Here is a 47,862-nt window from a genome sequence, read left to right as displayed (position 1 = left end):
CGTGGAGCTAGGGGGATTCGAACCCCCGACCTCTTCCATGCCATGGAAGCGCGCTACCAACTGCGCCATAGCCCCTCGCGGGCGTCGCCCCTTGCATGGGCAACGCCCAAACTCTACGAAGTCAGGACCGTTCCGAGCAAATCAAAAACACGTGCCGTGCCTCACCCGTGTGCCCGCGGCGGCTGCGCACCGACTCCGCACCCCGCCGCTCACCGCACGTTCCACTCGGCTAGCATCCAGCCTGGCTTCCGCTCCCCCGGAGCCACCACCGCATGGCGACAGTTGTCCATGCTTCTCAAGCCGAACCACGCCTCACAGTCCAGCTCCAGCAGGTGGCTAACGCCAAGGGTGATCGCCGAGCCGTGGGAGACAACCACGATGGTTTGCTCCGCGCTAGCCTCCGTGTCCCGGACAATGCGCCGTAGGGCGGCGCCGACACGCGCCGAGGTTGCCGCCCTGGTCTCCACGCCCACTCCAATGGGGTCCTCACCCACGCGCCAGGCGGCAAACTCCTCGGGCCAGCTGGCCTCCATCTCCGAGCGTGAGAGCCCCTCCCAACGACCGAAAGAGCGTTCGAGTAAACCCTCGTCGAATTCGATCTGCCTGCCGGTCAGCTCCGCCAGCTCCTGCGCCGTCTGCCGGGCGCGGGTCAGCGGAGAAGAGACGACACGTACTGGGTCCAGCGCGGCAAGCCCGGGCGCGGCGGCGCGTGCTTGTTCAAGGCCAGCGGCATTGAGGGGAATGTCAATGCGGCCCTGCACCCGCATACCGGCGTTGTAGTCGGTCTGCCCGTGCCGCCACAGAACCAGCCGTGTCATGTTCTAAGCATCCCAAGCAGGCTGATCTCAGCCCTGGGCGGAAGTCGGCTCGGCGGCAGGCAGGGGCACGAGCGGACAGTCCTTCCAAAGACGTTCAATCCCGTAGTACTCGCGGTCCTCATCCTGCAGCACGTGCACAACCACGTCGGCATAGTCCAGCAGCACCCAATTGGCCTCTTCGAGACCCTCCCGAACCCGGGCCTTGGCGCCGGCCTTGAGCATCGCCTCCTCGACGGCGTCGACCACGGCGCGCACTTGCCGCTCGTTCCCGGCGGAAACGATGAGGAAGATGTCCGTGAAGGCCAGGCGCTCAGAGACATCGATCGCGACGGCATCCTGCGCCTTCTTCTCGGCGGCGGCACGGGCGGCAGCCACGGCCAGTTCAACGGCGTGTTCAGTAGCGGGCACGGGGCTCCTTCTGCAGCTGGTGCATGGCTTTGCGATAACTCTAGTGGCAAGGGGTGATCAGGTGAGCAGTGGCATCCAGGCGCTGAGCGCCTGCGACAGGGTGCCGATGACGCCATTACTGCGCAGGTACCACACGATGGCAAGGACAACCAGCGCGATCACTACGGCCAGCAGGATGATAAGCAGCGTATGCCCCACCCGAGACCCGCCGTCCGCTGCCACCTTCGAGTCGGCAGCGGCCTCGGGCACCGCTTCAGCCTCCGTCCCTGCCGCCGTAGCCGCAGACGACGCGGCCTCCGGCACCGCGGCGTCTGCCACGTCCAGGGAGCGCCACTGGGGATTGTCAATACCGCCGTATACCTCGGTGGGGTCGGGTTGGGGCTCAGCTTCTTCCGGTGCTTCTGCCTGAGCTGCATCTGCCGAGTTGGCCGACTCGTGTTCCGAGTCTGCCGCCGCGTCCGCACTGGAGTGGCCAGTGACCTGCAAAGCTGCATCAGGCTGAATGACCGGCTGAACCACGGTCAGTTCACCCGTGTTGGTGTCAACCGTACGCACCCCTTGCGCAGCGGACGGAATGCGCACAATCGGACGCCGCGCCGGCACGGCAGCGGGGTTCTCCTCCGCTGCTGGAACCGAGTCCACGCCCTCGTGCTGCGCCTGCTCGTCACTTGACTGGGACGGCGCCTCGCCGGCGCCTGCAGCTCCGTCCTCGCCCGCACCTGGCTCGTGCTCGTCAGCAGCAGCGTCATGTGGCCGCTCCCCATCCGTAGGGGCGTTTTCTGCAGCCAGTCGATTACGCAGTGAGCGCCGGGTCGGCAGCGCACTAGGCTGCGCGGCCTCAGACTCAGACAGAATCGGCGCGTCAACGGCCTCCATGACGCCGGTGGGCAACGAGGCCAGCTCCTCCTTCTGCGCCTCAGTCAGGTTGGCGTCCGCCGCCTGCGGGGAAGGGGCGCTGGCCGCGCCTGCAGCCGCAGCCACGTCGGCAGCACCATCCTCCGCCGACTCCGCCGACTCGGGCGGTGCGGACTGCTCAGCCGTGGGCACCAGGGCCGGTGTCTGTGCGGACGGCGCGCGTCCCGGCTGTGCGGCAGTTTCAGCTTGCTGCGTGGGTGAGGCCACCACGTCGGCAGCATCGTCAGAGGTGTCAGTGGGCGTGGTCTGCGCTGCCGCGGCCTGACCCTCCGACCGGCCCTCCGCACCAGCTTCGGCCCGGTCCTCGGCAGCCGCACCCGGGTCTGCCGGTGTCTGTGCAGTGGCCGGCGTCGGCGTGCGGTCCGCAGCGCCGTCAGTGGCAGGTGTTGCCGAGGCGGCGCGGGACCCGGAGGACTCGTGCGAGGGCAGTGGAATAACCGGCTGGTCAGCGAGCGGATCCTGGAGTGCGCGCGCCTGCTCAGGAGTGATCTCGCCGGACTCAAGCGCACGCTGCAGGGCCTCCGCCTCCTCGCGCAGGCGCCTCATTTCCCGCCGAGTAAGCAATGGCTGCTGCCCGGTCAGGAAGGCCTCGCGCTCGGCGGCCCGCTCCGCCTCGCGCATAGCGCGACGACTGCGACGCGCGGGGGCAGCCGACGCGCCGGGCTCAGTCTGGTTGACGTCGGTGTTCTCACTCACCTTCGTTCTCCTTCCTCAGGGACTGCTCACGCGCCACATGGGCGGTCATGGACGTGGTTGATGCAGACCTCTCGACCGTCCGGTACAAACCGTACTTGCGTATGTACTGGACCACGCCGTCGGGTACCAGGTACCACACCGGGCCGCCCCGTCCGACCCGCTTGCGGCAAGCAGTGGACGAGATAGCCATCGCGGGAACCTCCACCAGTGAGATCTTGTCGGCCGGAAGACCCGTATCCGTCAGGACGTGACCCGGACGCGTCACTCCGACCATGTGAGCCAAGGACATGATCTCCTCATTGTCCTTCCAGGTCAGGATCTGCGCCAGGGCGTCGGCGCCGGTAATGAAGTACAGCTCCGCGCCGGGATACTCCGCCATGATGTCGTGGAGCGTGTCAATTGTGTAGGTGGTACCGCCCCGGTCGATATCCACTCGCGAGACCGTGAAGCGCGGGTTGGATGCGGTTGCGATGACCGTCATGAGGTAACGGTGCTCCGCTGGGGAGACCCTTCTGTCCTTCTTGAAGGGCTGCGCCCACGTGGGCACGAAGATGACTTCGTCAAGGTTGAAGACGTCCTGCACCTCGGAGGCGGCAACGAGGTGTCCGTGGTGGATGGGATCGAAGGTGCCCCCCATGATCCCGATGCGCAGGGGACGCGCGCTGCTGTCGCTCACAGGCGCCCCTTCACGTTGTCTGTCGCCACGCGCGCTCCTCCGGTCCACTCCGCACGCCGATTGCGCACGGGCGCATACATACTGCCACGCCGCGGGCACCGATACCGACTCTCACACGCTGCACGCCAATGTTGAGATGTCCGATACGGCCTATTAGTCATGACATCACCGACACGAAATGCGCGCGCCCACACCCAAATATGGCTACGATCACAGCAGGTTGTCGTCATCCTCCCAGCCACGCCCCACACAAGTCCCTGACCAGATCAGCGGCAAGAACGGTGTTTCCCGTTGCGGTCACCGGCCGGAAGCGCATGAGGACAGCATTAGAACCACACAGCCTCATCCCGAAAGGAGACCGACGATGATCTGGTTCCATCTGGCCGTCGTCCTGTTGTTCATAGTCATTGGCGCACGCATGGGCGGCGTAGGTATCGGCCTCGCCGGCGGAGCCGGCATCCTCGTACTGGTCCTGACCGGCGTGCACACCTCCGCAGATGACGCCCCCTGGGAGGTGATCGGCATCATCATGTCAGTGATCTGCACAGTTGCCGCCCTGCAGCTGGCGGGCGCCATGGACCACCTGGTGCACCTGACCGAGGTGCTGTTGCGCAAACACCCCAAGCAGATCGTGTTCCTCGCGCCAATCGTCACCTACCTGATGTCGCTGCTGTGCGGCACCGGACACACCGCCTACTCAGTCATCCCCGTCATCGTGGACGTGGCCAAGGGACACGGCATCCGCCCGTCGCGCCCACTATCAATCGCCGTAGTCTCCTCCCAGGTCGGTGTGGCAGCCTCCCCGATCTCAGCTGCCATGGTGGCCCTGGTCGTCGCGCTGGAGCCGATCAACATCGGCTACCTGCAGTGCCTGGCCATCGTCATCCCCACTACTTTCATCGGTTGCATGGTCGGCGCCGTCGTCGCCTACTTCCAGGGCAGCGAGCTTGAGGACGACCCGGTCTACATCGAGCGCAAGGCCAAGGGCCTGGTCAAGCCCTCGGCTGCCGCGGCAGCCAACTACCAGGCGGCTCCCAGTGCAGTCCCCAGCCTGTTCATCTTCCTGGGCGCCCTCATTGCGGTGGTTACCTACGCCACCATCTCCTCCCCCGAGCTGGGCATCATGTCCGACCCGCCGATGGGCTCCACCCCGGCGATCATGACCATCATGCTGGCTACCGCCGCGGTCATTTGCGCTGCGGCTAAGAAGCCGACCACCCAGATCGCCACCCAGGACACCTTCCGTGCCGGTATGACAGCCGCCGTGTGCATCCTGGGTCTTGCCTGGCTTGGCAATGCCTTTGTCAACCAGTACGAGGAGACCATCTCCAACGCCCTGTCCGGCCCGTTCCAGGCCGCGCCGTGGCTGGTTGCGGTGTTCTTCTACTTCGCCGCGCCGCTGATGTTCTCGCACGCCGCCACCACCCGGGCGTTCATGCCTCTGATGGTCGCCCTGGGCCTTCCGGGGACTGCGCTGGTTGCCTCCTACCCAGCCGTGGCGAACTACTACCTGCTCCCCAACTACCCGACGACGGTTGCCGCCATGGAGATGGACGACACCGGATCCACACGAGTGGGCAAGATGGTTCTCAACCACCCCTTCGTGCTTCCGGGCACCGCCGCCATCATCGTGTGCGTGGCACTGGGCTTCCTAGCCGCCCCGTTCATCGTCTGACCGGCGAACGCGCCGGCGCCTTAGGTCCCGTCGGCTGACCCGGCCAAAGTCCGGAGTCCAGGCTGACGATCCGGAGTGCAGCAGGCCCAGGAGGGCGCCCGAGCATCACCTCGGGCGCCCTCCTACATGCGTCCGGGCCGGGCAAAGGCTGCCGGCCCAGGCGTTTCGCAGGCCCCGGTGACGGGCCGGTACGCCGTCTTAGAGAACTCTCATAGTCATCTCATCGTCACCTTCTGAGCCCGCAGGAGTCTATTAACCGAAGCCGCCAGGCGATTGGAAAGAAGACTCCCATGACTAGTGAATCTCCCCTGACACAAGCGCTGAAGCCCCACCTGCCGCGCGCAGTACACGCCCTGACGCCGCACGCGAGGCAGACTGCGCCGTACCCCTCAGTGCTACCGGCCGGCGTACACGGCCCCGTGCCCGTTCCACCGGCTAACGCCGCGACATCCTCACACGCCCTGACCCTGCGTCCCAGCCCGCCAAGCATCCGGGTGGTGCTCTACAGCCACGACGCCCAGGGGCTGGGGCACCTGCGCCGCAATCTGGCGCTGGCGCACAGGCTCGCCGCAGACCTGCCCGCCCTCACCGGAGCCTCCGTCACCGGCCTCTTAGTGGCCGGAGTGTCGCCGGCCCCCGGTTTCTCCCTGCCCGCCGGCTTCGACTGGCTGGTTCTGCCGGGATTCACGAAGAGCTCCGGCGGCTACCGGCCGCGCGGCTTGCGGGGCACGCCCGACTCGCTAGCGACGCTGCGCTCGGGGCTAGTGGCCTCCGCCCTGCAACGCTTCGCCCCGCACCTGGTGATCGTAGACCGCCACATCTACGGTGTCCGAAAGGAGCTGCGCGCTCCCCTGAAGCACCTGCGCGCCACGTCCCCGCGCACCCGAATCGTGCTCGGCCTGCGCGAAGTACTCGACGCGCCAGAGGTCGCCGCCGCCGAGTGGCGCAACCTGGACACTCCCGCCAACCTGCGCGAGCTGATCGACGAGGTGTGGGTTTATGGCGATCCCGCCGTGCACGATCCCATCGCAACCGGTGAGATCCCCATGTCCCTGCGTGATCGTGCCGTGTTCACCGGCTACCTGGCCAACGGCCGCAGCCAGCTCGACCACGGCCGCAGGGTGCCATCGGACCCGTTCATCCTGACCACCGTCGGCGGCGGCTCAGACGGCTTCGAGCTGCTGCGCAGTGCCGCCCGCATGACCCCGCCGCCCGGCTACCGCCACGTGCTGGTCACCGGACCCCAGTTGGACGAGGCCGGCTTCGACGCCGTGCACACCGCCGCCGGTCCCGCCACCGAGGTGCACCGTTCACTACCCGGGCTGAGCCGGTGGATTGAGCGCGCCTCCGCGGTAGTGGCGATGGGTGGCTACAACACCTCCTGCGAGATCCTGGCCACCGGCACTCCCGCGCTCATCGTTCCCCGTGAGCAGCCACGGCTTGAGCAGCTCATCCGCGCTCGCGCCCTTGAGCAGGTCAAGGCCGTCGACGTCATGCGCACCAACGAGCTCAGCCCCAAGAAGCTGAGCGTCTGGGCCGCCGGGGCCGTTAATCGGCGGATGCCCCGCACCAGCCTCGACACCGACGGGCTATCCGTCGCCGCTCGCCGCGCCGCCGCGCTGCTACGCACTCAACTCACCTCCCCAAGCTCTTTTCAGGAGATAGCGTCATGACCCGCATCGGTTACGTACTAAAGGTCTACCCCCGCTTCTCAGAAACCTTCGTGGTCACTGAGATGCTCGCCCGGGAGTCGCTGGGCGACGACCTGACGATCTTCGCGCTGCGCCCCACCACCGACTCCCGCTTTCACCCCGAGATCGCCCGCGTCAGGGCACAGGTGAACTGGGTTCCGCGCCCGCGCCGCGCCATTGACATGTGGGAGCAGCTGGCCGGCTCGGTCAACGAGCCGGCCATGCGCACCCGCCTGGCGGAGATCCTCCCCGCAGTGGCCGACTTGCCCGGAGACGAGGTTGCCCAGGGTGCGGCACTGGCCCGCAGCGCCCGCGACGCCGGCATCACCCACCTGCACGCACACTTCGCCTCCCTGGCGGGCCGCGTGGTCTGGATCGCCTCCCGGCTGAGCGGTATCCCCTACACGGTGACCACCCACGCCAAGGACATCTTCCACGAGTCGGTCGACCAGCTGTGGCTGCGCCGAATCTGCGCCGATGCTGACCGGGTCATCGCCATCAGCCGTTACAACGAGCGCTACCTGCACTCGCTGCTCGCCGGCACCGGAGCGCGCATCGAGCTGCGGTACAACGCCCTGGAGCTCGACCGCTTCCCATTCCGTCCCCCTGCCCCCGCTGACGGCCCGCTGCACGTCGCGGCGGTGGGGCGGCTGGTGGCCAAGAAGGGCTTCGATGACCTCATCGACGCCGTCGGCATCCTGACCAAGGCCGGCGTACCGGTCGTGGTGGACATTGCCGGCGAGGGCGAGGAGCACGACCGCCTGGCAGGGCAGATCACCGCCCTAGGACTGGAAGACCGCGTCAATCTGCTGGGTCCGCTCACCCAGGCGGAGGTACGCGCCCTGCTGGGCCGCGCCCAGGTGTTTGCCGCGCCCAGCAAGCCCGCTGAGGACGGCAATATCGACGGCCTGCCCACGGTGGTGCTGGAGTCCATGGCCTGCGGCACACCCGTAATCGCCACCGAGGTCACCGGGCTGCCGGAGGTCATCCGCGACGGCGACACCGGGATCCTGCTGCCGCACAGCAACCCGCAGGCCCTCGCACGCGCCCTGCGGGAACTGGCGGAGGGCACTGTTGACCCAGCACCGCTGGCCCGCAACGCCCGCGCCCTGATCGAGCGGGACTTCGACTCCCGCAGCCAGGCAGCAGTCCTTTCCGCCTGGCAGTCAAACCCCGAGCTTGAAGAGGTTCACTGATGCGTATCGCCTACATCTGCGCCGACCCCGGCGTGCCCGTATTCGGCTCCAAGGGCGCGTCCGTCCACATTCAGGAAGTCGTGCGGGCCCTACGGCGCGCCGGCCACGTAGTCACCGTGTACGCGGTGCGCCGCGGCAACCTGGTGCCGGCGGACCTGACCGACCTTCCCGTGCACATCACCCGCGTGAACGCCGACGATGCAGCCGCGCGCGAAGACGCCCAGGCGGAGGCCTCCCGCCTGCTGGCACAGCAGGCGCTCGCCGACGGCGCCGATCTGGTGTACGAGCGCTACTCCCTCTTCTCCGGGGCCCTGGCGCAGCTGGCCGAGGCCGGCATCCCCGGCGTGCTGGAGGTCAACTCCCCGCTTATAGACGAGCAGCGCCAGCATCGTGAGCTGGTCAACGAGGAGGGCGCGGTCGCGGCCCTGCGCGCCCAGGTGCGCGCCGCCCGCACCACCGTATGCGTCTCCGAGCCGGTACGCCGTTGGGTACACGGCCACGTCGACGCCCCGCGGGCGGTGACCATCCCCAATGGGGTCAACCCCGACCGTATCCGCCCCTTCCCCGAGGACCCCGACGGCGTCGTCGTCGCCTTCGTGGGAACGCTCAAGCCGTGGCACGGCGTGGCAGACCTGCTGCGCGCAGCGTCCCTGGCCAAGGAGAGCTGGACCCTGCGCATCATCGGTGACGGGCCGGAGCGGGACGCGCTGCACGCCCAGGCGGAGGAACTCGGCCTGGATGTTGACTTCCGGGGGGCGCTCGCTCCCCAGGAGATTCCCGCCGCACTGGCCGGCAGCGCCGTCGGCGTCGCCCCCTACCCGGACCTGGGTGGAGAGGATGAGCAGTACTTCTCCCCGCTCAAGGTGCTGGAGTACCTGGCGGCCGGACTGCCAGTGGTCGCCTCCGCCGTAGGCCAGCTGCCCCGGCTGCTGGACGGCATCGGGATGCTGGTGCCGCCGTCGAACCCTGCGGCCCTGGCCGCTGCCCTGGACGCACTCGCCGTTGCCCCGCAGTTGCGCGCGCGGCGCGGGGAGCTGGGCCGACGTCGCGCGGAGAAGCACCATAGCTGGGACGCCGTCGTCGCTCAGATACTGACCCTGACGGAGGCGCAGCATGCCTGAGCCGCAGATTACCCGCTCCGCGCTGAGCCGCACCCTGCGACTGGTGGCTCCGGACCTGCGGCCGCAGGCGAAACTGGTGGCGGGCGGCACCATCGCACTGCTGGCCGAGGTGGCCTTCCGCGTGGCCGAGCCCTGGCCCATGAAGATCGTGATCGACTCGGTGCTGTCCTCGCTGGGAGCCGCAACCGGTTACGCGCCCGCCAACCTGGCACGCCTGCTCGGGCTGGGGGCAGCGCTCATTGCGATCGTCGCCATGCGGGCGCTGTGCAACTACCTGGCCACTGTGTCCTTCGCACTGGCCGGGTCCCGCACCGCAATTGCGCTACGACGCCGCGTCTTCCACCACGTGCAGACGCTCTCCCAGCAGTTCCACTCCCGTAACCGCTCCGCCGACACGGTCCAGCGACTCGTGTCCGACGTGGCCCGCATGCAGGACGTGGCGGTAACAGCAGGGCTGCCTCTGGCCGCCAATGTGCTCACCCTGACGGTCATGCTCGGCGTGATGGTCTGGCTGGACCCACTGCTGTCACTGGTGGTAGTAGCCGCGATCAGCCTGTTCTTCCTGACCTCCTCCGGCAGCTCCAAGAAGATCACCTCAGCGGCCCGCCGCACCCGCAAGTCCGAGGGGCAGCTGGCTAACACCGCCCAGGAGGCGCTGAGCACCATCAAGGTGGTGCAGGCCTACGGGTTGGAGCCGATCGTCGAGGACCGCTTCGTCAACGCCAACCAGAATTCACTACACGCTGGTGTGCGCTCCCTGCGGCTGGCTGCTCGCCTGGAGCGCACCACCGATGTGATCGTGGGCCTGGCCTCGGCGGTGGTGCTGGTGGGAGGCGGACTGCGAGTCCTAGCCGGGGCCATGACCCCGGGTGACCTGGTCCTGTTCAACACCTATCTGCGCACCACCATGAAGCCGCTGCGCGATATGGCCAAGTACACCGGCCGCATCGCCCGGGCCGCGGCCTCCGGAGAGCGGGTCGCCAACCTCATGGACGTGCACCCAGACATCGTCTCCCCCGTCGATCCGGTGCCGCTCGGGCATGTGCGCGGCTCCCTGGCATTCGAGGACGTGGTCACGGAGTATGACGGCAACGAGATCCTGCACGGGGTAAATCTGCAGATCGGAGCCGGCGAGCACGTGGCCATCATCGGTCCCTCGGGCTCGGGCAAGTCCACCCTGACCTCGCTGGTGGTGCGGGCGCTCGACCCGGCGGACGGCAGGGTGCGCCTGGACGGTCACAACCTGACCAGCCTGGACCTGACCGAGCTGCGCGCCCAGGTCTCCGTGCTGCACCAGGAGGCGGTGCTATTCGCCGACACTATCCGCGAGAACATCCGCATGGGCCGGCCGGAGGCGACCGATGCCGAGATCGAGGCCGCCGCCGTGGCGGCTGGGGCGCACGAGTTCATCGCCTCCCTGCCCGACGGCTACGACACGGTCGTCGGCGAACGCGGCGGCACCCTTTCCGGCGGGCAGCGCCAGCGCGTCGCCATTGTGCGGGCCCTGCTGCGCGACGCCCCGGTGGTCATCCTCGACGAGGCCACCACCGGCCTGGATCCGGCCTCCTCCACGGCAGTGCTCGACGCCGTCGACCGGCTCTCACGCGGGCGCACCCTGCTGGCGGTCACGCATGAGACCGAAGTCGCCATGCGCGCCGACCGGGTGGTGTGGATCGAGGACGGTCAGGTCCGTCTCGACGGCCCGCCGCAGCAGCTCCTGGACGAGTCTGCGGCCTTCCGCGCCTGGGCTGCCGCCGGCGCCGCCCAGAAGGAGCTGCTGACCACCGACGATCCGGGTACCGACGCGGGTGGGCGCCGCATGGCCGACCCGAACCGTAATCGCACGAGAAAGCCATCACGGCGACACGAGTAGGAGGACCCATGTACATCAGTAGCACCCGCAACGCCGTGGACGCGGTGCTGGATCCGGACCGCCTCAGTGAGCTCGTACAAGCGCCAGTAAGAGCCGCCCGGGTGCGTATCAAGCCCGGCGTGTCAGTCACCGTCTCCCTGCTGCAGGCGGGCCGTGACCGCAGTGCGGGCTGGGCCCGACTGCTGTGGCCTGCCAGTCGTGACAAGGCCGGCAAGGCCGCTCGCCGAGCCGAGCGCCTGGGGCTGCGCACCACCCAGTACGACACCGGGGACGGGCTGCTGTTCCAGGCCGGTGAGGTTGCCGCCGATCCAAGCCTCGCCAAGCACATAGCCTTGGCCCGCAGCGAGGATCTGTTGGCAGGCCTGGAGGGCAACCTGTTGCGCTACAACCCGCTGCGCCGCCTGGTTGCCCGCACGTCCCGCGGCGTGGTGCGGGTGACTGCCGGCTCGCAGCGCCGCAGCGAGGCGCTGCAGGAGTTCGCCGGCCGATACGTCCCCGTGCCGCCGGCACCCCCCGATCCGGGCGGAGCCGTATCCGGGCACATCAGCCTCCAGCGCTTCGTCGGCGACACGGACCTGAGCCGCCACCACGATCCGGCTGCCACAGCCCGCGCCGGGGCCGCCCTGGCAGCCCTGCACGCCGCCACTGCCGACCTGCCCGCTGCACTGCGCCGGGATCTTGACGACGACGACTCCGACTCCCAGGCCCTGGCCCTGATGCACACGCGCATCCTCAATCACCTCGACCCGGCCCTGGCCGCCCGGGTGCGCCGACTCGGCGAGCTCCTGCCGGGCCGGACGCTGCGGGGACCGAAGGTGCTCGCCCACGGCGACGCCTCCCCCGATCAGGTGCTCCTGGAGCGCAGCACCGGCGAGATCTGGCTGACCGACTTCGACCGTGTCCGGCTGGCGCCCGCGGCGCTCGACCTGGGCTCCTACCTGGCCGTGGCCTGCGCCGAGGCCGGCAACGCGCTGCTGGAGGGATACGCCGACGCCGGCGGTAGCCTGCCGTCCCGGACCGAGCTCCTGGCTGCCGTCGCTCGCGCCCGGCTGGCGCGCATTCAGGACCCGCTGCGTCACGGTGATCCGCATTGGCGCCGCCGGATCGCGCTGGAGGCGGACCGGATCGAGGCGCTGGCGGCAGCGTATTACGCAGGTAAGGGGGCCGCCGCTGACCAGGGCCCCTACCGCGACTGCTCCCAGGAGGCATCATGAGCACTTCAGGCACGCAAGGCGCCGCTCCCACACCGGCTGTGGCAGCGCTGCGCGCCCTGCCCGGACTGGAGCGGGCCTGGCCGGATCGGGACCGCGGCCTGGTCTTTGAGGCCAGGGACTCCGATGGGCGCCTGCGGGCCGGGCGGATCGACGCCGGTGGGAGCGTGTACACCCTGGCCTACGCGCAGGACCCGGCACTACCCGATCTGTCTGCCCGGCTGCTGTACCCGCACGGTGACGGGCGCCTGGTCGTCCACCGCGCAGGCCGCCGGGCCGTAGTGCTCGGGCAGGACCGGGTGCGCAAGCTGGTGCGTCCCGGCCGGGCCGCGCGGCTGGCGGACCCGCAGGCGGCGCGGCCTTTCGTGCGTGCGGGCCTGCGTACCGCTCGGGTACTGGACCGCTCCGCCTCCCGCCTGGACCTAGAATTGCTGCCGGGAAGCTCCCTACGCGACCTGGGCGACGCGGGAATGGCCGGCTGGGAGAGGCTGGTGCAGCTGTGGCCCGCCGTCGTCCGCCCCGAGGCGCTGCCGGAGCACACCGGGGCCGACGAGGCCGAGGTACTGCGCAGCTGGCGGCGGCGGACACTGAACCTGGGGATGCTTGCAGGAACCACCATGGCCTCGACGCGGGTCGGGGACGCCGTAGCCCGAGTGTGCGCGGTGCTGGAGCAGCCGGGCGACCCATTAGCCGCATCCCACCGGGACCTGCACGACGCCCAGCTGCTGTGGGACGGGAGCACCCTGTCCCTGCTGGACCTGGATACCGCCTGCCTGGCCGAGCCCGCCCTTGACGTGGGCAACCTGGCCGCGCACGTGGACCTGATGCTTGCTCAGAACCGGCTCAGCACGACGGCGCACGGTCGGGTAGCCTCCCTCCTGGAGGACCTGGGCCGCCAGCTCGCCAGCCGCCCACGATTGTCCGCGTACTACCTGGCCTCCCGGCTCCGGCTGATCCACGTGCACGCCTTCCGCCCCGGCGCCGAGACTTGGCTGCCTGCCTGGACCCGGGAGTCCCTGCGGCTAGTGGCCTCACCCGGTGACGCCTGGGCGGACCGCGCCCCGGGGGAATAAGTGCCGACTCCACGGGTGGGCGGCACACGCCCCGAAGCGGTCCCGGTCAAGCAGCATGATCGGGACCGCAACGGGCACAATAGATGGGTGAAGGTCACCGCCCCGTTCTCCCGGGCGACCATACGCACCCGGATCATGTGGACAATTGTCCTGGTTGCCTCGGTGGCGCTGGCCACCTCGGGAGCCGCCGTGTGGATGCTGGATCTGCGCTCCACTCACGCCGATATCGACGACCGCCTGGTACTAGCTCGCCAGGAACTGCGACGCCTGGCGAGCACGGGCGTAGACCCCGCCTCCGGAACACCGCTGACCGATCCGGGCCAAGTGCTCCAGACCTACATGGGCCACTCCGTGCTCGGCTCCGGCGAGGGACAGCTGGGCATTATGGACGGCGCCGTGCGGCTGGTGTCTGCCGACAGCATCGAAATGCGCCCGGAGTCCGATGCCGAGCTAGTCGAGCAGCTGCTGCCGATGGCGAATTCCGGCATTTCTACCATCAGCGACGTCAAGACAGCTGGCGGCCGTTACCGGGTACTGGTAGTACCTCTGTCCGACGGGCACACCACAGCGGCACTAGTCCGAGCCGTCGACCTCGACGCGGCCGAGGCGGGCGTATGGCGCACCATGCGGCTTTACGCGGCGGCCGCCTCCGTCACAGTGGTGCTAGTGACCGCGCTGGCATGGCTCAGCATCGGTCGGCTACTACGCCCCATCTGGGAGCTTCGCAACGCCACTGAGTCAATCGACGAGCGCGACCTGACCACCAGAGTGCGCGTTCGCGGCCGCGATGACCTCTCCGCACTGGCAGCCGCAGTCAACCGCATGCTCGATCGCGTCCAGCGGGCGGTGGAGGCACAGCGGGAGCTGCTCGACGACGTCGGGCACGAGCTGCGCACCCCCATCACGGTGGTGCGCGGTCACCTGGAGCTCATCGACCCCGCTGACCCTGAAGACGTGCGCCAGACCTCCGAGCTGGCCCTGGACGAATTGGACCGGATGAGCGCGCTGGTGGGAGATCTGCTGGAGCTGGCGCGCAGCTCCCAGAGCGACTTCGTGACCCCCGAGGCCACGGATGCGGAGACCCTGACCATGCAGGTGTTCGATAAGGCCAGCGCCCTGGGCGAGCGGCGCTGGCGACTGGAGGCGTGCGCATCGGGCACGGTCATGCTTGACCCGGCACGCATCACCCAGGCCTGGCTGCAGCTGGCGGCTAACGCCGTTAAGTACTCCGAGGAGGACTCCCGGATCTGGCTCGGCTCGGCGATCGGGGCAGGCTTTGGAACGGACACCGAACTGCGGGTGTGGGTACGTGACGAGGGCATCGGAATCGCGCCGCAGGACCTGGAGAAGGTGCGCCGTCGCTTCGCCCGCACAGCCCAGGCGCAAAGGCGTGCCGCGGGCTCGGGGCTGGGGCTGAGTATCGTGGAGAACATAGCCGACGCCCACGGCGGCGGGCTCGACATCGCCTCCGAGATTGGGAGAGGATCAACCTTCACGCTGCGCATTCCCGTGCGACTCCCTGAACCGGCACGGCCCGGCGCGGCAGAAAGGGACGGGTGAATACCATGACCACACCCATGCTTGACGCATGACCGCAGTAATGATCGTAGAGGACGAGGCCCGTATCGCCTCCTTCCTGACCAAGGGGCTCAAGGCCGCCGGATTCGTGCCCAAAGTAGTGGACAACGGGGCGGACGCCGTAGAGATGGCACTGCTCGGCGAGGCGGACATCATCCTGCTTGACGTGGGCCTGCCGGACATCGACGGTTTCGAGGTGCTTGAACGCATACGCGGTCAGGGTGTGAGCACGCCGGTCATCATGCTCACCGCCCGCTCCTCCGTGGCTGATCGGGTGGCCGGCCTGGAGGGGGGCGCCGACGACTACCTGCCCAAGCCCTTCTCCTTCGACGAGCTCGTGGCCCGCATCCGGCTGCGACTGCGCCCTCAGGAGACCGCCGCCCCTGATCCCGGCCTCCTGGTGCACCGGGACCTGGCCCTAGACATACGCACCCGCCGAGTGCGGGTGAACGGGGAATGGGTGGACTTGTCCGCGCGAGAGTTCGCTCTTGCAGAGGTGTTCATGCGTCATCCCGACCAGGTGCTCAGCCGGGAGCAGCTGCTGGCCAACGTCTGGGGACTCGACTTCGATCCCGGCTCCAACGTAGTGGATGTCTACGTCTCCTACCTGCGCAGCAAGCTCGGCAAGGACAGGCTGGAGACAGTACGCGGAGTCGGCTACCGACTGAGCTGACGGTCCGGCGCCCGGCGCTCCTCCTGCGGTGCTCCCGTCCGGGAGCACGCACTGCGCTCAGTCGTCGTCCTTGTCGTCGTCGTCATCATCGTCGTCCTTGTCGTCGTCATCATCGTCATCGGTATCGGTGCGGGCGCCGGAACCTCCATTCGTCTGCGGGGTGACGGCCTGAGGCGGCGCCGGCTGTACCACCTGCGGCGTGGCGGCAGCACCGTCGCCGTCGTCGTCACTACCGGCGCTGGGGGTTGCCGTGACGGTGGCTGCGGGTGGCGTCATCAGCGGCCCGGCACTGCGCGCAGCCGCGGCGGTAGCGGAGGCGGTTGGGGTCATGGCGATGCCCGGCTCGTCGCCGAGCCCCGCCGGCCGACGGAATACCAGCAAACCTACGCACACGAGCAGCACCGCCGCCGCGACGGCTACTAGTACTGCCAACGGTCTGCCACGATCAGGATTCACGGGTTCTGTCCTCCTGGGATACCGCCCCGGCTACGGGGAGTAGGCCGCCGGGATCAGGGACGGACGTGCCCCTCCCCCTCGACGATCCACTTAGTGGTGGTGAGCGCCGCCAGGCCCATGGGCCCGCGGGCGTGCAGCTTCTGGGTGGAAATGCCGAGCTCAGCCCCCAGCCCCAACTGCCCGCCGTCCGTAAAACGGGTGGAGGCGTTAACCATTACAGCGGCCGAGTCGACGCCGACGACGAACCGGTTCATCGCCGTGACGTCCTGCGTCAGGATCGCCTCGGTGTGTCCGGTCGAGTATTCCGCGATGTGGGCGATGGCGTCATCGATGGCGTCAACCACGCGCACCGCCAGGTCCAGGCTACCGTACTCGGTTTCCCAGTCCGCCTCGGTGGCGTCCACCAGCAGCTCCGAGCGGCCCTGGGCGGAGGCCTGCTCCTCTAGGTAGGCGCGCGCGCCGGCGTCAACGTGCAGCGTGACTCCGCGCTCCCACAGGGCGTCTGCCGCAGCAGGCAGATAGGCGGAGGCGGCAGACCGGTGTACGAGCAGAGTCTCGGCGGCGTTGCACACACCGACCCGCTGGGTCTTGGCGTTGACGATGATCTCAACGGCAGCAGCCAGGTCAGCAGCCGCATCCACGTACACATGGCAGTTGCCTGAGCCGGTCTCGATCACTGGGACGCTTGACTCCTCCACCACCGCACGGATCAGGCCCGCCCCGCCGCGGGGTACAAGCACGTCAATCAGGCCGCGCGCGTGCATGAGGGCGGTGGCGCCGGCACGGCCCGCCGGGTCGATAGTGGTGACTAGGTCGGCGGGCAGGTCCGCCGCCGTCAGGGCGTCGCGCAGCACCGTGATGATGGCGGCGTTGGTGTCCGCGGCCGCGCTACCGCCACGCAGTACGACGGCGTTACCAGACTTCAGGGTCAGGGCGGCCACATCCACGGTGACGTTGGGGCGGGCCTCATAGATCATGCCGACCACGCCGAGCGGTACCCGCACACGCCGCACCCGCAGGCCGTTGGGCAGGGTCTGCCCGTCGACGATCTGGCCGACCGGATCGGGCAGTGCGGCGATCTCGCGCAGGGAGCTGGCGATGGCCGCGATGCGATCGCCGTCCAGGGCGAGGCGGTCGATCAGTCCGGGCTTCATATCGGCGGCGCGGGCGCGCTCGAGGTCCCGGGCGTTGGCGGCGAGGATCAAGTCGGCGCGGGCGGCCAGCGCGTCGGCCAGGGCGTGCAGGGCGGCGTCCTTGCGCTCCCGGTTGAGCCCGGCCAGGGCGCGCTGGGCCTGGCGGGCGGCGCGGGCGGTGGCGGCGACCAGGGCTTCGGCGTCGTTGGCTGAATCGTTGGCGGCATCTACGGGTGAAGTCGTCATGACACCAGACTGTAGTCCCCGCCGCGCCGTGCGGGTAGGCGCGGTCCGATAGCAGACGCTGGCTGAGGACGCTGAGTCCTACTGCAGCCTCATCCCGCGACTGCGGACCGTTCGCCCGGGAGGGCCCTCGCAACGGCGTACGTGCGTCAGGCGCCGGCCCTAGCACGTCCCGCGCCCGTCGGAAGCGTCCTCGCTGCCGGCGGGCGGCCGTCGACGACGCGGGATCATCTGCAACGCCACTTCGGGGTTAACAACGCCTGTTAACGGCCTGCTGAAGGGCTGCGAGGTATACAGCAGGCCGTAAAGTAGCGTTGTTAACGTCCAGCCGGCGCAGCAGAGGCCGAGGCGGCCAACCCGACGCCGTCTCCGGCGCCCACCGACTTCCCGGCGCCCACCGGGGCCTCCAGTGATCCCCCGGGCTCACAGCCTCCCCCCGCGTTTTGTCACTCGGACCGTCTGGGAGACCGTCTGGGAGCGCATTTAAGGCGGCCCAACCGCAGGATGACGATCCAACCGGGGCAACCGATAGTGCGTCGACGACGCCGGTCGATCCCTCAACGACCCGGGCATGCCCGGCAACGGCATACGCACCAGGACACCGGCCCGACGACATCCTCACCGACCCGACAACGACCACCACACAACAACCCGAGCCCTTGTCCCCACACCCACAAACACGAAGAACCCTAAAACCCTCCCGGCAGAGCGAGGCGGACTTCTCCGACGGTACTCTGCGCCTCATCGGCCTGCTGCGGGCCATCATTGTGGCCCATTATTAAGGCACCGGCGAATCCAGGAGTGCTGCTACTGGAGAAGGCTGAGCGTTCTCTCAACAGCTCGATTGTGCGACTCCTGCCGTCAGTCCTGGCGCAAGTGCGCCGCTCTCCTGAGCTGCGGATCGTCCTGTCCACACACTCGCCAGGGATCCTGAACGACGAGGGCATCAACCCTGCCGAGGTACTTGTCCTAACACCGTTACTGATGACGGTTCCGGGGCGAAGCCTCTATCCCTGATCCCACACGCGGTCGACGAGCTCGGCCTCGGGCTTGCCATGTCGGGCGTCGTGGACGGCCTCATCTCCCCTGGCGACCCCACTGGCTTGCCCAAGGCAACGAGGACCCGCTGATGGCTCGTACGCCGTACGTATTAACGAGTTCGCCCTAGAAGAACGGGACGTGGGAGGGGCGAGCAATGCCAGCCCCAGCCTGGCCCGCTTAGTGGCCCGCCTGGATGCTATGCGGGAGGAGCTCCAGGCGACGTCTCCACGCTGAAATGCTGAATCTCGCACCTCCGTGCGCAGACAGCCCGGGCGCGGGCCTGCTGCAGCGGTCTCAGTCGCCGGCGGTGCGGGGCAGCTCAGCCAGGTCATCGCGGTGCACCACCGGGGCCACGTGGTCGCCGGGGGCGGGGGCGCCCCGGCCGCGGGCCTCCAGCACCTCCTCGATCTCGGAGGCCGCGTAGCGGCAGATACCGCGGGCGAGCACCCGCTGCGGCCCCACGATCTCCACCACGGAACCAGACTCGAAGTCCCCGTCCACGCCGACCACGCCGGGCAGCAGCAGCGACTTCTTCCCCTCCGTGACGGCACGCGCCGCACCGACGTCGACCAGCACCCTGCCCTCGGGCATGGAGGCATGTGCCATCCATAGGCGCCGACTGGAGCGGTGCGGCCCGGTGGGAGCGAACCAGGTACCCAGGTCGGAGGGGATGTTGCGTCCGCCGAGCAGGCGCGGAGCGTCGTCGGCGTTGGCGATAATCGTGGCCGTGCCGGAGGCGCAGGCGATGGTGGCTGCCTGCACCTTGGTGGCCATGCCGCCTGTTCCAAGGGCGCCGGCGTCGCCATCCACCCGCACCCCCGCAAGCTCGTCGCTTCCGCCCACGTAACGCACCGGGTGGGCGCCGGGCGTGCCCGGGCGGGCCGTCCACATGCCGTCCACGTCCGTGAACAGGATGAGCACGTCGGCGGTCACCAGGTGGGACACCAGGGCGGCCAGGTGGTCGTTATCGCCCAGGTTGAACTCGGCAGTCGCTACGGCGTCGTTCTCATTGACCACGGGCACCGCCCCCATGGACAGCAGGGCGTCGAAGGTAGCGCGCACGGTCCGGTAGTGGCTGCGCACGGCCACGTCCTGAGCGGTCAGCAGCACCTGTGCAGTCACCGCCCCATAGGCGCTAAGAGCAGTCTGCCAACGGGAAACCAGGCGCCCCTGCCCCACGGATGCGGCGGCCTGCAGCAGGCGCAGCTCGCCGGGGCGAGTCTCCAGGCCAAGCGGAACCAGGCCGGCGGCCACTGCACCGGAGGAGACCAGTACGACGTCGTGCCCGCGTCGGCGCATGCCGGCAAGCAGCCCGGCCAGGATGTCGATACGGTTCAGGTCCAGTCCGCCGTCGGGGCGAGTCAGTGAGGAGGAGCCGACCTTGAGCACGACGCGCGCCCCCTCCGGCAGGGCGTCGGGGCGCAGGCAAACACCGCCTGCGCGCGCATCTGCGCCCGCGCCCTGGTATACGGCCCCGTTTCTAGTCCCGGCGCCCCGGCCCGGCCCATGCGACTGTCCCGCGGCATTGGCAAGCGGAGTGCTCATGCGTCCTCCCAGTCGGCGGCGTCGGTCCACAGCCCCTCAGCGGCCTCGTCGCGCAGCTGCTGGCGGGCCGCCTCCTTGGCGTCCATCCACTCGTGGTAGCGCTCGCGCCGCTCGGCGTTGGTACGGCGGTGGCGGTCTTCCAGGCGGGCGTCGGTACCGCGGGCGCCGAGCAGCTCCGCGCCGGTGGTCATGGACGGCTCCCAGGTGAAGATGACGCCGCCCTCAACCGCACCGATCAGCACGGTGTCCCCCGCGTGGGCGCCGGCCTTGGCCAGCTCATCCTCGACGCCGCCGGCGGCAAGCCGGTCGGCCAGGTAGCCGACCGCCTCGTCGTTGGAGAAGTCGGTCTGCCGCACCCAGCGCTCCGGCTTGGCCCCGCGCACCTGGTAGACGGTGCCCTCGGCGGGGTGCTGGATGACGGACACGGTCGCAGTCGCCTGCCCGCCGCGGCGGCCCACGGCGGCGGGGCGGATAACGGGCCGCACGGGCTCGGCGGCGGGGACCTGGGCGCGGGCCCGCAGCACCAAATCCGCCAGGGCGAAGGACAGCTGGGACAGCCCCGCGTGGGAGACGGCGGAGACGGTGAACACGGGCAGGCCCCGGGCCTTGAAGTCCGCCTCCACCAACTCGGCCAGATCGGCCGCATCGGGGACGTCGGCCTTGCCCAGCACCACCACGCGCGGGCGCTCCATCAGCGGCGGCAGTCCGGTAAGCGCCGGGTCGGCCTCGTCGCGCCCGAGGCGCTCGGCGTAGGCGGCCAACTCGGCCTCGATGGTGTCGAAGTCGCTGACCGGGTCACGCCCCGGCTCCAGAGTGGCGCAGTCCAGCACGTGCACTACCACAGCGCAGCGCTCGATGTGCCGCAGGAACTCCAGGCCCAGCCCCTTGCCCTCGCTCGCGCCCGGGATCAGCCCGGGCACGTCCGCCATGGTGTAGCGGACCTGGCCGGCCTCAACCACACCCAGGTTGGGGGTCAGCGTGGTGAAGGGATAGTCGGCGATCTTGGGCCGTGCAGCGCTCATGGCGGCGATCAGGGACGACTTGCCGGCACTGGGGTAGCCGACCAGGGCCACGTCGGCGACGGTCTTCAACTCCAGGGTGACGTCATGTGACTCGCCGGGCTCGCCCAGCAGGTGGAAGCCGGGGGCCTTGCGCCTGGGGGAGGCCAGGGAGAAGTTTCCGCGGCCGCCGGGCCCGCCCGCGGCGACAACGACGCGCTCGCCGACTTCAGTCAGGTCCGCCAGCACGCCGCCTTCGGAGTCCTTGACGACGGTGCCCAGCGGCACCGGCAGCACCAGGTCCTCGCCGTCGGCACCCCGGTGCCAGCCGCCCTGGCCGGGGGTGCCGGACTCGGCGCGCCGGTGCGGTGCGCGGTGGTAGGTGAGCAATGTGGTCACGCGCGGGTCGGCGGACAGGATTACGCTGCCGCCATTTCCGCCGTCGCCGCCGTCGGGGCCGGCCAGCGGCTTGTACTTCTCACGGTGGATCGACGTACAACCATTTCCGCCGTCGCCGCCGGCGACGTGCAGGACCACCCGGTCAATGAAGCTGGGCATGAACGACTCCTCGGAGTGAACGGGGCGACCTCCCCGGGGCCGGCATGCGCGAGGGCGGACGGCCAAAGCCGCCCGCCCTCGCGGATACCGTCATGATGCTGGAGGCTGCGTCAGCCTTCGGATGCGACCACGTTGACGACCTTGCGGTCGCGGAAGGTACCGAACTTGACGTTGCCGGCGGTCAGGGCGAACAGCGTGTCGTCCTTGCCGCGGCCCACGTTGTTGCCGGGGTGGAAGTGAGTGCCGCGCTGGCGGACGATGATCTCGCCGGCCTTGACGAACTGGCCGCCGAAGCGCTTAACGCCGAGCCGCTGGGCGTTGGAGTCGCGGCCGTTGCGGGAGGAACCAAGACCCTTCTTGTGTGCCATGTGTCGGGCTTCTTTCTGTTTCGCTGTTGCCTAAGAGGATACTGCGGCGGGGCGACCCGCTCAGCCGATCGCGGTGACCTTGATGGCGGTGAGCTTGGCGCGGTGACCCTGGCGCTTGCGGTAGCCCGTCTTGTTCTTGAACTTGAGGATGTTGATCTTGGGGCCCTTCTCGTCGCCGACGATCTCGGCCTTGACGGAGGACTTGGCCAGGTCCGCCGCGGAAGCGGTCACCTTGTCTCCATCCACCAGCATGACGGGGGCGAGGGTTACCTCGTCGCCGACCTCGCCGGCAAGCTTGTCGACAACCACGACGTCACCGACGGAGACCTTCTCCTGACGGCCGCCGGCCTTGACGATCGCGTAGACCACTTGACTGCTCATCTCTGTCGTATCTTCTAGCCGCTCGCTCCCGGGAGCACTGCTCCACCGCTCGCGGGCGACTACCTGGGCAATGGTGCGGAACGCACCGCCGGATTACTTTATGCGATCCGGCGGGCAACACCAACCTGTAGGGGCTTGCGAGACCTGTGTTCTTCCGCACCTCACAGCTCGCGGGGCGCGCCCCGCGGGTGCCGGGCGTCCGCCGCGCCGGAACGGCGACCGCTGCTCACGCAGCGGCCACCGCCCCAGCCATTCACTCGCCCGCGTCGGCGGAGTCGGGGGCAGCGCCGCCATCCGTGTCCGAGTCGTGCTCGTGCGCATGCTCGGAAGCCGCCGCGATCTGCGCCAGCGCACCGCGCACGGCCGAGCGAGCGGCATCATCCCGGTCCCCGTCCGCAGCCGCGGACTTGCCGCGTCCCCCAGACCGTCCCGACCTGCCGGAGGACTTGGCCAACTTGCCCGCTCCCTTGGCGGACTTCCCCTCGGACTTCGCGCCGTCGTCGTCGCGGCCGCGGCGGCCCCGCCCGGAGCCGGCGCCGCGCGAGGCGGAGGCGGACATGTCCACCGCCTGGTTCTCCACCGGGTGCTCGTGGACGATGAAGCCGCGCCCGCCGCAGCACTCGCAGGGCGTGGAGAAGGCCTCCACCAGCCCCTGCCCGACGCGCTTGCGGGTCATCTGCACCAGCCCCAGGGAGGTGACCTCCGTTACCTGGTGGCGGGTGCGGTCGCGCCCCAGGCACTCCACCAGCCGGCGCAGCACCAGGTCGCGGTTGGACTCCAGCACCATGTCCACGAAGTCGATCACCACCATGCCGCCGATGTCGCGCAGCCGCAGCTGGCGCACGATCTCCTCGGCCGCCTCCAGGTTGTTGCGGGTGATGGTCTCCTCCAGGGTGCCGTCCGCACCCCCGGTAAAGCGCCCGGTGTTGACGTCGATCACGGTCATGGCCTCGGTGCGGTCGATGATCAGCGTGCCACCGCTGGGCAGCCAGACCTTGCGGTCAAAGCCCTTGGCGAGCTGCTCGTCGATGCGGTGCGCGGTGAACACGTCCTCCGGGCTGACCCAGTGCTCCAACCGGTCGGTCAGCTCGGGGCTGAGGTCGGACACGTAGTTGGAGATGGTCTTCCAGGCGTCGGGGCCCTGCACGATCAGCTTGCGGAAGTCCTCGTTGAAGACGTCGCGCACCACGCGCACGGCCAGCTCGGGCTCCTCCTTCAGCAGCATGGGCGCCTTCCCGGAGCCCTTGAGCACCTGGGAGGACTTCTTGTCGATGCTCTCCCACTGAGCCACGAGTCGCTTCACGTCGTCAGCGAGCTGCTCCTCCCCCGCGCCCTCGGCGGCGGTGCGGACGATCACGCCGGCGTCGTCCGGGACGATCCGCTTGAGGATCTTCTTCAACCGGTTGCGCTCGGCGTCGGGGAGCTTGCGGGAGATGCCGGTCATGGTGCCGCCGGGCACCAGCACCAGGTAGCGGCCGGCGAGGGTGATCTGGCTGGTCAGCCGCGCACCCTTGTGACCGATGGGGTCCTTGGTGACCTGCACCAGGACCGCGTCCCCACTGGACAGCGCGTCCTCGATGCGGCGCGGCTTGCCCTCCATGCCGGCGGCGTCCCAGTTGACCTCGCCGGCGTACAGGACGGCGTTGCGGCCCTTGCCGATGTCCACGAAAGCAGCCTCCATGGACGGCAGCACGTTCTGCACGCGCCCGACGTAGACATTGCCCACCAGCGAGGCCTGGGTGTGGCGGGCCACGTAGTGCTCCACCAGCAACCCGTCCTCGAGCACCGCGATCTGGTTCAGGCCGTCCTGCTCGCGCACCACCATCTGCCGGTCGACGCTCTCGCGGCGGGCAAGGAACTCGGCCTCAGTGATGATGGGCCGACGCCGGCCGGCAGCACGTCCCTCACGGCGGCGCTGACGCTTGGCCTCCAGGCGGGTGGAGCCCTTGAGCGCGGTGATCTCGTCCCGGGAGGCGTCGGAGCGGCTACGCGAGCGACGACGCCGACGGCGCGAGCTGCCGGCGCTCTCCTCCGGTGTCTCGGCGGAGGCCTGGTCGGCGGGCGCGCTGTCTGCGACGTCGGCGGCCACCTCGCCGACCTCGTCTGCGTCGTCGGCGCTCTCGGTCGTGGTACCCCGCCCTTCGGCGCGGGAGCGGGCGCGCCGCCCACGTCCGCCGCGGCGGCGCTTGCGGCGGCCGGTGGAGGCGTCCTTGTTGTTCTCGGCGGCCTCAGTGGTTTCTTCGCCCTCCGCGCCCTCGGTCGGGGCGGGCTGGGAGGATGCGGCCTCTTCGGCGTCGGTATCGCGGGCCGGGTCGGCGTTGCGGCTGCGGCGCCTGGCGGGGGAGGTCTCTTCCACGTGCTCGGGCGCGGTGGAGGCGGCGGTCGCGCGACGACGCCGCCGACGCCCGCCACCAGCGCGGGTACCGGCAACGGCCTCGCCGGAATCTGCGGCGTCGGCATCACCGGAGTCAGCGCCGGCCGAGGCGGCGGCGCCGGACTTGACGGCCGGGGCGCCCTGGTCCCGGCGCGAGGCGGTTTCGGCGCTCGGCTCCGCCGGCTGGGCCTGGGCCGGGGTGGTCGCGGCGACCCTCACCTTGCGGCGCCGCCGGGCCAGCGCCGGATCAGGGGCCTGGAACAGGAGCGATGCGGCGGGTAGCTGCGGCTCCTCCGGCTCCGGCAAGTCCTCCCCCAGCACCGACGCGGACGCTCCGGCGTCTGCCTCAGACTCGGGTTCGGAGGCCGAGTCGGACTCAGGGTCAGGGTCTGCCGCGTCCTCGGCCTCGTCGTCGGCGCCATCGACCTCGCTGCCCTCGGTCTCGGGGGCCTCGGCATCTTCTGCTTGTACGGCATCGGCGCCTTCGCTCTCCGCGGCATCGGGGGCTTCCGCCTGCGCAGCATCATCGGCGGAGTCGGCGGAGTCGACCGCCGGGGCGTCGTATTCCGCGGGCGTTCCCACGGACGCGTCGGAGTCAGCGGCTTCGACACCCTCTGCCTGCGGCACAGCCGCCTGCGCCTCGGCGTCTGCGACGTCGGAGACCCTGCTCGGCGCGTCGGGAGCGGTCTCGGGCGTGGTTACGGCGGCGGTGACTCGACGGTGCCGGCGAGCCGGGCGCTTGGGGGTGCTTGTCTCCTCGGAGCCCTGAGCGTGTGCGTCGTGTGAGCGCGAAGACGAGGGTGACATGGGTCTATCTGCACTTTCGGGCACTATGGCTCCGCCGTACCCGCGGCGCCATGGCGCGGTCGCGCTCCCCTGGCGGGGAGCTAAAAGCCTACATGTGCGCCTTGTGGCGCCGGCCTGCGGCGGAACTCGCACATTGCGGAAGTGCGGCGGCGCTCTGGGCGGCGCAATTCTTCCGGGCGGTCTCGGCCGAGGGTCGGACACCGACTGCCGGTACGGGACCGCCGGTGCCAGGGGCAGTATCCCACAGGTGCAAGTCGGCCGGGCCACCGTCGCACAGGTAGCGCCGTCGTCTCGCCCACGGCGGACAGGCCAACCGGCGCACGCCACCCCAGCACTGTCACAAACGGTGACAAACGCACCCGCGCCGCCGACGCGCCATCACCAAAACGTCGAAATCACGCGGTTTCAGATTCGAGCCGGGACGTCGGGGCGCGCGTTTGTCACCAATTCTGACAACCGACCGCTCCATCCCAGGCCGACGCACAGCCGTGCAACGAGTCGTATCTTTTCGCGACACACCGTCACCCTATACTTGACCTATCTCCCGGGGAGCCCCTATAAGGTTCCTCTTATATTTCCCGTGGTCCTCGCGAAAGGCGGCGCAGATGAGCCTCGCACCCATGGCGCTCGACTCCCTCGACGTGGCTCGATGGCAGTTCGGCATCACCACCGTCTACCACTTCATCCTGGTACCGCTCACAATCGGCCTGTCTCCGCTGGTCGCGCTCATGGAGACGCTCCACCTGCGCACCGGCAACGAGCAGTGGCGGACGGCCACCCGGTTCTTCGGCAACCTTCTGCTGATCAACTTCGCGCTCGGCGTGGCCACCGGCATCGTGCAGGAGTTCCAGTTCGGCATGAACTGGTCGGAGTACTCCCGGTTCGTCGGCAACATCTTCGGGGCTCCGCTGGCCTTCGAGGCGCTGCTGGCATTCTTCATGGAGTCCACCTTCCTGGGCCTGTGGATCTTCGGTCGCGACCGCCTGTCCCCCAAGTTGCACAACCTGTGCATCTGGATGGTCGCCCTGGGCACCAACCTCTCCGCCTTCTTCATCCTCGCCGCCAACTCCTGGATGCAGCACCCGGTGGGCGCCGTCGTCAACCCGGACACCGGTCGGGCGGAGCTGGACGGTGTCGGCGGGTTCTTCGAGGTGCTGGGCAACAAGATCCTGTGGGTCACCGTGGCGCACGTGCTGGCCTCGGCCTTCCTGGTGGCGGGCACACTCATCCTGGGAGTGTCCGCGTGGTGGATGATCAAGGCCACGCGCGCCGGGCAGGACTTCGAGGCCAGACACCTGTGGCGCCGCATGACGCGCTTCGGTGCGGTGACCATGGTCATCGCCGGCATTTTGACCGCCGGCTCCGGCCACATCCAGGGGCAGATTGTGGCCGAGGAGCAGCCGGCCAAGATGGCGGCGGCCGAGATGCTGTGCGAGACCGAGTCCGGCGCCGGCTTCACCGTGGCCGCCTTCGGCTCCTGCGCCGACGGCACCGCCAAGCATCTGATCACCGTCCCCTATGTGTACTCCTTCATGGCCACCAACGATCCGAACGCCGAGATCATGGGTCTTAACGACGCCCAGGAGCTTTACGCGGAGCGCTACGGCGACGGCGTGGACTACACCCCCAACGAGATGATCACCTTCTGGTCCTTCCGCCTGATGATCGGCCTGGGCATGCTCGCCGTCGCCATCGGCGTCGTCGCCCTGTGGCTGACGCGCCGCGGCCGCCTGGTCGACTCCCCGCTGTTGGGCAAGATCGCCCTGTGGAGCATGTGGCTGCCCTTCGTCGCCGCCTCGTTCGGTTGGATCATGACCGAGATGGGGCGGCAGCCCTGGGTGGTGGTGCCTAACCTTGCCGATCCCGTCTCCCAGGTCTATATGCTCACCGCCGACGGCGTCTCCACGGTCGTCTCCCCCGGCACCGTGCTGGCGTCGCTGATCGGCTTCACGCTGTTGTATGCCGCCCTCGGCGTCGTGTGGTTCCTGCTGCTGCGCCGCTACGTTCGCGAGGGCGTGCGCACCCAGGTGCCCGACGTCGTCGAAGACGCTGCCGGGCGCCCGGCCGACGACGCCGAGACGCTGCTGTCGTTCCAGTACTAGTCCCGTGACCGATGCGCACCCCAGCCGCTGCCAAGGCCTGCGGCGGCCGACGCCATTGCCCGCCGACTCTGCCACCAACCAACGCACAATCCGACTAACCCGTGGAGCCCACCGTGACACTCTCCGTCCTCTGGTTCATCCTCATTGCGATCCTCTGGGTCGGCTACCTGACCTTGGAGGGCTTCGACTTCGGCGTGGGCATGCTGCTGAAGATCCTCGGCCGTGACGAGCGGGAGCGGCGCGCCATGGTGCGCGCCATCGGCCCCCACTGGGACGGCAACGAGGTGTGGCTGCTGACCGCCGGCGGCGCCACCTTCGCCGCCTTCCCCGAGTGGTACGGCACCCTGTTCTCCGGCGCCTACCTAGTGCTGTTCCTGATCCTGCTGTGCCTGATCGTGCGCGTGTGCGCCATCGAGTGGCGCGGCCGGATCAACGATCAGACCTGGCGCGACCGGTGGGACTGGGCGCACACCATTGCCGCCTGGCTGCCCTCGATCCTGTGGGGTGCGGCCTTCGCGAACATGGTGCAGGGCATGGAGATCGAGGTGGTCGACACCGCCACCGGCGCGCCCGTGCCGGCCGGTGAAGTGCCTGCCGACGCGCTGATCCTCGGCGCCTCCCACCTGCTCACCGGAGGGTTCTTCAGCCTGCTCACGCCCTTCACGCTGCTGGGCGGCGCAGCCACCTGCCTGCTGTTCCTCACTCACGGAGCCCTGTTCACCGCGCTGAAGACGGCCGGCGACCTGTCCGTGCGGGCGGGTGCCTTCGCCCGTCGCTGCGGGGTCGCCTCGACGGCGGTCGCGGCCGTCTGGGGCGCGTGGGCGACCAGTTACTCGGCCACCGCCTGGGTCTGGCTGCCACTGGTAGTGGCGGCGTTGGCGCTCGTCGGTTCCCTGGTGGCCTCGTTCCGCGGTCGGCAGGGGCTTGCCTTCGGCCTGCACTTCGCCGGTATCGCTGGAGTCGGGGCGCTCATCTTCACGGCCATGACGCCCGACGTCATGCGCTCCTCGAGCGACCCCGCTTACTCACTGACCATCGCGCAGGCCGCCTCCGCCGACGCCACCCTGGCGATCATGACGGTTGCCGCCGTCGTCTTCCTGCCGGTGGTGCTCTTCTACACGATCTGGGGGTACCGGACTTTCTCCGCGCGCATCAACGCCGAACGGATCGACCCCGACGCCGGTGGACTGCACCCCACACGTGTGCGCGACAACGCCCAGCCCGCGCCCGCCGATCACTGAGGCGCTCACCGAGGCGGGCCGACGCTCGCCCGTGGCCCGACGACGCCGTCTACTACGCCACTTCACCGTTGGGTACGCCAGTTCAAGGTTCGCTGAACGGCCCACAGCCATTCAGCAGACCGCTAATTAGCGGAGCAGACGCACTCAGCCCTCCGACGTTGGCGGGCCCACAGCCCTGCGGGCCTCCTCCTGGGACTCCATGAGCTCGTTGTACTCGGTGAAGTCGCGAGCATCTGCGCACAGCTCGCGGGTCATCTCGATGATCCGTTCCGGGACGATGATGCCGTACCAGGCGATTGTTGAGATCGCGCATTCGCATGCAGCCCCCACGTCGCCTTCGCATATCAGGTTCAGGTTGCGGGCGTCCTCGGAGTCCGCGCCCCGACAATCAGCAACGACGGCGATCAATTCATCGGTCAACTCATCCCAGCTAGCCACATCCCAAATGTACTTCTACGCCGGCAGACGGGGCCAGACGACGGCGACGAACGCTGTGTCGGCCTGCCCCTCCCCATCGGCGTGGGGTACGGATTCAGCACCGCTGCCGGTATCTGGTGCTGGCTGCTTCAAAGCGTGCGGCAAACACTGAACCGCCTGCCTCGGGGAGCCATCCGGATGCAGCCGGGTGACTCCTCACCATTATGCGACTTCGGCCTCCTGACATACAAGCGAATAATGCTGAGGCCGAGGCTGTGAGCGCGACGGCGCCCCACCACCCCCAATCCCCATCAAGAACCCACTCCCGGGACCACGGTCCCACTGCGGCACTATGCTGTTTGGGTGAAGCCGTTGGACCCCCGACTCATGCGCTACGCAGCCGCGGCTCGGCGCTACATCGCCACGACAACGGTGACGGGCGCGCTGACCGCGCTGCTTGTCATCGCCCAGGCGTACCTCATCGCCCACGCCATCTCCCCGGTCATCACCGGCACCGCCGCCGCTAGCACCGTGCGGCCCGCGATAGCGGCGCTGGCCGGGGTGGTAGCGGCCCGGGCACTGGTCCTGTACGTGCAGGAGTCGCGCGCCCACCGGGCGGCCACCGACGTCACCACCGACCTGCGCCGCCAAGTGCTGCAGCGCGCCGCCACTCTTGGGCTGCGCTGGCGGGCCGTCCACGGCGCGGACACCGCCACCCTCCTCACGCGCGGCCTGGACGACCTCGAGCCCTACTTCACCCGCTACCTGCCGCAGCTGCTGCTGGCGGCCACTGTCACCCCGGCCACCGGCCTGGTGCTACTCACCCAAGACCTGCCCTCCGCTATCGCAGTGGCCTGCACCATCCCGCTGATCCCGATATTCATGATCCTAATCGGCCGCCTCACCCAGACCCATTCCGAGGCCCGACTGCGCACCATGGAGCGCCTGGGCAGCCAACTGCTGGACCTGCTGGCGGGCCTGCCCACCCTCAAGGCGCTGGGCCGTCAGGCCGGCCCCGCCCGGCGGGTGCGCGAACTCGGCCGCGCTTACAACGCCACCACCATGTCCACGCTGCGGGTGGCCTTCCTGTCCGGTGCGGTGCTGGAGTTCATCACCACCCTGTCGGTGGCAATCGTCGCCGTGGAGGTGGGCTTCCGGCTGCTGTACGGGCGCATGGACCTGGCCACCGGCCTGCTGGTCATCATGATCACCCCGGAGGTCTACCAGCCGTTACGGCAGGTCGGCTTCCAGTTCCACGCCTCTGCCAATGGGGTGGCCGCCGCCGAGGCGGTCTTCGCGGTGCTTGAGGAGCCCGCGCCGACGCCGGGCACCACCCCCGCACCCGACCTGTGCACATCCCGCATCGAGTTTGAGCAGGTTTCCGTGGCCGCCCGCGGCGCCTGGGCACCCGCCGACCTCACGGCAACAATCCGCCCCGGCCGGGTGGTGGCCCTGACTGGAGCCTCCGGTGCCGGCAAGACCACCACCGCCGGGCTGCTACTCGGACTGCTACCCCCCGACCGGGGTCGGGTACGGGTGGTCACCGCCGCGGACTCAGGAGTGGACCTGGCCGACGTCGCCTCCGCCTCCTGGTGGGAGCAGATCACCTGGGTGCCGCAGCGCCCCGTGATCGTGCCCGGCACGCTGCTGGAAAACGTCCTCGGCCAGTCCCTAACCGACGCCGACACCCCAGCCCCGGCCGATGCCGGCGGGCACGCCCCGGCGGACGCCGTCCCCGTCCCGCCCGCCCTGGCGGATGCCGCCGCGGCCACCGGATTCGACGAGGTCGTCGCCGGTCTGCCCGCAGGCTGGCACACGCGCGTAGGCCAGGGCGGCGTGGGACTGTCGGTCGGACAGCGCCAGCGACTGGCTCTCACCCGCGCCCTGGTCACCGACGCCCCCCTGGTGCTGCTCGACGAGCCCACCGCCCATCTCGACGCCGCCAGCCAGGCGCGGGTGCTCGATGCCGTAGCCGCTCTACGCGCGGCAGGCCGCACCGTCGTGGTGATCGCACACCGGGCGGCGCTCGTCTCCCTGGCCGACGACGTGATCGAGGTAACTTCCCGGCCCGCCACCGGGGACGTGCTCGTCCCAGAGGCCAGCCACGCCGGACCCAGTGACGCCGCTACCGGGGACACCGATCCAGACACCGATCCAATGGACATGCTCGTATTCTCAGGAGGCGACCGGTGAGTGCCGCGTTGACTGCCTCCGAGCGGAGTGCCCTGCGCCGCGCCGTGGATCTACTCGACCTGAGCGGCGCCCGATTCACCGCATCCGTAATCGTCGGCTCGCTGGGGCTGGCCAGCGCAGTATGCCTGTCCGCCGTCGCCGCCTGGCTGATCGCCCGCGCCTCACAGACCCCGGAGGTGGTGGCTCTCGGGGTGGCTCCGGTAGCGGTGCGCCTATTCGGAATCTCGCGCTCCGTGCTGCGCTACTGCGAGCGCCTGCTGTCCCACGACACGGCACTGCGGGGCATGAGCGCGCTGCGCACCCGGCTGTATGAGACTCTGGCCGGCGCCCGCACGGACACGGTTGCGGGGCTGCGCCGCGGGGACGTGCTGGCGCGTGTGGGCGCCGACGTGGACGCCGTTGGGGACCTGGTGGTGCGCTCACTGCTGCCGATCGCGGTGGCCGCCGCCCTGGGTCTGGCCGCCAGCCTGGGACTGGCCCTCGTGTATCCGCCGGCGGGCGCGATCCTGGCGGTCTGCCTGCTGCTCTCGGGCGTCGCCGGGCCCCTGATGACGATCCGCTCGGCGCGCGCCGCCGAGCTGGCACGCCAGGAGCAGGCCACCGACCTGTCGGCCGCCGTCGTGAACCTGCTCGACGGTGCCGACGAGCTGCGCGTCTCCGGACGCATGCCACGCACCATGAGCGACCTGGCCGGCTTGGAGGACCACCTGGCCGCCACCCGTGACCGGGCGGCCCGGCCCGCCGCCCTGGCCGCCGTCATCGACACCACCGCCATGGGTCTGGCCGTGCTCGGCAACATACTCGTGGGCGCCCAAGCCGTATCCGACGGGCGCCTGGCCCCGGTGTGGCTGGCGGTGATCGTGCTGGTGCCGCTGAGCGCCTTCGAGGCCTCGGCCGCCCTGGGCCCCGCGTCCGTCCAGTTGGTGACCTCGGCGGGCGCAGCCGTACGCATCATGGCCCTGCTCGACGACGCCGCCGCCTCCGCCGCCCACGTGCCCACGCCGCGCCCACTGCCCGCCGCGAGCACCTCCGGTCCGCACCTGCGTGCGCGTGACTTGGCGGTCGGCTGGCCGGGCGGACCGGTTGTCGTCTCCGGCGTCGACCTGGACCTGACGCCGAGGCGGCGCCTGGCCATCGTGGGCCCCTCCGGCGTCGGCAAGACCACGCTGCTGCTAACCCTCGCCGGCCTGCTGGAGCCGCGGGGAGGAGAGCTGACCCTGGATGGGGCGCCGCCGTGGAGTGCGGATCGGGCGGAGGCTGCCGGGCGCGTGAGCCTGACTGCGGAGGACGCGCATGTATTCGACACCACGGTGCTGGAGAACCTGCGCGTGGCCGACGGCGCACTTACCCGCGAGCGGGCTGTCACCCTGCTGGCACGGGCCGGGCTGGGTGACTGGTTGGCCCGTCTTCCCGATGGGCTGGACACGCGCCTGGGGGCGGATGCGACGGCCGTTTCCGGCGGCGAGCGGCGCCGTCTGCTGCTGGCTCGCGCCCTGGCCGCGCCCGCGCCGCTGATGCTGCTGGACGAGCCCGGCGAGCACCTGGATGCCGCCACCGCCGACCGCCTGGTCGGGGACCTGCTGCACGCCGGCGCTACAGACGCCCCCGCCACCGGTGTGGAAGCCTCGGGCGGTGACACGACCGACCCCGCCGCCGATGCCCGCGGCGTATTGTTGGTAACCCACCGTCTGTCTGCCCTGGCGGACGCCGACGAGGTACTGGTCCTGGGCGCTCCACAGGACGCCAACGACCCACACCACACGGACGATGCCGATGGTTCCCCGCGCGGCGCCCCCGCGACGGTGACGCGCCGCGGCACCCACGCGAGCCTCGCGGCGTCCGATCCCGCATATCGCTGGTCCCTTAAGCAGGAGCGCGAGAAACATGGCTGAAGCACCTTCATACCCCGGCAACCCCGCCTATAGCGACATCCACGACGCACCAACGGGCAGCACCGTGCGCCTGTTCCGAGCTGCCCTCCGTCTGACGAGCTCACTGAAGGTACCGGAGGCGCTGAACCGGCTCGTGGACTCCGCCTGTGCGCTTACCGGAGCCGGATGGGGAACGATCGCCGCCCCGGCATCGGTCGATCCCTTAACGGCCGCATCCCTGACCACCGGCACAGCCACAGCCTCCGCCGACGAGTTGGCGACCATGCTCGTCGGCGCCCCGGGGGCCGGCCCGGAGGACTCGGGGGTGGTGCTGCGCAACACTCCCGGCGACGGTGAGCCCTGTGGTGCGATCCTTTCCGCCCCACTGCGCGTACGCGGACAGATTTACGGACGTCTCTACCTGTGCGACAAGCGAGGCGGATTCACGGAGGCGGATGTCACTGCGGTGCTGACGTTGGCGGAGGCCGCGGCCGTGGCGCTGGAGAACGCGCGCCTGTACCGGGAAGCCCGGGACCGGGAGCAGTGGATGGCTGTTTCGCAGGAGCTGACCACAATGCTTCTCTCCGGCGCGGACGAGGAGGACGTACTTACCCTGATTGCACGCAGGGTGCGGGAGGTCGCCCACGCGGACACCTCCGCCCTGGTGCTGCCCAGTGTGGGTGACACGTGGATCTGCGAGATCGCGGATGGCGATCATGCCGATGAGCTGGTGGGCACGTTCTTTCCGCCCGAGGGACGGGCCCTTAAGACCTTGGCACGCCGCACCGGACTGATCGAGGACTCGCTGGCTGACGCCTGGGGTGCCTCCGACCTGCTGGTGCAGGAGCTCGCCCAGTTCGGGCCGGCACTGTATGCACCCATGATCCACCGGGGCCGCGGCGTAGGGGTAATGCTGCTGCTGCGGGCGCAGGGCGCCGAACGCTTCACCCAGCAGGACCTGGAGATCGCCGAACTGGTGGCGGGGCAGGCCACGGTCGCCTTTGAGCTGGCCGACGCCCAGCATGCGGAGGAGATGGCGACCCTGCTGGATGAACGGGCCCGCATCGGCCGCGACCTGCACGACTTGGCCATCCAGCAGCTGTTCGCCACCGGCATGCAGTTGTCGGCTGCGCGTGACCGGCTCGACCGGGAGGGCTCCGCGGCGGGCACGGATATGTCAGTCGCCTGTCAGGCACTGGATGCGTCACTGGCGGCGGTGGACGACTCGGTGCGGCAGATCCGCTCGATCGTGCGTTCCCTGCGGGACCGTGATGAGGACGTCAGCGTGGTGGAGAGGCTGCGCCGGGAGGCCTCGCTGGCCCGCACGTCCCTGGGCTATGCCCCCTCCTTGATCCTCACCGTGGACGGCCACGGCCTGGCGCAGGCGGGGCGTGAGCGGGAGGACGAGCTAATCGGTGTGATCGACGCGGCGGTTGAGCCCGATATCGCCGATGACATCGTCGCCGTGGTGCGGGAGGGGTTGTCGAATGTGGCCCGGCACGCCAAGGCATCCTCAGTTACGGTTGACGTCAAGGTAGAGGGCCTGCTTGCGTCGCAGCCGCCCGCCGGCCAGGACGGCGCCGCTTCGGGTGACGCCGAGCCCTTCCGGGGTGCACCGGTGGTGGAGGTGGTCTGCCGAGACGACGGCGTCGGCGTCGATCCCGCCGTCACCCGCCGCTCGGGGACCGCGAATATGGCAGAGCGGGCGCGTCGCCACGGCGGCAGCTTCGTAATCGGCCCGCGTGCGCGCTCCGATGGTGAGAGGCGCGGCACCTGCTTCACCTGGAGAGTGCCGCTAGAACGGCCGCGTATGGTTCCCGGCCTGATTCCAAACAGCTGATCCCGCCCGCAGCCGGGATCGGAGGAGCTCATGCAGACGTCTCGCGGACCTGAGGCGGCCACTGCCCGGGCACCCTGGGCGGCGCTGGGGCGCAGCGGGCCAATGAGGGCGCCGGGATTGGCGCCGCGTACGGCCGTTACTCCGAATCGCCGGTGAATCGCTCTGGGATCATTAATTGCGGCGCCAGCCGGAAGCCCGCTGGCCGGCGACCCACGCGGCCACCTGGGTACGCCTTTGCAGCCCCATCTTGGCCAGCAGCGAGGTGATGTGATTCTTCACCGTCTTCTCCGCCACTCCAAGGCGCTCGCCGATCTCGCGGTTGGACAGGCCGTCACCGATCAGTTCGAGCACCTTGCGCTCCGCATTGGTCAGATCTGCGGTGGGGTCGTCATGATCGGCTCGACGGCGAGTCACAGTACGCTCATCCAACAGCACTCTCCCGGAGGCCACCGCCCGCACTACGTCGCTGATCTCCGCACCATGCACAGTCTTGAGCAGGTAGGCCCGGGCGCCGGCGTCGAGTGACTCCGCCAGGGCCTCATCATCATCGAATGAGGTCAGCACGATTGGCAGTGCCTCCGGCACCGACTCGCGCAGAGCCTGCATGAGCTCGATGCCGGTGCCATCCGGCAGCTGCAGGTCCACCAGCACCACATCCGGGCGCATGAGCTCGGCGCGGCGGATCGCCTCCGCCTTTGAGCCGGCTTCAGCGACCACGTCAAGGCCGTCAGCGCGCTCGATGATCTCGGCGATGCCTCGACGGACGATCTCATGATCGTCCACGATCATGACGCGGACCGTTTCAGTCGCGGAAGCACTCTGCATACACCAGAGCCTATCAGCAGCGGGGACCTACGTCACAGTCGACCGGAGCCGGGCGGCCCCGTCTCAGTGCTGTGCCTGCCGCGGCCGTCTCTGGCACCTGGGGCAGTACACATGGCTGCGGCCCCCGACCGTCTCGGTGCGCAGGGGCGTGCCGCAGCGTCGGCACTCCTGTCCGGCGCGCCCGTATACGGCCAGCGAACGGGCGAAGAAGCCGGCGGCGCCGTCGGCATCCACGTACAGGGCATCGAAGCTGGTTCCACCCACCGCCAAGGCCCTTCCCATGACCTCGGCGGTGACGTCCAGCAGCCTTGCCGTCACCCGCGGGCCCAGCGCCCTGCCCGGCCGCAGGCCGTGCACCCGGGCGGCCCACAGTCCCTCGTCCGCGTAGATATTGCCGATGCCGGAGACCACACCCTGGTCCATCAGCAGGGTCTTAACCGCCCTGGCGGATCCGCGGATCTTGGCGATGACGGCGCGCCGGTCCAGATGCGGGTCAAGCAGGTCACGGGCAATGTGAGTGACATCGCTGGGGATGAGCGGGGCTGAGCTGCCCGCGCCGCCCGGCGCACCATCCGCGGTTGGGACCATGTCGCTTATACGCAGCCCGCCGAACATGCGCTGGTCAACCAGGTCTAGCACGGCGCCGCCTGGCGCATCACTGGGAACGGGACGCAGGTGGAGGCGCACCCGCAAGTGGCGCGGGCGAGCGCCCGAGTCCTCCACTGGCTGCGGGGCACGCGTAGCAGTCAGGTCTACACGGGACGCGTCCGGGTCGCCCAGGAACGCCTGCGAGGCCTCCGCACCCGCCTGGGCCGATTCCCGGCCGGACGCGGTGCCGCTGACTAGCAGCTGCCCACTCATTCCCAGGTGGGCGACTAGTGCGGCACCGTCGTCCAGCGGCAGCCAGAGGAACTTGCCCCGGCGTACCGCGGCGCTGAAGGAACGCCCTGCCAGCAGCTGCACGAAGGCTTCCGCACCACCCCGCTGCCGCCGCAGCGGCCGCGGGTCCAGTACCTCCACGCGCTCCACCACCCGTCCGGTCAGATGACGGGCCAGACCCGCTCGGACAGTTTCAACCTCAGGCAGCTCAGGCATTGGTCCCGCCCAGCTCAGCCTGCCGCGGGCTCAGGTGCAGCCTCATCCGGCAAGGACTCAAGCGCCGGCACCGGTGCAGTTTCCGCCGCACCTGCCGCGTGCGGGCCTCCGGCCGGTTCCGCGCCCAGGTCGGCGCGTAATGCCTCATTGACCCCAGGCAGGTGCAATCCCCCATCGCCGTGGGAAGCGAGAATAGCCGCGTAGGCGGCCTCAGCCGCGGCGTGCTCCGCAATCTTCTTGGAGGTCCCGGTCCCCTCCCCGCGCACCCGGCCCTCAACGGCGGCGCTGGCGGAGAACACGCGACGGTGGTCGGGGCCGGTAGCCGTGACCTCGTAGACGGGATTACCCAGGCCGTGGACGGCGGCGAGTTCCTGCAGGCTGGTCTTCCAGTCAAGGCCCGCGCCCAGCATTGAGGCGTCGTCGAGAAAACGGGACACCAGGCGCTCTACTACGGCGCGTACCGGCTCCAGGCCGGTGGTCAGGTAGGTGGCGCCGATGAGGGCCTCAACCGTGTCGGACAGGATGGAGTCCTTGTCGCGGCCACCGGACAGGGCCTCACCCCGGCCGAGTTTGATGAACTCGCCCAGGCCCAGGTCCCGGGCGACTGCCGCCAGCGCGGGCTCGGACACGGTGGCGGCACGCATCTTGGCCAGCTGCCCCTCAGGCAGGTTCGGGTGGGCGTTATAGAGATTCTCGGTGACGATGATGCCGAGCACCGAGTCGCCCAAGAATTCCAGCCGCTCATTCGTGGGTGGACTGCCGTGCTCATGGGCCCAGGACCGGTGCGTGAGCGCCAAGTCGAGCAGATCCGGGTCGATGCGCTCTCCCCAGCGGAAGACGAGCGCCTCCACGTCCTCGCGCGCCGCTGACTCGTTACGCCGTTTCCTACGCCGTGAGCCCATCAGCGCTGCTCCTGATCGTGCGGCGCGTCCGGGTCCTTCGAATCATCCGCAGCACCGGCATCCGCGGAGGCACTGCTCTGCGCCTCGGGTAGCAGGGCGGCCAGCGCCGACCAGCGGGGATCCAGCTGCTCGTGGTGGTGACCTGCGGGCAGGTCATCCAGCCGCTCGCCGCACTGCGAGCACAACCCGGCACAATCCGGGCGGCACAGCGGCTGGAAGGGCAGGGCGAGCACAAGTGCATCACGCAGGGCTGGCTCCAGGTCCAAAGTGGCGTCACCCACGAGGAACAACTCGTCGGCCTCCTCATCGCCCTCCGCGGCCTGCGCGCGGGCCGCCTCTGGGGTGAAGTAGAGCTCATCGAAGGAGATGGTCGTGTCCTCCGCAATATCGCGCAGGCAGCGCACGCATTGACCTCGCAAGTGGATTTCGGCGTTCCCGCGGACCAGTACGCCATTATCCAAGCTGGTCAGTTCAGCGTCCACAGTCAGGGGGCTGCCCTCCTGGGCGCCGATCATCTCAGCGCCCAGATCAGCCGGCGCAGTGGTGTTCAGATGGACGTTCTTGATCGTGCCGACCTGCTGCGGCAGGTCGACGATGTCTACGACGAGTCCGGCCGTGCTGGCCATTGGTGCTCCTCCTGGAAGGTTTCGGGACGCGGATCGCTGCGGCGGTCGGGGCACCCCGGTACGACTGCGGGGGCGAATCTACCCGCGAAGGGGAGTAACAGCCTAGCGCCCGCCCTTCATCCAGTTACTGGTGGCCGCCGGGTCCACGGACCAGCCGGCGAAGTGTCGGGCGGCGTCCTGGCGCTCACGCTCGGCGTCGGCCGCCTCGTCTGCGGCGGTCCCCAGGCGGGCGGCCAGTGCCTCACGGCCGGCCTGCACCTGTTCGGAGAGCTTGTCGAGCTCCGACTGCAGTGCGGCCAGGGAGCGGTCGGAGTAGTCATCAGCGCCGTGCCGCAGCCGTTTAGCGCGCTCCTCCGCGGCAGAGATGATGGCATCGGCGCGGTCATTGGCCATGCGCACGATGTTCTCTCCGGCAACCAGCCGTTCCGCCTCCTCCTGGGCGTGGGCGAGGATCCGCTGGGACTCCTCGCGGCCCTGCGCGAGGACCGCGTCTGCGTCCGCGACGATCTCCTCCGCCCGGTGCACCGCGGTGGGGACGGCCTGGCGCGCGCGGTCAACCAGCTCGAGCACGTCCTGGCGGCTTACGATCGCGGAAGTGCTCATAGGCAGCGAGCGTGCGGTCGAGACGAGCTCGTCAAGCTCGTCGAGGATGCGTAGCAGGTCGTCTCCGGCATCGGCGCGGGTAGTCACAGTTAGTCGTCCTTCAGTTCAACAGGGTTTCGGGGTCGGCGCTGACGGTGGTCGGGCGAGTCTCCGCCACGAGACCCGGCGACCGGGCGGGCAGAGCGCGAGCCAGGGCGGCGGCGACGCCGTCGGGCACGAGAGCCGACACGTCCCCGCCGTGGCGGGCGATATCCTTCACCAGCGAGGAGGACACGTGGGCGTGTGTGGGCGCAGCGGCCAGGAAGAAGGTCTCGGGGGCGCCAAGCTCCCGGTTGAGCAGAGCCATGGGCACCTCGGCGTCAAAGTCGCTTCCGTTGCGCAGGCCCTTGACTATGGCGTCTGCACCCCGCTGCGCACAGAAGTCAGCGAGCAGGCCGGGGACGACGGCGACCTCCGCCCCCGGAATACCAGCCAGTGCAGCCCGGGCCAGCGCCACCCGCTCCTCAATACCGAACAGGCGGGAGGCGTCCTTGGCCGCATTGTGGGCAACGCCGAGGATGACCCGGTCAAACAGGCTAGCGGCGCGCCGCACGACGTCGACGTGCCCGAGGGTGATCGGGTCAAAGGTTCCGGGGTACACCGCGAGCGTCACGCCGCGAGGCTAGCGGAACGGTCCCGAGCGGGTGGGGACGCGCGCCGAAACAGGGACGACGAGTGTGCTCAACCGGTGGCCGCCGGCCCGCCACCGAGAGGGCTCCACCGAAGAGGCCGCAAGCGAGGCGGCCCGGTCGGCCGTGCGCCCCGCCCGCGCCGACGCATCGGCACGGCTCGGCGCCAGCCCACATGACGACATCAGGCGGGCTGCACGCCGAGCCAGGCCTCCACGACCACCGGCCGGGGCGCAGCGGCGGCCTCCGGGCGCACATCCGGGCCGCAGGAGCGCGTACCGATACCGTGGTGCAGGGCATCCAGATGCAGCCACAGGTGGGTGTCCGGGTGCAGTTCCTCCACGTGCTCCGCGGCGGTGAGGTTATTCAGGCTCCACGGGCTCAGGGAGAAGGCGACCGGGGCCGCGGGCGGGATCGCGACGGTCAGACGTCCGGCGTCGCCACCGAGTTGCAGGCGGCGCAGGCCGGAGCGGGTGCCGCCCTCCTGGGGGCGTACCGGCTGCTGCCACAGCATGGACACGTCGCCGGTGAAGGCGCCGTGGCGCACGGCCCCGGAAAGGTCCGCGTAGGCGGGGGCAGGACCGATGCCGGACCAGGTGACGCGGTTCAGGCCAGCGGGCAGCCCCAGCCGCACCCCCAGGCGGGGCAGCACGGCGGGCAGGTCCCCGGTGGGGATGATCTCGGTGCGCAACCGCAGTCCACCGGCTTCAGCAGTCAGTGTGGTGGCGGTCTCCAGGGCCCACGCCTGCTCGGGCGCGCCGCATTGGGTGCGCACAACGACGGCGTCACCCTCGATCGCCGCATCCAGGACGCGCTCACTCGCCAGGTGCAGGCCGGCCCGGCGCCAGCGGTCGGCCGCGGAGGGGCCAGGGCGGCCGGCACCCGCACCGAGGTTGGTGCGGCTCGGAGGCACCTGCCAGTAGTCGATGGGTCCGTGGCCCTCGTCGTTGTCAGTGGGGGCGCGCCAGACGGTCGTCAGCGGGCCGACGAAGCCGATCCCGCCCAACTCGCTGAGTCGGCCGCGGTCGTCCAGTAGGGCGGCTCCCAGCTTGATGCCGCCGCGTACCCGGACCGGCGCCGCGCCAAGAGTGGCCGCTCCCGGGCCCGCGGCACTCGCGGCCCCGGCGTGGTCGCCTGCGGGCGCATTCGTTGATGCGGGCCCGGTCGGTGTGAGGACAGTCGATGGGGCCGCAACCTCCACCTCCCGGGTGGACACGACTCGGCGCCCCGCGGCATCGGCGCACGCCACCTGGGGCAGCAGCGGGGCGCTGTCGGCCGGGTTGACCTGGCGGGGCCCGGTGTCGGCTACTCCTGGGATGAGCGGGTCCAGCACGGCGGTGAGCACGTGGACGCTACGGCCTGCTGCGCAGGCGCGGGCGACGGCGGCCGCCAGCTCGGGCACGTCCAGCACCGCGTCCTCCCCAGCAGCGAGCTCGGGCAGCGGGGACTCTCCGGTGGCGGCTCCCCCGAAAGCAGTGAGCCTACCGAGCACATCGCTGTGGGCGGCGGCATCGGGAGCCGGCGCCCCGGCGGCCGGAGCCGCTGGGGCAGACGCGGTCCCGGCCGCGGCCGCACCGTCGGCGGCGGCCACGGTCACCTGCCAGGCGAGCGTAAGTCCGGAAGTGGTGCGCGCATGGAAGCGGTTGCGCACCCGCACCGTGCCGGCGTCCCGGCGCGGGCTCGCGGCGTCACCGCCCCAGGTCGCCAGGACCGGGGCGACCGCATTGGCCCAGGCGGTAGTGCCGGCACTGGGAACGGTGTCGGCGGAGACGAGCCCGTCGCACACGAAGTTGCCGTCGTGCACGACCTCGCCGAAGTCGCCGCCGTAGCGCAGCGCACCGGCCGCCTCGGGGCGCGGGTCGACCAGGGCGTGATCGCGCCACTCCCACACGAATCCGCCCAGGTGCCGGGGATTGGGCTCGACCTGCGCGGTGTAGTCGTCGATGCCGCCGGGGCCGGTGCCCATGGCGTGCAGGTACTCGCACATGATGAACGGCAGGGTGCGCACGCGCGCATTCTGGGCGGGTGTCAGGCTCGCCGCGGCATGTCCGGTTACGGCGACCGGCGTACTGGCGGGAGCGGCGCGGTCGGCGCCGGTGGTCTCCGCCCCGCACCCGACGATGGCCTCGACCTCCTCCAGGGTCGGGTACATGCGCGAGTGGACGTCGGTGTAGGCACCGGCGAAGTCGGCCTCGTAGTGGATCAGGCGGCCGGGGTCGCGGTGCTTGATCCACTGGCTCATCGCAGCCAGGTTGCGCCCGGTGCCGGACTCATTGCCCAGAGACCACAAGAGGATCGCCGGGTGGTTCTTGTCGCGCTCAACCATGCGGCGAGCACGGTCCATCAGGGCTTCTCGCCAAGCCGGATCATCGGTGGGGTTGCCCCGCCAACCGTGCGCCTCGAAGCCGTGGGTCTCCAGGTCGCACTCGTCCATGACCCACAGGCCGATCTCGTCGGCCAGGTCGAGCAGGCGCGGGTGGGGCGGGTAGTGGGAGGTGCGGATGGCGTTGACATTGTGGGCCTTCATGGCCGCCAGGTCGGCGCGCGCCCAGGCCTCGTCGAAGACGCGGCCGCGGTGGGCGTTGACCTCGTGGCGGTTGACGCCGGCGATGATCAGGCGGGCCCCGTTGACGCGTACCTGGCCGTCGATGACCTCCAGGCGGCGGAAGCCGGCGCGCAGGCGCACGGTCTCCTCCCGGGCGGTGAGCACCAGGTCGTACAGGCGCGGCACCTCCGCGCTCCAGGGCTGGGCCGCGGGCGCGGTCAGGCGGGCCGTGCCGGGAGCGGCCAGCTCGGCGGCCAGGCCTAGTTCGGGAAGCTCAACCCGCACCGGGAAGGCGGCGGGCGGGGCGGCCACGTCGACCTCAAGGAAGCCGGTGCCGGTGGCGGGGTCGTAGTCAGTGCGAGTGAATACGTCCTCGACCCTCCCGGCGGGCCGGTGCAGCAGGGTGATGTCACGGAAGACGCCGGGCAGCCACCACTGGTCCTGGTCCTCCACGTAGGTGGCGGGGGACCACTGGGATACGCGAACGGCCACGGTGTTCTCCCCCGCTCGCAGCAGGCCGGTCACGTCCAGCTCGGAGGGCAGGCGCGAACCCTGGGTGGTGCCGACCCAGGTGCCGTTGAGCCACACGGAGGCGAAGGACTCCGCCCCGTCCAGGCGTAGCACCTGGCGGGCGCCTCCCTGTTCCAGGGGCCAGTCGGCGGGGAGGGTGAAGGTGCGCACGTGGTCCGCGGTGGGATTCTCATCGGGCACGTACGGCGGGTCCACGGGGATGGGGTACTGGACGTTGGTGTACCAGGGCAGGCCGCGCTTGCCGTCGCCGGTGAGCACCCAGTGGGCGGGCAGGTCGATCTCGCCCCAGGGGCCAAGGGAGGCGTCGGCGGTGTCAAAGACCGGGACAATGGGTTCGCCATGCTCGTCCAAGCCCTCGGGGTGCGCCTGCGGGTACAGGCGGAAGGCCCAGGTGCCGTTGAGGGAGAGGCTCGGGGCGCTCGTACTCTCGGGCGCGACCCAGGCGCGCGGCGGCAAGTGGCGGCCGCGGCCGGGCCCGGGCACGGTGGGGAGCAGCCAGGGGTGCATGGTCCGGCCGCCCGCCCCGGCCTCGGGCTGCATACCCTGATCGAAGTCAGCGGCTCCGATGACGGTGCGCGGCATGTGTCTTCCTCCCGATCCCAACGGAGTGTCTCCGCTGTCACCCCGGCGTTCGCGTATCCGCCCCAAGCCTAGTGGTACTGGAGCCATTCGCCGGCACGCAGCGCACGCCCTCAGCCCCACACCCGGGCCGGTAGTAGTGACGGGTCGAAGTCGATAGCTACGCGTCAGCCGGAACCGCGGGGCGGTGACGGTTGCCCCGCACGCTCAGGCCTCCGCTAGCAATCCATCATTTTAAAGCTTTTCATTGGAACTACGCGGAATCGCTGAATTGAGGGTGAACGGGTGTGGACGCTCCTGCGTGCGCCGAGGCGACCGGCGCACACAGGAGACTTCCCGTCACTCCTGACCCGGCAGACAAACCGCAGAATCACGCGGATCCCTACCTTCAGACATTCGGCTAAGCGTGCGGCGCCCTGCTCCGCCCTCGACTGCGGCGGTGCGGAGCCGGCCCGGCACCGTTCCCTCTCGGTCCGCGTCTCGGGGATCAGTCCTCTAGGCTCGCCCCATGACCAGGATTGTGGCCGGGAGCGCCGGTGGGCGCCGGATCGAGGTGCCCGCAGCCGGCACCCGCCCGACTTCCGAGCGGGTGCGCGAGGCCCTGTTCGGCCGGCTCGAGCACTACGGGGTGGTCGCCGATGCGCGCGTGCTGGACCTGTGCGCCGGCTCGGGCGCACTCGGCCTGGAGGCGGCCAGCCGCGGTGCCACGGACGTGACCCTTGTGGATGCCTCCCGCCGCGCCACCCGCGTGTGCGACGCCAACATCCGCGCCCTCGGCCTGCGCGGCGTGCGCAGCGCCACCGCGAAGGTGGAGGCCTTCCTGGCCGGTCCCGCGGGCGCACCCGTGGGCCTGGTGATGCTAGACCCGCCCTATGACGTCGACGAGGCCGCCCTGGCCGCCATGCTGGCCCAGCTCCCCCGCCACCAGGACCCCTGGCTGGCACCGGACGCGGTGGTCGTGGTCGAGCGTTCCTCGCGCTCCCCCGAGCCGTCCTGGCCCGCGGGGCTGCGCTGCTTCTCCGAGCGAAAATACGGGGAGACCACGCTCTGGTTCGCCGAGCCCGAAGACGACGGCACTTCCGACGACGGCGCCTCGGCCGACGCGGGGTCGGCCGGGCACTGATCGGCCCGCCCGCGCCGCGGGCCGGGACGATTCGGCCCGCCGACCCCGCACCGGTGCGCGCCAGCGTGTCAGGACCGCTCCAGGTAGGCGCCAGCCTCCTCGTCCAGCCGGTCGGCGATGGCGGCGGCCAGGTCCCGATGCTCGGCCAGGGTCGGGTCGGCAGCGATGACCGCCTCCGCCTGCGCCCGCGCCCGCGCGATGAGCGCGCCATCACGGGAGACGCGCAGCAGGTCCAGGTCGCTACGCCGCCCCGACTGGGCAGCACCTAGCACATTGCCCTCGCTACGCAACTCCAGGTCCGCCTCCGCCAGGCGGAAACCGTCAGTGATGTCTCCGAATGCCTTCAGCCGGTGGTATGCCGGGCTGCCGACCTGCACCCCGGTCACCGCCACGCATACGGACTCCCGCTCGCCACGCCCCACCCGCCCGCGCAGCTGATGCAGCTGCGACAGGCCAAAGCGATCAGCGTCCAGGATCACCATCATCGAGGCCTCCGGCACGTCCACGCCCACCTCCACCACGGTAGTGCTGACCAGCACCGGGGTGCGCCCGGAGGCGAAGTCCGCCATGACGGCGTCCTTCTCGGCCGCAGTCATTCGGCCGGTCAATGCGCCGATACCCACTCCCGCGAGCGCGGGCTCGTCAGCCAGGCGCTGTGCCCAGTCGACTACGGCGGCGAGCGGCCGTGCCGCGGCCTCCTCCGACGGGAGGCCGCCGGCCTCGTCCAGCAGCGCCGTGGCCTGCGGGTCCGGTTCCTCCGGGTCCGCCCCGGCGTCGTTGGCATCGATACGCGGGCACACCACATACACGCGCCCGCCTGCAGCCACCTCCTCGGCTGCGCGCCGCCAGATACGCTCCACCCAGGACTCACGCTCCCAGGGCACCAGCCGGGTGGTGATCGGGCTGCGGCCGGCGGGCAGCTCGTCGAGTACCGCCGTATCCAGGTCTCCGAACACGGTCATGGCAATGGTTCGGGGAATGGGTGTGGCTGTCATCACCAGCAGATGCGGGGTGCGCTGCGCGAGCGTGGTGGGATCAGTAACGCCGCCGCGCTCGCGCAGGGCGTCACGCTGGGCCACGCCAAAGCGGTGCTGCTCATCAACGACGATGAGCCCGAGGCGGGGAATCTGCACCGTCTGCGACAGCAGGGCGTGCGTGCCCACCAGGATGCTCGGCTCCCCGCCGGCCAGGTCCGCCAGCAGCTGGCGGCGCTGCGCCGGCGGGGTGGAGCCGGTCAGCAGCCGGACGCGGGTGGCGCGCTGCCCGCCGTCGAGCATGCCTGCGCGCGCAAGCGGGCCCAGCAGGGCCTCCAGGGAGGCCCGGTGCTGGGCCGCCAGGATCTCCGTGGGCGCCAGGAGGGCGGCCTGTCCTCCGGCGCCTACCACTTGCAGCATGGCCCGCAGTGCGACCAGGGTCTTGCCGCTGCCTACGTCCCCCTGAAGAAGAAGCTGCATTGGCGCGGTGGAGTCAAGGGCGTCGGCGATCTGCGCACCTACGCGTGTCTGCCCGGCTGTGAGGGAGTACGGCAGGGCGGCGTCGAGGTCAGCGAGCAGGGAGTCACTGCCGGGGACCGGCCACGCCACGGAGGTGTGCTCAGCGGCGTGCTGAAGGCGGCGCTGCACGAGGGCGGTCTGCAGTACCAGGGCCTCCTCGTGGCGCAGGCGGCGGCGGGCGGCGCGCCACTGAGCAGCCTCCTCAGGGGCGTGCACCCACTTGTAGGCGGTGTAGGCGTCAATCAGTCCCTCCGCGGCGAGTACCTGCTCGGGCAGTGGCTCGGGCACGTCCTCGGGGCCTATTTGCTCCAGTATGGTGCGTACCGCTCGGGACACCATCCAGGAGGGCATGGACTCGGTGGCGGGATAAATCGGCATGGGCCGCGCCAGGAGCGCCTCACGCTCCGCGTCATCGAGCTCATCCAGGACCTGGAAGCGGGACCCGGCCAGTTGCTTGCGTCCGTGGTGGAGCCCGACCCTGCCGTGCAGCAGCACGGTGGTGCCGGGGGCCAGCTTTTCGGCGCGTTGCCGCATCTGGCCGGGGTTGCCGAACATAACCAGGTCCATGTTGGAGCTACCGTCGGTGACGGTGGCCTCCAGCAGGGCAGGAGGCCTACCGCCCCGGGTGCGGCGCGAGGCCGCACGTACCACCTGCGCCTGAATGGTGGCCTGCTCGCCGTCCTTCAGGGTGCGCAGGTCGGTCAGGTCCCCCCACATGTCATAGCGGCGCGGATACAGGCGCAGCAGGGCGCGGGGCGTATTCAGCCCCTGCTTGGCGAGCTGGGCGGCGGTTGCCTTTCCCAGGAGCCGGTCCAGCGGGCGGTCGAGCAGGGGTACGGCGCCGCGGGGGGTACGCCGCCCGGGAGGATTGCCGGCTTCGGGGGTCATGGGCGCCGGCTCACCCAATGGCGATGAGGACGTCGGGGGCGGCCTGGGCGCCCGCGTGAATGACGATCTCTATGGTGTCGGGTAACAGGCCCTGCTGCTCGGCGTAGCGGACCACGGCGGCGGCCGCCATGGCGCCGACATCGGGCAAGGCCTCACGGCCGAGAATCACGGTGACGAGTTCATCGTCTGGGCGCAGCACGGCGGTAAGGGTGGCAGCGACTGCGTCCGCCTCGGCCTCCGATCCGGTCAGGGCCGTTGTGCGCACGCCGGCAGCCACGCTTCCCGTGCGGGTGGCCAGCGCACCGAGCTCAGCATTCTCGGTCTGTCCGGCGACGGCGACGGCTGCCGCCAGCACCCGCGCCTCGTCATCGGTGTCGCACACCAGCAGGCGCACGCCATCCGGAACTGTGCGGGCGGCCTCGCCGCTCCCGGCACCGCGCACGGAGGACACCGCGGAGCGCGCGGCCAGGAACCGGGCGGCTTCATGAGCACTGGCAGCGGCCCGAGAATCGCAGGGCAGCACAATGGCCTGGGCGACACCGAGGTCGCCGGCGGCGCGGACAATGCCGTCGCGCTCCGGGTTCAGGACCACCACAGCGCCCGTGCGCGCGAACTGCTCTATGAGGCCGGGGGCACGAGTACAAGCAATCACACCCACGCGCTGGGCGGCACGGGAGGCGGAATCCGTACCGCCGTGTACGGGCAGCCCCCGATTGCGGCGATTGGCCAGCCGCTCGAAGGAGACCACCCGGCTGTCACCGGCACCGGAGAAGGGCAGCGGAGGCTCATCGGCGTCCCAGGTGGGGGCGACT

The 47,862-nt window shown here is 70.0% G+C and carries 35 protein-coding genes, 1 tRNA gene and 1 pseudogene; 15 read left to right on the top strand and 22 right to left on the bottom strand.

Annotated elements, in window-relative coordinates:
• Nucleotides 1-2 precede the first annotated feature (2 nt).
• From GZ997_RS08050 to nadD, 5 genes are all read right to left on the bottom strand, one after another.
• Nucleotides 3-75 (bottom strand) — tRNA-Ala (locus tag GZ997_RS08050).
• 134 nt (nt 76-209) lie between these two features.
• Complete coding sequence (locus tag GZ997_RS08045) at nt 210-818, bottom strand: histidine phosphatase family protein (protein ID WP_161923799.1); 609 nt, start codon at nt 816-818, stop codon at nt 210-212.
• A gap of 27 nt (nt 819-845) precedes the next feature.
• Complete coding sequence (gene rsfS, locus GZ997_RS08040; protein ID WP_161923798.1) at nt 846-1,226, bottom strand: ribosome silencing factor; 381 nt, start codon at nt 1,224-1,226, stop codon at nt 846-848.
• A 57-nt stretch (nt 1,227-1,283) separates the two neighbouring features.
• A complete protein-coding gene (locus GZ997_RS08035) occupies nt 1,284-2,837 on the bottom strand; it encodes a hypothetical protein (protein WP_162679519.1) in 1,554 nt (517 codons plus the stop codon).
• Entirely contained in the window at nt 2,830-3,513 is a 684-nt protein-coding gene (gene nadD, locus GZ997_RS08030) for a nicotinate-nucleotide adenylyltransferase (RefSeq protein WP_161923796.1), read from the bottom strand. Before nadD ends, GZ997_RS08035 begins: the two co-directional genes overlap by 8 nt.
• 364 nt (nt 3,514-3,877) lie before the next feature.
• Here nadD and GZ997_RS08025 point away from each other — a divergent pair, with 364 nt between their 5' ends.
• From GZ997_RS08025 to GZ997_RS07985, 9 genes are all read left to right on the top strand, one after another.
• The gene (locus GZ997_RS08025; protein ID WP_161923795.1) at nt 3,878-5,188 is read left to right on the top strand and encodes an anaerobic C4-dicarboxylate transporter; all 1,311 of its coding nucleotides are present in this window, start codon (nt 3,878-3,880) and stop codon (nt 5,186-5,188) included.
• A 419-nt stretch (nt 5,189-5,607) separates the two neighbouring features.
• A complete protein-coding gene (locus GZ997_RS08020; RefSeq protein WP_343212303.1) occupies nt 5,608-6,861 on the top strand; it encodes a glycosyltransferase in 1,254 nt (417 codons plus the stop codon).
• Nucleotides 6,858-8,075 carry a glycosyltransferase gene (locus GZ997_RS08015; RefSeq protein WP_162679518.1) on the top strand — a complete coding sequence of 406 codons (1,218 nt, stop codon included), beginning with the start codon at nt 6,858-6,860 and terminating at the stop codon, nt 8,073-8,075. The genes GZ997_RS08020 and GZ997_RS08015 overlap by 4 nt, the downstream gene beginning before the upstream one ends.
• Entirely contained in the window at nt 8,075-9,196 is a 1,122-nt protein-coding gene (locus GZ997_RS08010; protein ID WP_162679517.1) for a glycosyltransferase family 4 protein, read from the top strand. The genes GZ997_RS08015 and GZ997_RS08010 overlap by 1 nt, the downstream gene beginning before the upstream one ends.
• Entirely contained in the window at nt 9,189-11,069 is a 1,881-nt protein-coding gene (locus GZ997_RS08005; RefSeq protein WP_202616269.1) for an ABC transporter ATP-binding protein, read from the top strand. Before GZ997_RS08010 ends, GZ997_RS08005 begins: the two co-directional genes overlap by 8 nt.
• Nucleotides 11,070-11,077: 8 nt before the next feature.
• Nucleotides 11,078-12,283, top strand: coding sequence for a phosphotransferase (locus GZ997_RS08000; RefSeq protein WP_162679516.1), 1,206 nt, complete (start codon nt 11,078-11,080; stop codon nt 12,281-12,283).
• Nucleotides 12,280-13,353 (top strand): serine kinase, encoded by a 1,074-nt coding sequence (locus GZ997_RS07995; RefSeq protein ID WP_162679515.1) that lies wholly within the window; start codon nt 12,280-12,282, stop codon nt 13,351-13,353. Before GZ997_RS08000 ends, GZ997_RS07995 begins: the two co-directional genes overlap by 4 nt.
• 87 nt (nt 13,354-13,440) lie before the next feature.
• Nucleotides 13,441-14,913: a HAMP domain-containing sensor histidine kinase gene (locus tag GZ997_RS07990; RefSeq protein ID WP_308807220.1), complete on the top strand. Its 1,473-nt coding sequence runs from the start codon at nt 13,441-13,443 to the stop codon at nt 14,911-14,913.
• 28 nt (nt 14,914-14,941) lie between these two features.
• The gene (locus tag GZ997_RS07985) at nt 14,942-15,604 is read left to right on the top strand and encodes a response regulator transcription factor (RefSeq protein WP_161923790.1); all 663 of its coding nucleotides are present in this window, start codon (nt 14,942-14,944) and stop codon (nt 15,602-15,604) included.
• A 57-nt stretch (nt 15,605-15,661) separates the two neighbouring features.
• Here the strand turns inward: GZ997_RS07985 and GZ997_RS07980 are convergent, their stop codons facing one another.
• The 7 genes from GZ997_RS07980 to GZ997_RS07950 all read right to left on the bottom strand — a co-directional run bounded on the left by GZ997_RS07980 (nt 15,662) and on the right by GZ997_RS07950 (nt 25,508).
• Nucleotides 15,662-16,060, bottom strand: coding sequence for a hypothetical protein (locus tag GZ997_RS07980; RefSeq protein WP_161923789.1), 399 nt, complete (start codon nt 16,058-16,060; stop codon nt 15,662-15,664).
• Nucleotides 16,061-16,113: 53 nt separating this feature from the next.
• Nucleotides 16,114-17,439 carry a glutamate-5-semialdehyde dehydrogenase gene (locus tag GZ997_RS07975; protein ID WP_162679514.1) on the bottom strand — a complete coding sequence of 442 codons (1,326 nt, stop codon included), beginning with the start codon at nt 17,437-17,439 and terminating at the stop codon, nt 16,114-16,116.
• 1,332 nt (nt 17,440-18,771) lie between these two features.
• On the bottom strand, nt 18,772-20,022 hold the full coding sequence (gene proB, locus GZ997_RS07970; RefSeq protein WP_162679513.1) for a glutamate 5-kinase: 1,251 nt from the start codon (nt 20,020-20,022) through the stop codon (nt 18,772-18,774).
• Complete coding sequence (gene obgE / locus GZ997_RS07965) at nt 20,019-21,578, bottom strand: GTPase ObgE (RefSeq protein ID WP_162679512.1); 1,560 nt, start codon at nt 21,576-21,578, stop codon at nt 20,019-20,021. The genes proB and obgE overlap by 4 nt, the downstream gene beginning before the upstream one ends.
• A gap of 110 nt (nt 21,579-21,688) precedes the next feature.
• On the bottom strand, nt 21,689-21,946 hold the full coding sequence (gene rpmA / locus GZ997_RS07960; RefSeq protein ID WP_161923786.1) for a 50S ribosomal protein L27: 258 nt from the start codon (nt 21,944-21,946) through the stop codon (nt 21,689-21,691).
• 60 nt (nt 21,947-22,006) lie between these two features.
• Nucleotides 22,007-22,327 (bottom strand): 50S ribosomal protein L21, encoded by a 321-nt coding sequence (rplU, locus tag GZ997_RS07955; protein ID WP_073327243.1) that lies wholly within the window; start codon nt 22,325-22,327, stop codon nt 22,007-22,009.
• A 253-nt stretch (nt 22,328-22,580) separates the two neighbouring features.
• Nucleotides 22,581-25,508: an Rne/Rng family ribonuclease gene (locus tag GZ997_RS07950; RefSeq protein WP_162679511.1), complete on the bottom strand. Its 2,928-nt coding sequence runs from the start codon at nt 25,506-25,508 to the stop codon at nt 22,581-22,583.
• 605 nt (nt 25,509-26,113) lie between these two features.
• On the opposite strand from GZ997_RS07950, the gene GZ997_RS07945 reads away from it, so the two are divergent.
• Both GZ997_RS07945 and cydB read left to right on the top strand, forming a co-directional pair.
• Nucleotides 26,114-27,610 carry a cytochrome ubiquinol oxidase subunit I gene (locus GZ997_RS07945; RefSeq protein ID WP_162679510.1) on the top strand — a complete coding sequence of 499 codons (1,497 nt, stop codon included), beginning with the start codon at nt 26,114-26,116 and terminating at the stop codon, nt 27,608-27,610.
• Between the two features lie 113 nt (nt 27,611-27,723).
• The gene (cydB, locus tag GZ997_RS07940; protein WP_162679509.1) at nt 27,724-28,851 is read left to right on the top strand and encodes a cytochrome d ubiquinol oxidase subunit II; all 1,128 of its coding nucleotides are present in this window, start codon (nt 27,724-27,726) and stop codon (nt 28,849-28,851) included.
• A 144-nt stretch (nt 28,852-28,995) separates the two neighbouring features.
• On the opposite strand, the gene GZ997_RS07935 is transcribed toward cydB, so the two are convergent.
• Complete coding sequence (locus GZ997_RS07935; protein ID WP_162679508.1) at nt 28,996-29,289, bottom strand: hypothetical protein; 294 nt, start codon at nt 29,287-29,289, stop codon at nt 28,996-28,998.
• Nucleotides 29,290-29,631: 342 nt separating this feature from the next.
• On the opposite strand from GZ997_RS07935, the gene cydD reads away from it, so the two are divergent.
• The 3 genes from cydD to GZ997_RS07920 are packed head-to-tail and all read left to right on the top strand — an operon-like array spanning nt 29,632 to nt 35,172.
• Entirely contained in the window at nt 29,632-31,461 is a 1,830-nt protein-coding gene (gene cydD, locus GZ997_RS07930) for a thiol reductant ABC exporter subunit CydD (RefSeq protein ID WP_343212302.1), read from the top strand.
• Nucleotides 31,458-33,353, top strand: coding sequence for a thiol reductant ABC exporter subunit CydC (gene cydC, locus GZ997_RS07925; protein WP_162679507.1), 1,896 nt, complete (start codon nt 31,458-31,460; stop codon nt 33,351-33,353). Before cydD ends, cydC begins: the two co-directional genes overlap by 4 nt.
• Nucleotides 33,346-35,172, top strand: a complete 1,827-nt coding sequence (locus GZ997_RS07920; RefSeq protein WP_161923781.1) for a GAF domain-containing protein — start codon at nt 33,346-33,348, stop codon at nt 35,170-35,172. The genes cydC and GZ997_RS07920 overlap by 8 nt, the downstream gene beginning before the upstream one ends.
• Before the next feature lie 171 nt (nt 35,173-35,343).
• On the opposite strand, the gene GZ997_RS07915 is transcribed toward GZ997_RS07920, so the two are convergent.
• The 7 genes from GZ997_RS07915 to GZ997_RS07885 form a co-directional block, all read right to left on the bottom strand.
• Nucleotides 35,344-35,997 carry a response regulator transcription factor gene (locus GZ997_RS07915; RefSeq protein WP_161923780.1) on the bottom strand — a complete coding sequence of 218 codons (654 nt, stop codon included), beginning with the start codon at nt 35,995-35,997 and terminating at the stop codon, nt 35,344-35,346.
• A 63-nt stretch (nt 35,998-36,060) separates the two neighbouring features.
• The gene (gene mutM, locus GZ997_RS07910; protein WP_162679506.1) at nt 36,061-37,092 is read right to left on the bottom strand and encodes a bifunctional DNA-formamidopyrimidine glycosylase/DNA-(apurinic or apyrimidinic site) lyase; all 1,032 of its coding nucleotides are present in this window, start codon (nt 37,090-37,092) and stop codon (nt 36,061-36,063) included.
• A 14-nt stretch (nt 37,093-37,106) separates the two neighbouring features.
• Nucleotides 37,107-37,994, bottom strand: a complete 888-nt coding sequence (gene rnc / locus GZ997_RS07905; protein WP_161923779.1) for a ribonuclease III — start codon at nt 37,992-37,994, stop codon at nt 37,107-37,109.
• Nucleotides 37,994-38,620, bottom strand: a complete 627-nt coding sequence (locus tag GZ997_RS07900; RefSeq protein ID WP_162679505.1) for a DUF177 domain-containing protein — start codon at nt 38,618-38,620, stop codon at nt 37,994-37,996. Before GZ997_RS07900 ends, rnc begins: the two co-directional genes overlap by 1 nt.
• Before the next feature lie 102 nt (nt 38,621-38,722).
• A complete protein-coding gene (locus GZ997_RS07895; protein WP_161923778.1) occupies nt 38,723-39,310 on the bottom strand; it encodes an ATP synthase F0 subunit B in 588 nt (195 codons plus the stop codon).
• Between the two features lie 13 nt (nt 39,311-39,323).
• Complete coding sequence (gene coaD / locus GZ997_RS07890; RefSeq protein ID WP_161923777.1) at nt 39,324-39,875, bottom strand: pantetheine-phosphate adenylyltransferase; 552 nt, start codon at nt 39,873-39,875, stop codon at nt 39,324-39,326.
• Nucleotides 39,876-40,075: 200 nt separating this feature from the next.
• Nucleotides 40,076-43,549, bottom strand: coding sequence for a glycoside hydrolase family 2 TIM barrel-domain containing protein (locus GZ997_RS07885; RefSeq protein ID WP_162679504.1), 3,474 nt, complete (start codon nt 43,547-43,549; stop codon nt 40,076-40,078).
• Between the two features lie 505 nt (nt 43,550-44,054).
• On the opposite strand from GZ997_RS07885, the gene rsmD reads away from it, so the two are divergent.
• Nucleotides 44,055-44,669: a 16S rRNA (guanine(966)-N(2))-methyltransferase RsmD gene (gene rsmD / locus GZ997_RS07880; protein WP_162679503.1), complete on the top strand. Its 615-nt coding sequence runs from the start codon at nt 44,055-44,057 to the stop codon at nt 44,667-44,669.
• 68 nt (nt 44,670-44,737) lie between these two features.
• Here the strand turns inward: rsmD and GZ997_RS07875 are convergent, their stop codons facing one another.
• Both GZ997_RS07875 and GZ997_RS07870 read right to left on the bottom strand, forming a co-directional pair.
• Nucleotides 44,738-46,978, bottom strand: coding sequence for an ATP-dependent DNA helicase RecG (locus GZ997_RS07875; RefSeq protein WP_162679564.1), 2,241 nt, complete (start codon nt 46,976-46,978; stop codon nt 44,738-44,740).
• 82 nt (nt 46,979-47,060) lie between these two features.
• A pseudogene (locus GZ997_RS07870) lies at nt 47,061-47,862 on the bottom strand (glycerol kinase); the annotation flags it as partial.

It is taken from the genome of Actinomyces sp. 565, from assembly GCF_010365615.1.
In the GTDB taxonomy this organism is placed as follows: domain Bacteria; phylum Actinomycetota; class Actinomycetes; order Actinomycetales; family Actinomycetaceae; genus Actinomyces.
Note: the sequence above shows the minus strand (reverse complement) of the source record. Positions and strands in the feature narration are given on the sequence as shown.

Excerpts from the sequence above, each read along its gene's own strand:
- GZ997_RS08045 (WP_161923799.1), bottom strand. The coding sequence starts at position 818 with ATGACACGGCTGGTTCTGTGGCGGCACGGGCAGACCGACTACAACGCC.
- GZ997_RS08025 (WP_161923795.1), top strand. The coding sequence starts at position 3,878 with ATGATCTGGTTCCATCTGGCCGTCGTCCTGTTGTTCATAGTCATTGGC.
- GZ997_RS08015 (WP_162679518.1), top strand. The coding sequence starts at position 6,858 with ATGACCCGCATCGGTTACGTACTAAAGGTCTACCCCCGCTTCTCAGAA.
- GZ997_RS08010 (WP_162679517.1), top strand. The coding sequence starts at position 8,075 with ATGCGTATCGCCTACATCTGCGCCGACCCCGGCGTGCCCGTATTCGGC.
- GZ997_RS08005 (WP_202616269.1), top strand. The coding sequence starts at position 9,189 with ATGCCTGAGCCGCAGATTACCCGCTCCGCGCTGAGCCGCACCCTGCGA.
- GZ997_RS08000 (WP_162679516.1), top strand. The coding sequence starts at position 11,078 with ATGTACATCAGTAGCACCCGCAACGCCGTGGACGCGGTGCTGGATCCG.
- GZ997_RS07995 (WP_162679515.1), top strand. The coding sequence starts at position 12,280 with ATGAGCACTTCAGGCACGCAAGGCGCCGCTCCCACACCGGCTGTGGCA.
- GZ997_RS07985 (WP_161923790.1), top strand. The coding sequence starts at position 14,942 with ATGACCGCAGTAATGATCGTAGAGGACGAGGCCCGTATCGCCTCCTTC.
- GZ997_RS07975 (WP_162679514.1), bottom strand. The coding sequence starts at position 17,439 with ATGACGACTTCACCCGTAGATGCCGCCAACGATTCAGCCAACGACGCC.
- proB (WP_162679513.1), bottom strand. The coding sequence starts at position 20,022 with ATGAGCACTCCGCTTGCCAATGCCGCGGGACAGTCGCATGGGCCGGGC.
- obgE (WP_162679512.1), bottom strand. The coding sequence starts at position 21,578 with ATGCCCAGCTTCATTGACCGGGTGGTCCTGCACGTCGCCGGCGGCGAC.
- rpmA (WP_161923786.1), bottom strand. The coding sequence starts at position 21,946 with ATGGCACACAAGAAGGGTCTTGGTTCCTCCCGCAACGGCCGCGACTCC.
- rplU (WP_073327243.1), bottom strand. The coding sequence starts at position 22,327 with ATGAGCAGTCAAGTGGTCTACGCGATCGTCAAGGCCGGCGGCCGTCAG.
- GZ997_RS07950 (WP_162679511.1), bottom strand. The coding sequence starts at position 25,508 with ATGTCACCCTCGTCTTCGCGCTCACACGACGCACACGCTCAGGGCTCC.
- GZ997_RS07945 (WP_162679510.1), top strand. The coding sequence starts at position 26,114 with ATGAGCCTCGCACCCATGGCGCTCGACTCCCTCGACGTGGCTCGATGG.
- GZ997_RS07920 (WP_161923781.1), top strand. The coding sequence starts at position 33,346 with ATGGCTGAAGCACCTTCATACCCCGGCAACCCCGCCTATAGCGACATC.
- GZ997_RS07915 (WP_161923780.1), bottom strand. The coding sequence starts at position 35,997 with ATGCAGAGTGCTTCCGCGACTGAAACGGTCCGCGTCATGATCGTGGAC.
- mutM (WP_162679506.1), bottom strand. The coding sequence starts at position 37,092 with ATGCCTGAGCTGCCTGAGGTTGAAACTGTCCGAGCGGGTCTGGCCCGT.
- rnc (WP_161923779.1), bottom strand. The coding sequence starts at position 37,994 with ATGGGCTCACGGCGTAGGAAACGGCGTAACGAGTCAGCGGCGCGCGAG.
- GZ997_RS07900 (WP_162679505.1), bottom strand. The coding sequence starts at position 38,620 with ATGGCCAGCACGGCCGGACTCGTCGTAGACATCGTCGACCTGCCGCAG.
- GZ997_RS07885 (WP_162679504.1), bottom strand. The coding sequence starts at position 43,549 with ATGCCGCGCACCGTCATCGGAGCCGCTGACTTCGATCAGGGTATGCAG.
- rsmD (WP_162679503.1), top strand. The coding sequence starts at position 44,055 with ATGACCAGGATTGTGGCCGGGAGCGCCGGTGGGCGCCGGATCGAGGTG.